Below are 57,671 nucleotides of genomic sequence, written 5' to 3' on the forward strand. Positions count from 1 at the left end.
GCGCCACCGGCAAGGGCAACGATCAGGTTCGTTTCGAGCTTGGCGGCTATGCGCTCAAGCCCGGCGTCAAGGTGATCGCCCCGTGGCGCGAGTGGGACCTCAACTCCCGCGAGAAGCTGATGGCCTACTGCCAGCAGCACGATATTCCGGTGGACTTCAGCAAGAAGAAGAAGTCGCCGTACTCCATGGACGCCAACCTGCTGCATATCTCCTACGAGGGCGGCATCCTCGAGGATCCCTGGGCCGAGGCCGAGGAAGACATGTGGCGCTGGAGCGTGTCGCCGGAGGCCGCCCCGGATACCCCGACCTACGTCGAGCTGACCTTCGACAAGGGTGACATCGTGGCCATCGACGGCGAGCCGATGAAGCCCCACGAGGTGCTCGAGAAGCTCAACAAGCTGGGTGGCGACAATGGTATCGGCCGTCTCGACATCGTCGAGAACCGCTACGTCGGCATGAAGTCCCGCGGCTGCTACGAAACGCCCGGGGGCACCATCATGCTGCGTGCTCACCGCGCCATCGAGTCGCTGACACTCGACCGCGAAGAGGCCCACCTGAAAGACGAGCTGATGCCGAAGTACGCCGAGGTGATCTACAACGGCTACTGGTGGAGCCCCGAGCGCCGCATGCTGCAGGCGGCCATCGACGAGACCCAGAAGAACGTCTCCGGTGTGGTGCGCATGAAGCTCTACAAGGGCAACGCCATCGTCGCCGGTCGCCGCTCCGACGAGTCGCTGTTCGACGAGTCCATCGCCACCTTCGAGGATGACCAGGGCGCCTACGATCAGAAGGACGCCGAAGGCTTCATCAAGCTCAACGCCCTGCGTCTGCGCATCGCTGCCGGCAAGGGTCGTCGTCAGGACTGAGTGGTAACGTCGCGCGACAGGCCAAAGGAGTTCCCATGCTGAAGCAACTGTTCGGAGCGCTGTTCAAGGGGGACGGCAAGTCGTCGTCCCGGGCCGCGCCCGAGGCCGAAGCGGTCGAGTACCGTGGTTACCTGATCATCTCGCAACCCGAGGAACAGGGCGGTCAGTTCCGCGTCAGCGGTGTCATCCGCAAGCCCATCGAGGGCGGCGAGACGCTGGAGCATCGGTTCGAGCGATCCGACCTGGTGCCGGGGCGGGAAGCCTGTGACGCCCTGATGCGGCAGAAGGCCGAACGCTACATCGATGAAGTCGGCGACGAGATGTTCGAACCGCGCTGATTGCTCACCACGACAACGGCGCCCTCCGGGGCGCCGTTTGTGTCTGTGGGGCGGTTGTTTCAGGCAGGTCGCCGCCGCACCCGTCAGCCCAATCAATACGCCCCGGCCCATGCCGGGGAGAGCCGCACCTCAGGCCATTGCCTGTCTCAGGGAAAGACCCGGCTCAAGGCATGACTCGTTCCAAGGAGAGTCCCATGATCGTCGTGCACCATCTGGAAAATTCGCGTTCACTGCGTATCGTCTGGCTGCTGGAAGAGCTGGGCGTGGACTACGAGATCCGCCAGTACGCCAGAGATCCGAAGACCATGCTGGCACCCGCCGCACTCAAGCAGGTGCACCCGCTGGGCAAGTCCCCGGTAATCACCGATGAAGACGCAGGTAGCCGCGTGGTGGCTGAGAGCGGCGCCATCATCGACTACCTGCTCAGGCGCTTCGATACCGAGCATCGACTGTGGCCGGAGCCGTCAAGCGCCGACACCACCGACTTCGTGTTCTGGATGCACCACGCCGAGGCCTCGGCCATGCCGCCACTGGTCATGAATCTGGTGTTCAGCCGACTCGGCAAACCGCCGGTGCCGGCGCTGATGCGGCCCCTGGGCCGGCTCTTTGCCGAGGGCGTGCGCAAGCAGTATCTGGGGCCGGAGATCCTCCGTCTGATGGACTTCTGGGAGCACAGCCTGGAAGGGCGAGAATGGTTCGCGGGCGAGCGCTTCAGTGCCGCCGACATACAGATGAGCTTCCCGCTGCTGGCGCTGGAAGGTCGTGGCCAGCTGGGCGACCACCCGCAGCTTGGCGCCTTTGTCGAGCGCTGTCGCCAACGGCCCGGCTATGTCCGCGCCGTCGAACGGGGAGGCGAACTGTCGCTGTAACCTGGTGCGGAAGGACGCTCGCGCATCGTCTGGCAGAAAGGATCCTGTGGGAATGGCCGAAGGACCTTTTGGCAAGCACCTTGTGGGAAGGACCTCGCATGAGGAGCGTGACAGTAGGAGCGTGCACGAGGGGTGTGCTACCAAGCGCCTTGCCTGACAAGGCATTGCGCCTGCTCCGTTGCGCGGCATTCGCTGGAGCGAATATTCATGTCGGCAAGTTATGAGCATGAAAATTATTATTCATTGCAAGCATATTGAGTTTGCTGCTCCGAGCGGGATAATGGGCGTCAACACCCACCTAGGAGGTCAAGATCATGCTGAGGTCCCTGACATTTGCCGGTGCCTTGCTGGTGGCAGGCTCCGCCCAGGCGCTTGAGGTCGATCCGCTGGTCAGCCCCGCCTGGCTGAGCGAGCATCTGGACAACGATAATCTGGTGGTGCTGGACATTCGCTCCAGCATCGACAATGGCGGCGATCGCTCGAGCTTCGAAGGCGCCCATATCCCGGGCAGCCTGTACTCGAGCTATACCGAAGACGGCTGGCGCGAGAGCCGTGACGGCGTCACCGGGGTGATGCCGCCGGTGTCGAGTCTACAGCGGCTGATCGGTGGGCTCGGTATCGACAACGACGATACCGTGGTGCTGGTGCCGGCGGGCACGGGTGCCACCGACTTCGGCAGCGCGGCACGGGTCTACTGGACCTTCAAGGTACTCAGCCATGACCAGGTGGCGATCCTCGACGGTGGCTTTGCGGGCTGGAAGGAACAGGGGCTGGAGGTCGCCAGTGGCCCCGTCGAATATCCCGACCCGGTGCGCTTCGAGGGCGAACTGGACGAGTCACTGCTGGCCACCACCGAAGAGGTCGAGGCCGCACGGGAGTCCCAGGGACAGCTGGTCGACGCTCGCCCCGAGGATTACTTCAAGGGGGACAATCAGTCGCCGGCGGCGGCGGCCCCTGGCACCATCCCGGGTGCCTTGAACCTGCCTCACCAGAGCCTGCTGGCCAACGATGGCGGCGCCTGGCGTCTGGACACCGCCCAGGTGACCTCGCGGATACAGGCGGCCGAGCTGGACGCCAGCGCCAAGACCGTGGCCTTCTGCAACACCGGCCACTGGGCCGCCACCGACTGGTTCGTGCTCAGCGAAATCGCCGGCTTCGACAATGTGGCACTGTATGACGGCTCCATGGCCGAGTGGACCCAGGACGAGTCACGCCCGTTGGCGGTGGCCAAGCAGGGACTGGGCAAGGTGCTCGACGCCCTGGGCCTTGGTGACGACTGATCGCCCTGAGGCTCCGGCTGCCTTGAGGCTCCGGTTGGCGCCTTGTTAAAGCGTCGATTTCGCGCAATTGCTGCGCCTTTGCTACGTTATCGTTGCCTCGCTTCTGCGTCCGTGCCGGACCTGTTGCTGGATGGCAGGGTTTGACGCTATCGCCACGCCGCCGACCCCGGGTCGCCGGCGTGGCCCTCTCATCACGAGTAGATCACTACCATGACACAGACTTCCGCTGCGGCCCCCGTCCAGGGCCGCCTTCCTGTCGATCGTTTCGTCGTCGGCGTGGCCCTGGCCGGGATGCTGATCCTGGGCGGGCTGGTGTGGCTCGAGACCGCTCCTTTCCTGGTGGCGCTGTTCGGCGTCGGTATCGCGCTGGGGATGGCGCTCTACCATGGGGCCTTTGGCTTTACCGCCGGCTGGCGCAATCTGGTCACCAAGCGTCGCGGCGCCGGCATGCGTGCCCAGTTGATCCTGTTTGCACTGACCTCTGCGCTGATGATTCCGCTGCTCGGCAGCGGTGAGCCCGGCATGGTGGGGGCGGTGGCGCCCATCGGCACCTCGCTGGTGGTGGGCTCCTTCGTATTCGGCCTGGGCATGCAGTTGGGTGGAGGCTGTGGCTCAGGCACGCTGTTTACCGTCGGCGCCGGCAACCTGCGCATGCTGGTGACACTTGCGTTCTTCATCATCGGTGCGGTGGTCGGTTCGATCCACCTGCCGTGGTGGCTCGACCTGCCGAGCCTGGATCCGATCAGCCTGATCGACAGTGTCGGTGTCATCGGCGCCATCGCGGTACAGTGGGCGGGACTGGCGCTGGTGATGCTGTGGGTCAATCGCGTGGAACGCCGCGCCCACGGTTCGCTGGAACGTTCGGAGCTGCGCCTGGCACCTGCCGAAGGCGGGGTGCTGCGCACCCTGGTGCAGGGACGCTGGCCCTTCGTCTGGGCGATCCTGGTGCTGGCGATCGGCAACACCCTGACCCTGGCCATCGGCGGGGCGCCCTGGGGCATCACCTTCGCCTTCAATCTTTGGGGCGCCAAGGCGTTGCAGGCCATCGGCGTGGACATGAGTCAGTTCGAGTTCTGGACCTGGGACTACCCGGCCATGGCGCTGGCCGATTCGGTGCTGGTGAACATCACCTCGGTGATGAACTTCGGTCTGCTGCTGGGTGCCATGCTGGCGGCGGGTCTGGCCAATCGCTTCAATGAAGCCAGTCGCAAGCCCATCGAGGGACGTCAGTTCCTGGCGGCGATCATCGGCGGCCTGCTGCTGGGCTACGGTGCCCGCCTGGGCTTCGGCTGCAATATCGGCGCGCTGTTTTCGGGACTGGCCTCGGGCAGCCTGCACGCCTGGGTGTGGTTCGCCTGCGCCTTCGTCGGTTCGCTGGTGGGGATTCGCCTGCGCCCCTGGTTCCGGCTGCCCAACTGATCGACCGACCCACTGATCCATTGTTCAAGGTGATTCCCATGAAAGCCGCCTATCATCGAAGCCGCGTCATCGGTCTGTTGCTGGCGATTCTGGTATTGATCATGGCCGACCACCTGGCCAGTCCCACCTTCGCCTTCAACATGGGCGACGGCCACGCTCGCACCTCGCTGAACCAGCGTGACGCCAGCGCCTGTGCGCCCTGTGGGGCGCCGTGCCCGTCCACTCGCCAATAGGGCTTGCATAAAAAGTGCCTGCGCTCGCCGACTTTTCGTAGAAAGCCTGGAATTATGCCTGCGCTCGGTGACGTTCTACCGTCCAGGCACTGTTCGTCAGACAGTATTTGCCAACAAAGAGGCGCCCCTGCCATGGCAGGGGCGCCTCTTGTGGTCGTCAGTCTGACGGGGAGGCGATCATTCTCGTGGGTCCTGTTCGCGGCGGGGGATCTTCGGCCCCAGCGGCCCGAGCCACAGCCAGACCTGGAGCACCACCAGGATCGGTAACAGCCAGGTCGGCGCGCCCACCGTCCACACCAGCACCTGGTGGATCATGAAGGCGGTCAGGCCGCCGAGCAGGCCAAGCACCGGGAACATCAGTGGCCGCTCGGAGCCCGGGCGGCCACTTAGCCGGAACAGCGAGCCGGTGAAGGCGCCAAAGCTCACGGCCATGGCCAGCGGAATCCAGAGTTGCTGTAGCACTTCCTGCATCGTTAACCGCTCATGTTGAGACTTGGGCCCTCAGGCTAACGCGTCTGGCCGCCGGCTGCGCTTGAACTTTGGCGTAATTCGCCTGGCTTTCGGCTTTCGGCTTTCGGCTTCCGGCTTCCGGCACGCATCCTTGGTGATGGGCGCTTTCGTCGGTGAGCGCTTTTGTCTGTGGTGCTGGGGGCCAGGACGGGCGAAAACCGTCGCTGGGTGCAGTCGCGGCCCATGCAAGGTCTAGATGTCGGTCTTGTCCTTGAACTCGCACAGATCCTCGATGACACAGCTGCCGCAACGTGGCTTGCGTGCCACGCAGGTATAGCGACCATGGAGGATCAACCAGTGGTGGGCGTCCTGGCGAAATTCGCGGGGGACGTGGCGCACCAGCCGTTCCTCGACCTCCACCACGTTCTTGCCCTTGGCGATGCCGGTGCGGTTGGAGACCCGGAAGATGTGGGTGTCCACGGCGATGGTGGGCTGGCCGAAGGCGGTGTTGAGGATCACGTTGGCGGTCTTGCGTCCGACCCCGGGCAGGGCCTCCAGCGCCGGACGGGTGGCCGGTACCTCGCCATCATGGCGCTCGATCAGCAGATGGCAGGTCTTCATCAGGTTTTCGGCCTTGGTGTTGAAAAGGCCGATGGTCTTGATGTGTTCCTTGAGCGCGTCGATCCCGATATCGATGATCGCCTGGGGTGTGTTGGCCACCGGGAACAGGCGAGCGGTGGCCTTGTTGACGCCGACGTCGGTGGCCTGCGCCGACAGCAGTACCGCGGCCAAGAGCTCAAACGGTGTGCTCCAGTTGAGCTCGGTGGTCGGCTCGGGATTGTGGGCCCGCAGGCGGGTAAAGATCTCGTGGCGTTTGGCAGCGTTCATGCTCGTCTCTTTGGTTGGCAAGCCAGGGGCTGAATCGACAGCGGGCCAGGCCGGGCGGATCTTCAGCGCACGACTCCGGTAACCCGCACCCGGCGTTCGTCCCTGGGCGTCCGGGTCGGCGCCGGGCGGCGGCGCTTCACGGCGTCGTCGATGGCGTTCTTCGCGGCGATCAGCAGCCCGGTGACCAGAAAGGCCCCCGGGGGCAGCACCAGAAACAGCATGCCGCCATCACCCGGCAGGTGCAGTGTCCAGTCACCGGCTGCCTCGCCCAGCAGCAGGTCCATGCCGGCGAACAGGGTGCCTTGCCCCAGCAGTTCGCGGATACCCCCGATCAACACCAGCACCAGAGAGAAGCCGAGGCCGTTCATCAGGGCGTCGAACAGGGCCGGCTTGAGCGGTTGGCGGGAGGCAAAGGCCTCGACCCGAGCCAGGATGGCGCAATTGGTGACGATCAGCGGCAGGAAGATACCGAGCACCTGGTAGAGCTCGTAGGCCAGCGCCGCCATGGCCAGTTCGACGCAGGTCACGAAGGCAGCGATGATCAACACGAAGGCGGGCAGGCGTACCTCAGGGCGTACCTGGTGGCGCAGCGCCGAGGCCGAGGCGCTGGCGCCGAGCATCACCCCCAGGGTGGCGATCCCGAGCCCCAGGCCATTGACCACACTGCCGGTGACGGCCAGCAGCGGACACAGGCCGAGCAACTGGACCAGGGCGGGATTGTTGCTCCACAGCCCCTTGATGGCGATGTCACGAGCGTCGCTGCGGGTCATGGACTGGGCTCCTGGTTACTGGCGTCTGGCGTATCACGCGGCGACCCTGCAGTCAGCACCGCTTCGTTCACTGCCTGGATGACGGCGCGAGAGGTGATGGTGGCACCGGTCAGGGCCTCGATGGGGCCCTGCGGGGCCAGGTCCAGCTGGTGGCGAGCGAGGCCTTCGAACTGATCGATCCAGGGACCCTTGCGGCGCTCGATGGCGTCGCCGAGACCCGGCGTCTCGCGGTGATCGACGACGCGCACTGCCGTGACACGCCGCTGCGGTGTCAGTGCCACCAGCACCTCGACGGGGCCTGCGTAGCCGAGCGCTGACGAGGGTTGCAGGGTGGCGAGCAGCGTGCCGCTTTCGTCCAGCGCCTGCCAGCCTTGGTCACCGGCCGGCGCCGGCACCAGCCTGGCGGTGCCCTGAGGCGCCAGGCTTTGCAGCAGGGCGTCCTGGTGGGCCTGGCGATTGGCCTCGATACGCCCCTCGCTGAGCGCCTGGGTCAGGCTGACCGCACCCAGGGTCACCAGGGCGAACAGGGCAAGTTTCACGGCCAGTGTTCGCGGAGCCGACGTGTTGCTATCAGGGCTATTCATCAGCGCTCTTGACCAGGGCGGGTCGCTGGCTAGCCGTCATCGTTGTGCCTCCGGGTGGCTCGAGCATTCGATGGCCGGTCGGGCACCAGCTGGTCGAGCAGGGGGGCGGCCAGGTTCATCAGCAGCACGGCGAAGGCCACGGCGTCAGGGTAGCCGCCGTAGGCACGGATGATCATCGTCAGGGCGCCGATGCCGGCACCATAAGCCAGGCGTGCACGACGACCGCTGGCGGCGCTGACCGGGTCGGTGACGATAAAGAAGGCGCCGAACATGGCCGCGCCCCCGAGCAGGTGGAAGCCGACTCCGCCGCTGGCCGACAGTTGATCGAACAGCCAGGCGAGCAAGGCCATGGAGGCGAGCATCGACAGCGGCAGGCGCCAGTCGATCAGCCGGCGGTAGAGCAGGTAAAGACCTCCGGCCAGCCAGGCCACGGCGACGTTGCGCCAGGCCTCCAGCGCCGCTGGTGCCACTAGCTCGGCGAGGCTGGCGTCTGCGGGGCGATGGCGGTAGGCGTCCAGCGGTGTGGCACCGCTCATGGCATCCAGTGCCGCTGGCGGGTGCTGGCCCAGCCAACGTGCCAGCCAGGTCGAGGGCTCGACGGCGTCGGGGCCGAATAGCCCCGAGGGTGCGGGCCACAGGCTCATCTGGGTGGGGAAGGACACCAGCAGCAGGGCGTAGCCCACCATGGCGGGGTTGAACAGATTCTGGCCGAGCCCGCCGTAAAGGTGCTTGGCCACCGCCACGGCGGCAAGCGAGCCGATCAGGATCAGCCACAGGCTGGTGCCCGCCGGCAGCGCCGCACCCAGCAGTACCCCGGTCAACAGGGCGCTGCCATCAGCGATGGTCGGCGAGACGGGCCGCCGACGCGCCACCAGCATCATCGCCTCGATCAGCACACAGCAGGCCGCTGCGGTGATGACGTTGGTGACGACGCCAAGGCCGAAGAACCAGCTCTGGGTGATGAGTCCGGGCAGGCAGGCCAGCGTCACCCGACGCATCAAGGTAGCGCTGTCGTGTCCACGGCGAGCGCTGTCTGCGCTGGTGTGGCGGTGAAGGTGGCTCATGGCCGGGTTTCCTCCTGACGGGTGGCCTTGAGTCGTGCATCGGCGGCGGCGAGGTGCTGTCTGGCGGTATCCAGCTGAGTCTCGAGGTCGGCGAGGACATCCGCCGATTGCTGCTGCTGGGCGGCGCGCTCCAGCGCCTTCTCAGCCTTGCGTGCCGCGGCCTTGGCGGCTGCCTGGGCGATGCGCAGGCCACGCACGTCCGGGGCGCTGGCAGCGCCTTTTGCACCGGCTGAGCTATCCTCGGCGCTGCTTGCGTCACGCTCCTGGCCGCGCCGGGTGGCGGCCTGACGACGGGCCTGGCGACGTGCTTCACGCTCGGCCGCCTCGCGCTGCTCGCGGGCCTGGCGTGCCTCGAAGCGGTGGCGGGCCTGGTCGGCCCGGGCGCTCTCGGCGCGCGCGGTGCGCAGGCGCTGCTTGGCCTCGCCGAAGCCGTTGGCCAGCGGCAGGTGGCTGGGGCAGACGTAATCGCAGGCGCCGCACTCGATGCAGTCGAACAGGCCGTTGGCCTCGGCCTTGTGGTCTTCGCCTGCCTGGGCCTGCCACCACAGCTGCTGAGGGGCAAGGCCCACCGGGCAGGCCGGCTGGCAGTCGCCGCAACGGATGCAGGGGCTTGCGGGGGGCGGTGTCGGCAGTTCTGCCGCGTCAGCGGCGATCAGGCCGTTGGTGGTCTGGGTGATGGGTTGGTCAAGCGATTCGATCGCCTGGCCCATCATCGGACCGCCTTCGATCACCCGAGACAATCTGGCGCGATCGAGGCCGGCGTCCTTCAACAGGTGTTCGATGGCGGTGCCCAGGCGCGCGGTGACATTGCCGGGGCGTGCCAGTGCTCGGCCCGCCAGGGTCAGGGTGCGCTCGATCATCGGCTTGCCGAGCGCCACCGCGTCGTGGATGGCCGCCAGGGTCCCGGGATTGTGACACAGCACGCCGGCGTCCACCGGCAGCTGGTCCGAGGCGAGACGGCGGCCCAGCAGGCGCTCGATCAGCTGGCGCTCGCCGCCGCTGGGGTAGCGGGTTGGGATCACCTCGAGTCGTGCCGGGCAGGGCAGCTCGCCTAGCCGGGCCTCCACGGCGCTGGCCGCCTCGGGCTTGTCGTCTTCGATGCCGATGACAATAGAGGCGGCCCCGGTGGCATGGGCCACCATCGCCGCACCGGACAGCACCCGGTCGGTGTGCTGGCGCAGTGTCTGGTCATCGGCGCTCAGGTAGGGTTCGCACTCGGCGGCGTTGACCACCAGGGTATCGATGCCCGCCTGGCATGCCGCGCGGACCTTGAGATGGGCCGGAAATCCGCCGCCGCCCATGCCGGCGATGCCGGCGTCGGCAATCCGTTGGATGATCTCGCCGGGGGCCGCGCCTTGCCAGTTGAGCGGCGGCAGCCAGTGGTGCTGTGAAGCGCCGTCTGCCTCGATCACCACGGCGGGCGGGTGTTGTCCGCTGGCGTCCGCCTCGTCGTGCATGAACAGCGCGCTGACGTGGCCCGAGATGCTGGCGTGCACCGGCAGCGCCAGGTGGCCGACGGCGCGTGCCACTGGCTCGCCGGCACGCACGTACTGGCCTGGCTTGACGATAGGCTGGACCTCTCGCCAGGGCTGGTCGCGGCCATCTTCCAGCAACAACGTCACCCTGGCCGGTAGCGGCGGCGTGCGTATGCCCAGGTCACGGGTCTGCGACTTGCGGGTAGGGGGCAGCACGCCGCCGGCGGGCCGGCTACCCGCCGCCAGTGATCGCCAGAGTCGCTCAAGCACTGCCATGAAGCGTCTCCGTGGTGCGGTCGCTGGCGATGATGCCGGCGGTCCAGCGGGGTTGTGGCTCTCTTGGCAGCATGTCGATGCAGTCCACCGGGCAGGGGGCGATACACAGATCGCAGCCGGTGCATTCGTGTGCGATGACCGTGTGCATCATCTTCGAGGCGCCGAGGATGGCGTCTACCGGGCAGGCCTGGATGCACTTGGTGCAGCCAATGCATTCATCTTCCCGAATAAAGGCCACCCGGGGGGTATCGTCGGCGTCGCCGTCGAGCGCCAGGGGTTCCCGACCAAGCAGTTCGGCCAACTCAAGGATGGTTGCCTCGCCGCCCGGTGGACAGCGATTGATGGCCTCTCCCTGCTCGACGGCTTCGGCGTAGGGCCGACAGCCGGGATAGCCACACTGGCCACATTGGGTCTGGGGCAAAAGGGCGTCGATCTGCTCCACCAGGCCATCCTCGCCGTCCTTGAAGCGACGGTTCAGCCAGCCCAGCAGTCCGCCGCAGACACCGATCAGTGCGACCATCAGGACCACGCCGACAAGACTCGTCAGACTCATGGAGAGCCCCCGGTGGCAAGCCCGGTAAAGCCCATGAAGGCCAGCGACATCAGGCTGGCGGTGATCATGGCGATGGCCGCACCGCGAAACGGGCGCGGTACATCGGCGCCCGCCAGGCGTTCGCGCATGGCCGCCAGCAGGATCAGCACCAGCGAAAAGCCCAGAGCGGCGCTGAATCCGTACAGCAGTGCATCGAAGAAGCCGCCGTCGCGCCCCAGGCTCAACAGCGCCACGCCCAGCACCGCGCAGTTGGTGGTAATCAACGGCAGGAAGATGCCGAGCACCCGATGCAGCAGGGGGCTCAGGTGGCGCACCATGACCTCGGTGGCCTGGACTACCACGGCGATCACCACGATAAAGGCGATGGTGCGCAGGTACTCAAGATCCAGCGGCACCAGCAGATAACGGTGCAGCAGGTGACTGGCCGCCGATGACAGGGTCAGTACGAAGGTGGTGGCAAGGGACATGCCCAGCGCCGATTCCAGCTTCGAGGACACCCCCAGGAAAGGGCATAACCCGAGAAACTGCACCAGCACGAAGTTGTTGACCAGGGCGGTACTGACGAGGACGAGAAGAACGTCGGTCATGGAATGCACGAGGTAACGGCCGGCGGGCAGGACCCCGCCGGCGGATGGGCGTGATGGAACCCCTTAGCTGACCCGCTGGCCGGGTTCTGCGCCACTGTGGGGTTCGAGCAGATAGATGCCGTCGTCGTTGCCAGCCGCCAGCACCATGCCTTCGGAAACACCAAAGCGCATCTTGCGCGGTGCCAGGTTGGCCACCATGACGGTCAGCTTGCCTTCGAGAGCCTCCGGCGAATAGGCGCGACGGATGCCGGCGAAGACCTGACGGCTTTCGCCGCCGAGATCCAGCGACAGCTTGAGCAGCTTGTCGGCCCCTTCGACGTATTCCGCCTTGGCGATGCGGGCGATACGCAGGTCCACCTTGGCGAAGTCGTCGAAGCTGATCTCGTCGGCGATCGGCGTCTCGGCCAGCGGTCCCTTGGGCGTTTCCTTGAGCTTCTGTTCTTCCACCAGATCCTCCTTCGATGCTTCGATCATGGCATCGATACGATCGTTCTCGACTCGGGTCATCAGCGGCTTGAACTTGTTGACGGGGTGATCGCCCAGCCAGGTCTCGCGGCTGTTCCAGTCGAGGGTGTCGAGATTCATGAACAGTCTGGCCTGTTCGGCCATGGCCGGTACCACCGGGGCCAGGTAGACCATCAGCTGACGGAACAGGTTGATCCCCATGGAGCAGATGTCGAGCACTTCCTGCTCGCGGCCTGCCTCCTTGGCCAGCACCCAGGGCGCCTGGTCGGCGATGTAGCTGTTGGCCTCGTCGGCCAGCTCCATGACCTTGCGCATGGCGCGGCCGAACTCCCGCTGTTCATAGTAGTCGGCGATCTCGTCACCGGCGGCGATGAAGCGCGCCAGCATGTCCGGCTCGGCGCAGTGAGTCGACAGCTGCCCACCTCCGAGCTTCTTGACGAAACCGGCGCAGCGGCTGGCGATGTTGACCACCTTGCCCACCAGGTCGGCATTGACCCTGAGCGCGAAGTCCTTCAGGTTCAGGTCGAGGTCATCGACCCGGGAGGTGAGCTTGGCGGCGAAGTAGTAGCGCAGGTACTCGGGATTGAGATGCTCGGCGTAGGTCGCCGCCTTGATGAAGGTGCCGCGTGACTTGGACATCTTGGCGCCGTTGACCGTGACGAAGCCGTGGCAGTTGACTGCGGTGGGGGTGCGCATCTCGGCCCCGTGCAGCATCGCCGGCCAGAACAGGGCGTGGAAGTAGACGATGTCCTTGCCGATGAAATGGTAGACCTCGGCCTTTGAATCGCGCTCCCAGTAGCTGTCGAAGTCCAGCCCCTCACGCTCGCACAGGTTCTTGAAGCTCGCCAGGTAGCCGATCGGAGCGTCCAGCCAGACATAGAAGTACTTGCCTGGCGCGTCAGGAATCTCGAAGCCGAAGTAGGGCGCGTCGCGGCTGATGTCCCACTCGTTGAAGCCGGACTCGAACCATTCCATCAGCTTGTTGCGGATCTGCGGCTGGACATGGTCGTCCTTGATCCAGGCACTGAGGAAGTCGGCGAAGTCAGGCAGCTTGAAGAAGTAGTGGGTGGAGCTGCGGACTTCCGGGGTGGCGCCGGAAATAGCCGATACCGGATCGATCAACTCGGCAGGGGTATAGGTGGCGCCGCAAGCCTCGCAGTTGTCGCCGTACTGATCCGCGGTGTGGCACTTGGGGCAAGTGCCCTTGATGAAACGATCGGCCAGGAACAGACCCTTGACCGGATCGTACATCTGCTCGATGTCACGGGTGGCGATGTGCCCCTTGTCGCGCAGGCGCTTATAGATAAGCTCGCTGAAGTGGCGGTTTTCCTCGGAGTGGGTCGAGTGGTAGTTGTCGAAGGCCACGCCGAAACGGGCGAAGTCCTGCTGGTGTTCGCGGGATACGCGGTCGATCAGCGCCTCGGAGGTGATGCCCTCCTGCTCGGCACGCAGCATGATCGCGGTGCCGTGGGCGTCATCGGCGCAGACGTAGTGGCACTGGTGGCCGCGACTCTTCTGGAACCGCACCCAGATATCCGTCTGGATGTACTCCAGCAGGTGGCCCAGGTGAATGGCGCCGTTGGCGTAGGGCAAGGCGCTGGTGACCAGAATCTGGCGCTTGTCGGGTGCGGTGATGGACATGGTGTGACGTGATATCCCGTTGAAAATCAGGCGACGATTGTAGCTAGGATCGAGGTCGTGTGCATCCGCTATCGTGCTTGGGCGCAGCCATGAATAAGCCGTTGCGCAGACGGTGCATTGTCAGGAGGACGCCACCAGCAGGCCGACATGCTCAAGGCCTCGGTCCTTGAGGTGCAGCGCCTGGAGGCGGCTCATGACACCCTGGTCACAATAGAGGAGATAGCGGGTGTCGGGATCAAGCGCATCGCTGCGGGTCGCCAGTTCATAGAAGGGAATTTGATCGACGGGGCAGGCGAGTGGCCCAAGCGGACGGCGCTCGACGTCGTCCGGGGGCCGCACATCGATGACCCGGGTCGCCGTTCGGGCGAACTCGTGGAGCCCTCCAAAGGAGACTTCTGCCAGAGGCTCCTGGGAGGGTGCGCTGACGCCTTTGGATACTGGCGCATCGACAGGCTGGCGAGTGGCGCTGGCCAGGGCGCGATCCAGCAGGTCGGCCGGTAGTCCGGCCTCTGCCACCTGAAGTTCCTTCAGCGACGCCTTGACCCTGGGGCGGCTGGACATCCCGCCGCAGTACTCGGGCATTCGGCTCGACGCCTCAGCGGTAGCGATCCGGTGGGCTTCATCGATGATGGTCTGCTTGTCATCGGTCAGCAGCGGTCGCAACACCGGCAGGTGGCTGGCGCGGTCGATCAGGCCGAGATTGGTCAGTGTCTGGCTCGATACCTGGGCGATCGCCTCTCCTGTCACCAGGGCGGGGATGCGCGCGCGTTGCGCGACTCTTGCGGCGGCCTCGATCATCAAGCGCTTGAGCACCAGCGACACCAGGCCATCAGGTACCTCGCGACGCAGTGTCTCGACCACTTCCTCGAAGGGAACGGTGATGAAGTTGGCCTTATGGGAGGCGCTGTATCGTTGCCACAGGTCTCGGGTCAGCGCCTTGACCGCGCTTTCCTGTTCCTGTCCGCCAAAACGAAAGAGGACAAACTGACACTTGATGCCGCGCCTGAGCATCCGATAGGCCGCCACCGGGGAGTCATAACCCCCGGACATCAGTACCAGTGCCTCTCCCTGGGTGCCTAGTGGAAAGCCACCGAGGCCCGGCCCAAGGTCGACTTCCTCGATCAAGGTGTCGCCATCGATCCGCAGTGGCATCACTAACTCGGGGGTGCTCAGGTCGACCCTGGCATCAGCAGCGTGGGCGAGCAGCGCTGCGCCCAGCGCACGCTCTACCTCCACCGAACCGAAGTCGTGATGTCCCTTGCGCTTGACCTTGACCTTGAAGCGCTTGCCTTCGATGTCCGATGCCCGTTCGCACGCCAGTTGTTCGATGGTGTTCCGCCAGTCCCCAAGCGGCCTGTTACGTGTCCTGGCCGCGCGCTGAACGCCCGGTATCCGGGTCATGCTCGCTTCCAGTGCCAGACGATCGCCGCGAGAAAGCTCCCGCGGAAGTCTTACGACCAGATGGTCCCATTGGGCAACGACCTTGGTCTTGGGCTCCTGGCGCCTGAGTGCATTGCGCAGATTGGTGGCCAGGCAGCGACCCATGTGGCGTCTCACCGAGGCGGACTTGGTGGCGATGTCGGCAGAAAGGGAAAGACGATATTCCATGGTGTGAACGCCGAAACTACGATGTAAGAATAGTAACCTTGATCCAGATCAAGTTTGCTGGAGATCTTCGAGATTCCGCCGACGGCAGGGGGGCGATCGGCGGGGGGCAGGAAAAAAAGAGGAAAAAATGCGTCAGTACAGCGCTTTTTCTTCCTGTACGACCTCTTTGAGAAGCTCCAGGAAGAGCCGGTCGGCTTCGGAGTGCTCCTCGGCGCTGTCAGGGATATGAATGCTGGTGGTGTCCGAGATTTCGTTGGCAATGTCGGCCATGACGCCACTATCGCTGCCACTTTCCAGGTGCCGGCGGGCGATCTCTAGAGAGGTCTCCAGGACCTTGGGGTCCTGCAGCAACTTTTTGATAAAGCCGGTCAATTCATTGATGACACGGGTTTTTTGAATTTCGGATGAGGCCATCGGTGACTCCTTGGCTAGGCGCTTGATCCAAGGGATTACGATAGCATGTTTGTGGACTGCTACGGGACAGGTTTGCTGTAGGGTGATGTTGTGGATTCTGTCAAGTGGTGCCTTGCCTGACCATGATGACATTGAATGACGAGATGTTACCGAATGTGTTCGAATGTGAGAGGATTGTAGTTGTAACAGTAGTTGTGGCTGGATGGGATGTTAGCAGCGTTGGGGAAGCGCTCGACAATCGGCGCTACAGGGAAACTGCTCGCCCATCCCGGGGATGATGAGAATGGTAGCGCCGAAGCAGCACGGCTGGTCCTGCAGAATCCGGGGTTGTTGGGCTAGTTCGTTGGTACTAGATTCAACTGTACTGGCTGCGGCCATTGATAATTAAGGGAACACGAATGAAAACGATCCGCCGAGAACCTCGCTCTTCCATGGTGCGGCCGCTGGTCAGTGCCATCGCATTGGCCTCTACGTCAATGCTGATGGGGTCAGGAGTCATGGCCCAGGACGCGCAGACATTGCCGCCTGGCACGACATCGCCCGGTGCGGCGACCCTGCGTGACGTCGTGGAGCAGACCATCAATACCAATCCTGAGGTGCTAGCGGCCTGGAATGGCTTCCAGGCGGCGGGCCACGATGAGCGGGTGGCCTTTGGGGGCTATCTGCCTCAGATTGACGTCAATGCAGGCGTCGGCCTCGAGGATCGTCAGAACGATCAACAGGGCAGCTACGACACCGACTATGTCGAGGTGACGCTGAACCAGATGATCTATGACGGCTTCGCCACCGCCAGTGAGGTCGAGCGTCTGAGCCGGGCAGAACTGGTACGCTACTACGAGCTGCTGGGGGCGAGTCAGGACGCGGCGTTGGACGCAACTAATGCCTATCTTGATGTTCAGCGTTACCGTCGCCTGGTGGGCCTGGCCCAGGACAACTATCAGAAGCACCTGGAGGTCTACCAGCAGATCGAGGCCCGCGCTCTGTCAGGTGCCGGTCGTCGTGTCGACCTCGAGCAGATCAGCGGTCGTCTGGCACTGGCCGAATCGAACCTGATCACCGAAGCCTCCAACCTGCACGATGTGTCTGCGCGATTCCAGCGTCTGGTGGGGGAATTGCCGCCGGAAGCGTTGGCGCCGGCGCCGACCTTCGCCGAGCAGCTACCCGCTGACGTCGCCCAGGCGTTGCAGCTAGCCTACGAGGGTAACCCGGACTTCCATGCCGCCATCGAGAACATCGAGGCCGCCCGCGCCGAGCGTGAAGGCACCAAGTCGCCCTTCCATCCCAGGCTTGACCTGGTGGGCCGCAGTGGTACCTACAAGGGCAGTGACACCGACGGCGACTTCATTTCCGACAATGATCATGAAGACCGTCACAGCATCGAACTGGTGGGTAGCCTCAATCTGTATCGCGGCGGCAGCGACCTGGCGTCGTTCCGCGCCGCCAGTGATCGCGTCGAGCAGGCGGTCAATCTGCGTGACAAGGCATGCGTCGACATTCGTCAGACCACCACCATCGCCTACAACGACACCCGTCGTCTGCGCGACCAGTTGGAATACCTGAACGAGCACCGTCAGACGACCGATCGCGTACGCGGAGCCTACAAGCAGCAGTTCGATATCGGTCAGCGTTCGCTGCTCGACCTGCTGGACATCGAGAACGAGTATTTCGAGGCGAGTCGTGCCTATGTGAACGCGCAGTATGACGTCGCTCTGGCAGATGCGCGCACCCTGCGTGCCACCGGTAGCCTGCTGGAGGTGCTGGAGGTGCGCAAGGATGGACTGCCGAGCCTCGCCGAGCTGGACAGCAACGGTGTGTCGATCACGCCGGATATCGTCTGTCCGGCGGTAGGTCCGCGGTCCTACAGCATCGAGGAGCTCACCGGCTCCACACGGGCTCCGGACGTCGTCATGCCTGCGGACGCTCTGTTCGAGATCAACAGCTACGTGCTGAGTGCGAGCGCCAAGCAGGAACTGAGTGCGTTGGCCGACCGTATCCGTGGCCGTAACGACCTGGTCCGGGTATTCATCGCTGGCCATGCGGACATCTCGGGTACCGATGCCATCAATGATCCACTGTCGCGTAATCGAGCGGCAGCGGTGGGCCAGTACCTGGTCAGCCAGGGCGTCAGTGCTTCGCTGATTGAAACCCGGGGCTATGGCTCGCATCGGCCTGTTCAGTCCAACGACACCGTCGAAGGTCGTCGCCAGAACCGTCGAGTGGAGATCACACTTGAACGCAGTGGCGAGAATCTGGACATGGGGGCATTGCCTGGTTCCGCCGGTGATGACAGTGTGTCCCTTGCCTGGGCGCGAGGGGAACACGGTCGCGGCCTGGAGGGCTAGAAGCTCAGTGGATGATCGCGTCCTCGCTTCTCGGGGACGCCATTTCCCGGAATATGGATGCAACTGCCACGTTCTGGTCCTTGCATTGCCGCAAAGGAAGCCGTGACGACAGCAGGGATGATAGGCCGGGTCGCACGGAAAGGGCGTTCTGGTACAGCCATCGGCCGACAGAGAGGTTTACGTGGACGATTCACGAGTTGCGGATGAAGCAGAATTTACAACACCTGAAGCGCAGGAGCAGGACGAAGACAGAGGCCCAGTCAAGGATGAGTTGCTGGAAGTGCTGCTGTCGATTGCTCACTACCACGAGCATGATGTCAGTGCGGATTCCCTGAGAGCGGGCCTGCCGTTGGAAGATGGCGCACTGACGCCAGGGATATTTCCCCGGGCGTCGGAACGTGCCGGGCTGACGGCGCGACTCGTCAAGAGTCGCCTCGTTCAGTTGAACCCTGCGCTATTTCCTGTCGTGCTGTTGCTGGAGCCAGGGCGCGCCTGCGCATTGCTCGATATCGACGTCAAGGCGCGTACCGCGCAGGTGATTTACCCCGAATTGGGGCAGGCGTCTGTAGAAATCTCGCTGGACGAGCTTCACGAACGTTACAGCGGGACGGCGATCTATACGCGGCCGCGGTTCCGTTTCGACGCCCGGTCGAAGGATGTCAACGAGAAACGTTCTGGGCATTGGTTCTGGAGCGTGATCAAGGAAAACAGACGCCTTTACCGTGACGTGATACTGGGCTCCGTCGCCATCAACATCTTCGCGCTGGCGATGCCGCTGTTCGTTCTCAATGTCTATGACCGCGTGGTGCCCAATCACGCCACCGAGACGCTGTGGGTGTTGTCCATCGGTGCCCTGATCGTACTGGCATTCGACTTGACGCTCAGGTTGATGCGTTCGAGCTTTGTCGATCTTGCGGCCAGTCGAGCTGACGTCAAGCTCTCGTCGCGTATCATGTCTCGCGTCATGGGGATGCGGATGGAGGCCAAGCCTGCCTCGACCGGTTCCTTTGTCTCGATGCTGCAATCCTTCGAGTCGGTTCGGAGCTTTATCGGCTCCGCCACCGTGATCGCCATGGTGGACCTGCCGTTCGTTCTGATGTTCATCGCCATCATTGGCCTGATAGGACCTGCACTGGTCATTCCTATCGTGGTTGGCGTGCTGTTTATCTTGCTCTACGCCCTCGGTGCCCAGGGAAAGCTGCACGACTTGTCGGAAACGACCTTGAAGGTAGGGGCGCAACGTAACGCTACTCTGGTGGAATCGGTCTCCCAGCTCGAGACGGTCAAGACGCTGCGGGGCGAGAGCCGAGTTCAGGGGCAATGGGAGCAGGCCAGCGCCTTCCTTTCGCGTACCGGCGCTCAGCTGAAGTTTCTCGGAACCTCGGTCACCAGTATCGCCCAGTGGACCCAGAATACCGTCGGTATCTGCGTCATCCTTATCGGCGTCTATCTGATCATCGACGGCAATCTCTCCCAGGGCGGGCTGATCGCTGCCTATATGCTGTCGTCTCGTGCGCTGGCACCGGTCAGCCAGGCCGCCGCACTGCTTGCTCAGTATCATCAATCTGCCACGGCCCTGGAGTCGTTGGATAGAGTGATGGAAATGCCGGTGGAACGTGAGGAAAAGAGCTACATCGATCGTCCCGCCGTCAAGGGACTGGTGAAGTTCGACAAGGTTACCTTCCGCTACCCCCAGGCCGAGAATGACAGCCTTCGCGACGTCTCTCTGTCGATAGCACCAGGCCAGAAGGTGGCGCTGCTGGGACGAGTCGGCTGTGGCAAGACCACGTTGCAGAAGTTGCTGCTCGGTCTGTACCAGCCGACGTCGGGAGCGGTGCTGATCGACGATGTGGACATTCGTCAGTTCGACCCTCTGCAGTTGAGGCGACATATCGGCTATGTGCCTCAGGACGTTCGCCTGTTCTACGGCTCATTGAAGGACAACATCATCGCCGGTGCCGGCAGCGAAGGTGTGGATGACGATCTGCTGCTCAAGGCCATCCGTATCAGTGGGCTCGATGGACTCGCCAGCACACACCCTCAGGGCGTCGAGCTGCAGGTAGGCGAAGGCGGACAGATGCTTTCGGGTGGTCAGAAGCAGGCGGTAGCGATCGCGCGAGCCATCGTGCACGACCCGGCGATCTTGTTGCTGGATGAGCCGACCAGCGCCATGGACCACGCCAGCGAGGAGGCCTTCAAGCGCAACCTCAAGGATTACGCTGGGGGCAAGACGATGGTGGTGGTGACGCACCGCACGTCCCTGCTGTCGCTGGTGGATCGTATCGTGGTCATCGACTCTGGCAAGGTGGTCGCAGATGGTGAGCGTGACAGCGTCATGGATGCGCTGCGCAAAGGCCAGATCGGGAGGGCCAGCTGATGTCCAGCAAGAGTGCCGAACAGAAGGGATTCGAAGGCGTCGGTCGCGTATCACGCAAAGGTGGCAAAGTCTTTCGCCCCTTTATCGACCGGTTGTTTGCGCGTCGCGTCAGCGCATCCCATCTCAACAGAGATTGGGCGAGCGACGCTGACTGGGCGCGAATGCAGCAGGATCCTCTGCGCGCCAGGCTGATGCTGTACATGGTTGTCGTGGCGATCATCTGCGTGATCGTCTGGGCCTGCTTTGCGCCGATCGATGAGGTGACACGCGGCAGCGGCAGGGTCATACCCTCCAGCCAGCTTCAGCGGGTGCAAAGCTTCGATGGAGGCGTGGTTCAGGAGATTCGCGTCAGCGAAGGTGATTTTGTTTCCACCGGCGATCTGCTGATGCGCATCGACCCGACGCGTTTTCTCTCGAACTTCAACGAGAACCGGGCGAAGGCGGAAACCCTGCAAGCCAAGGCCGAGCGACTGAGGGCGCTGGCTACCGGGTCGGACTTCTCTCCGTCGGAGGCATTGATCGAGCAGGCGCCCAATATCGTCTCCCGTGAGCGCGAGCTATACCACAGTAGTCTGGAAACGCTGGATGAGCAGAAGCAGATACTGCAGGAGCGACTGGCACAGCGCCGGGCGGAGCTCAACGAGGCGACTGCGCGTCGCAACGCAGCCAGTCGCGAGCTGAATCTTGCCAGTCAGGAACTCAACATGACGCGCCCTCTGCTGTCCAGCGGGGCGGTCTCAGAGGTTGAAGTGCTGCGCTTGCAGCGTGAGGTCTCCAGGGCGAGTGGTGAGCGCAATCAAGCGACGGCTCAGGTGTCACGGCTGGAGTCGGCGATTCAGGAGGCGCTGGGTGAGCTTCGCGAGGTCGATGCGAAGGCACGCAATGAGTGGCGTCAGGAGCTGTCGGCGACCCTGGGTGAACTGTCGGCCCTGGACGAGTCCAGCGAGGGGCTCCAGGACAGGGTGCGTCTCTCCGAGATCCGCTCGCCGGTCGATGGTGTCGTTCAGCGTCTGGCGATCAATACGATCGGCGGGGTGGCTCAGCCCGGTCAGGAGGTGGTCGATATCGTCCCGACCGACGACGCCCTGGTGGTCGAGGCCAAGATCGCGCCGCAGGACATCGCGTTTCTACGCCCGGGCCTGCCTGCGACCATCAAGCTGACGGCCTATGACTTTTCCATCTATGGCGGGCTGGATGCCCAGCTGGAGCACATCAGCGCGGACACTACCACCGATGAAGAGGGAAACACCTACTATCGGGTTCGAGTACGAACCGAAGACAGCGCGGAAGCCGAAGCGGTGGATGTCATTCCGGGCATGACCGCTCAGGTGGATATCCTGACCGGCAAGCGAACGGTGATGCAGTTCCTGTTGAAGCCGGTACTGCGCGCCTGGGGTAACGCGATGGGAGAGCGGTGATGACTCGATACCTGGTCTATCAAGGAAGTAGCGAGGTACCGCGCTGGAATGATGCCTTCAGTGAACTGGAAGTGGTCGCTCCTCACAGTGTCATCGACCATGCCGTCAAGGGCGATCTCGCCTGGGTAGTGGTTGAAGGTGGCGACTGGACGGGACTGTGCACGCGTTTGGCCAGCAAGGGAGTGCTGGTGTCGGTGCTGTCCTTCAATCCGCATTCCGCTGAAGCGTATGAAGCCTTCACCGCTGGCGCCAGGGGCTATGTCCACGCGCTTTCTACCCCCGAAGTGCTGCGTCAGGTCGATGTCGTGGTGAGGCACCGGGGCATCTGGCTTTGGCCCGAGTTGATGGACAGCCTGGTGGGCGGTGTCTTCAAGGCCATGGGTGGGGCGCCTGCCGTGCACCACGACATGCTGGAAGGTTTGACCGAGCGCGAGAAGGATGTTGCGCTGGCTGTGGCGGAGGGCCAAAGCAACAAGCTGGTGGCGCGAGAGCTCGGTATTACCGAGCGAACCGTCAAGGCCCATCTCGGGGCAGTCTTCCGCAAGTTGGGGGTCAAGGATCGGATGCAGTTGATCCTGCGCCTCTCCAGGGATCGTTGACGGCGAAAGAAGTGGTCATTACCGCGCGACAGTTTGAAGGGGGCTTTTAGCCCCCTTTTTCTGTGGTAGAACGGTTGATCTGATGTCGTCCAGTGCAGGCGTCTCGTTCTCTGCACCTTACTCCGGAAATAGAGCCCTGGAATAGTGCCGTTACTTTTCGGTCTGGGAAAGTCGTTGGTTGAAGTAAGAGATTATCTTTATATTTTGCAATAAACACTTCTTAACTGTGCATTTGTGGGTTGTTCCGATGGAGAACTCTCCCACTTGACCTACTAGACAGTATCGCCCGCACGGGGCCGCCCCTATTTTCTGTGGAAACCCAATAAGCAGAAAGCACGGGGCTAAACCCATGAATATCATTGCTACCGCAGGAAGTGTGTGGATTGTCGACCAGGCAGGCGAACAGCGGGTGGCCAGGCCCGGCGATGTGCTGCAGCCAGGCCAGCGACTTGTCGCCGGAGATGACGGGCGAGTGGTTGTTTCGTCAAGTTCCGGACAGCTACCGCTGGTGCTTGAATCAGGCGAGACAATGGAAATGCCGCTGGGCCAGGGCGACGCCCAATCGTTTCCCTCAGATGAGTTGCTTCTTGCGCAGACTGTCCCGTCCGAGTTGATTCAGGCTTCGCTGCTGCAGGACGAGCAGTTGGAAGAAGTGTTCGAGGTGCTGGAATCGGGCCGGGACCTCTTCGATGTCTTCGACGAGCCTGACGCGGGTCCGGGTGCTGGCCCCGGCAACGACAATGGGCATTCTTTCGTCCGTCTTTTGCGTATTCTCGAGCAGGTTTCTCCACTCGCCTTCGAGTACGGCCTGGACTCGTCCGATGGACAGGAACCCCGACTATTCCTGGGAGATATCGTCGATGGCGACAACCCTGGCGAGGAGGGGGGCGAAGAGGAAGAAGACAACGATGTCAGCCTAGGCGGCTTGGAAGGTGGTCCAGACGGCTCCGGTATAGACCCAGACGCTGGTGATCTTCCGGGGGGGCTGGAAGGTGCCGAGCTCGTGGTACGAGAGTCTGCGCTAGCCCAGGGTAGTCGTCCATCGGCGGACGCCTTGGCGCAGTCCAGCAGTTTCAACTTCGACACTCCCGATGGTCTCGGCGCGCTGACGTTGGGAGGGACGCTCTCCTTGACGCTGGCGGACCTTCAGGCCCTGGAGGGGACTCCCAGGTCCCTCGATACGCCCCATGGCATCCTCTGGCTTGATGGTTTTCAGGGTGACGCCACTGGCGGGACCGTGCTTTACCACTTTGAGCTGACCAATACCGTCGACAATGACGAGACGCAGGGGGCCACCGATGGCGGCTTCCTGGAGCAGATCGAAGTGACGGTGACGGATGTCGATGGTGACGGCCGCACTGCCAGCCTGGATGTGCTGATTCTCGATGATGTTCCCGGCATCGAGCTGGGCGGTCCCGCCGAGGTGGGGGAAGCCAGTACCATCGAGGGGAGCTGGAGCGCCGTTGATGGTGCTGATGGTGTGGCCAGTCTCGTTGTGTCGGTCGCTGGCATCGATGAGTCCTTTGCGCTGGGACAGGAGATCGTGCTCGAGGAAGGACGGTTGATCGTGGAGGCTGATGGAAGTTGGTCATTCACCGCTGCCGTCGGACTCGATCAGGGAGCATCACCGTCGGTGGAGTTCAGTCTGGTACAGACCGACGGAGACGGTGATCAAGCCGATGCTCACCAGCGTATCGAGATCTTCGACGCAACCGTCCCGACCACCCCAACGGATGGCGGTGATCCGGATGCGGCACCGGACGAGGTGGTGCTCGATGAGGACGGCCTGGATGGCGGTATCCCCGGCGGTGATGGCGATGTCGCGGGCGAGGCCACGGTCATCACCGGTGCGCTCGGCTACGACTTCGGCGATGACGGGCCGGCAGTCAGCGGCGCCTTTGCCTGGTCGCAGGTGGGTCTGCCGGCGTTGAGCTCCCGCGGTGAGGTGCTGAATTTCGCCGTGTCGGATGATGGCCTGAGCCTGGTGGCGGCCACGGCAGCGGGCGAAGACGCGCTGCGCATCACCCTGACAGACCTCGCCAGCGGTGCCTTCGAGGTGAGCCTGCTGCGTCCGCTCGACCATCCGGAAAATTCCCCCGAGGACGATCTGGCCATGTCGGTCGGCTACACCGTCGCCGATATTGACGGTAGCGAGGCATCCGGCCAGCTCGACGTTCGCATCGATGATGATACCCCGGTGGCGTCGGTGACCACGGGGAACACCCTGATCGACGCCAACGCCAGCTCAGGCGTTATCCAGGTGGCCGAGGGCGCCACCGTCGAAGGCAACTGGTCTCTGAGCCCCGGCGCGGATGGATTCTCCGTCATCGACGTACTGATCAATGGGGCGCCCCTGAGCTTTTCCAGTCTGCCTGGCAGTGACGAGCAGACCACGTTGACCCTGGCGCAGGGCGACCTGACCCTGAGAGGTGACGGTAGCTGGTCCTTTACAGCAGCCAGCGGGCTCGACAACAGTACGCCGCAGAACGTCGATGTCGTGCTTCGCGTGACCGATGGTGACGGTGACGTCGTCGAACTGGATATCAGTGGCGAGATCCTGGATGCATCGGGGCCCACCACCCCAACGGATGGCGGTGATCCGGATGCGGCGCCTGCCGAGGTAGTGCTCGATGAGGACGGCCTGGATGGCGGTATCCCCGGCGGTGATGGCGATGTCGCGGGCGAGGCCACGGTCATCACCGGTGCGCTCGGCTACGACTTCGGCGATGACGGGCCGGCAGTCAGCGGCGCCTTTGCCTGGTCGCAGGTGGGTCTGCCGGCGTTGAGCTCCCGCGGTGAGGTGCTGAATTTCGCCGTGTCGGATGATGGCCTGAGCCTGGTGGCGGCCACGGAGAGGCGCTGCGCATCACCCTGACAGACCTTGCCAGCGGTGCCTTCGAGGTGAGCCTGCTGCGTCCGCTCGACCATCCGGAAAATTCCACCGAGGACGATCTGGCCATGTCGGTCGGTTACACCGTCGCCGATGTTGACGGTAGCGAGGCATCCGGCCAGCTCGACATTCGCATCGATGATGATGCGCCGGAGGGCATCGTCTCGGAAGCTTTACTGCTTGAAAATGGCAGCACTGGAAAACTGGCACTTCCGGGCGGGTATGGTGCGGATGGGCAAGGGGCCCCGATCCGCTTCGACGGTGCGCTGGATGGGGCGCCGGTGGAAGACGTCAATGGCAACACCATCATGTTGGATGGCGGACCACTGTCCTGGAGGCTGGCCGACAATGGGGTCGAGCTGGAGGCGGTGACAGCCACCGGACAGGTAGGCTTCAGCGTGGTGCTGGATGAATCAAGCAATCAGGCCCGTCTTGTTGTCGGGGAAGGTGAGCTGTCTGTTTTCACTCGGCTTGATGGTGACATCGTGGCGACCGCCATTTCGCAGAGCGCGACCCAGGGTGTGCTGGATGTCTCCGAGGGCGGTCTTGATTCGCAGCTGGTGTTCTCCGCGGTGGCCGGCGTTGCGATTGCCGACGGATCACTCATCGTCGGGGCGGGACAGATTGATGAAGGAGACCAGCTGCGTGTCGATATGGTCGCGGGGGCCGAGGAAACCGGCGGTGTGGTGTCCTGGGACTCACATGTGCGCGTCGGCGAGTTTCGCCAGAGTATCTCGATGGCTGGCGCTGACAACGCGCGAGCCACCCTGCTGCTCAGTGCCCGGGCCTACTCGTCACAGCAGGGGGAAGATGAGCCTCTGCCGCTGTCGGCCGGGGACCTGCGCATTCTCGATCAACGGGGCGTGGATGTGACGTCGGAGGTTCAGATCGATGTCATCGATGGGGATCTCAAGGTTGAAGGCTTGCAGGATGGCTGGTCGTTTGTCATCAACAGCGCCGAGGGCATCCAGGCCATCATCATCGAAGGCGGGAACGGTGAACCCTTTGGGCTTGGCAGCGTCGACATCGTCCGTGGGGCTGCGCCAGGAGACGCATCGGTGCCGCTGCCCCTCGAGGCTGCCGATGGCGACGGTGACAAGGCGTCCGGTGAGCTTTCCTTGATCCTGTCAGGCCCGGGTGAGCTCGTGGTGAGCAACAATGCCAACAATACAATCACCACAGGTGGGGGCGACGATGTCGTCATCGCGGACAAGGGTGGGGCAACGATCATCATCGACCCAGCAGGCAACTATAACCTCTCCTTTATTCTCGACTCGTCGGTCAGCATGAATGCAGAAGTCGATACGCCCAGGCCGGATGGATCGGGCAACTATACCCGCCTCGAGCTGCTGAAGGCAGCAATGCTGCGACAGCTCGAGACCCTGGCAGACTTCGAAGGTACCTTGAATCTTCAACTGATCGATTTCGACGGCGTAGCACGAAATCCTGTCGTGTTCGAAGACTTCAGTAGTGCTGACCTGGCTGCGGCCAGGGCCTATATCCTCGGTATGGAAGCCAAGGGATCCACCAATTTCGATGCAGGCTTCGTTGCCAGTACGGACTTCTTCACCCGCATGTCGGATATCAACAGCTTCGAGTCAACGGCGGTCTTTGTCACCGACGGGCTACCGACAATCTGGCTGGACGAGGATGGCAAGCTGGTGATCCCGGATCCGCTGGAGCCCGGTTCTCTTGCGGCGGTGGAGGAATCGGTGGCGTCCTTCGAAGCACTGCTCGAAGTGGCCGATTCGGTCCACGGGATCGGCATAGGGGAAGATAGTCTGGTTGATTACATCCGCCATTTTGACAATACCGACATCCTGGCGAGTGACGTCGAGACTGCGTTGGAAGACGGCAATACCTATACCGGATCCGCCGGTGAGATCAACGTGGTCAACACCGAGGAAGATCTGAATCTTGCTCTTGATACGGGGTCAAGTACCTCGGATCTAGAACCCTTGGGGAGTGACCAGGTATTTGCCGGGGCGGGGGATGATCTTGTATTCGGAGACACGGTCAACTCCGATGATCTCGAATGGGTTAACGGCGATTCCGGGGAGGAGTTTTCATCGGGAGAGCACAATGGTCTAGGTTATGAAGGCCTCTATGAGTTTCTGAAGTGGTCTCCCGATTTTGGCAATGGCACCGCGCCAACGACTGATGAGGTCAAGGCGTATGTTCTGGCCAACGTAGATTCACTGATGAACCTGGAGCGCCAGGACGGTGGTATCGATGAGCTATATGGTGAACAGGGCGATGATGTCCTGATAGGCGGCGCAGGGCAGGATGTTCTGGTGGGCGGTAAAGGAGACGATGTTCTGTGGGGAGGCCTGGATAGTGATCAATTTGTATGGGATGCCGCAGACGCCGAGGTCCCTTCTGTTGATCGTATCGAGGACTTCACTCTCGGAACCACCGATCAAGCTGACAAGCTCGATCTGAGCGGTCTGTTGATCGATGGCGCTGCGTCGGACCTGTCCAGCTATCTGGTGGCTGTCGACGAAGGCGAGGATATTCTCCTGAAGATCAAGACCGATGGCGGGATTGACGCGTCCGGGAACAACGCTGACCTGACCATCGAACTGGGCGGCCTCGGTGTGGCCGGAAGTGGTGAACAGGTGCTGCAGCAGATGCTTGATGATGGACAATTGATCGTCGAGTGACGATGCGTTTTGCAAAAGGGCCTGGCGATGCCAGGCCCTTTTTGTATGCGTCAGTTCACATTCGAGTATCAACAGCAGGACTTTCCTTCAGAAGCAGCCAGTGATGACTGTGGTGGTCTTAGCGATGCCGGGAAAGGAGACATCATCCAGCTGCTGACGCCTTGTCATGTTTTGCTTTGCAGCTTCGCTATTTCTTCCTTCGTTTGTGCGAGGATTGTTCTTTAGTACGGTGCGTGTGCTCCCTTGCCTGTCATTTTTAGTGTTGTATGGATGAAATCACATTAGGAACAGGTAAAGTGTCATGGAAGATGCCGTAATCGTCGCCGCTTCAGGAGGCGTCTGGATAAAAGACGCCGAAGGAAATCTGAAGGTGGCCTTGGCGGGAGATCGCCTTGAAGAGGGGAGTGTTCTGGTAACAGGGCCGACGGGAGTGGCTCGAATAGATGGGGGAAAGGGCCTGCTCGACGAGCACAGCCTGCCCAAAGGTATCGCCGGCGGTCCCGGCGACGCCCCGGGAACCGAGGTGGTGAACACCGGCTGTAACGACAGCGCGAGCGCCAACCTCGGGTTCGACTCTGGGGCTGATGGTGCTGCCGTGCAGGGTGCTTTCCGCTGGGACCTCGACGGGCTGCCTGAGTTGACCAGCCGAGACTCTCCAGTCGAGTTTGTGGTGAGTTCAGACGGCTACACCGTGATGGGCAATGATGCTGATGGCGAGCGGGTCCTGACCATTAATCTGGTGGATGCCGAGACCGGTGATGTGGTGGTCTACCTGAGCAAGGATGTCGACCACCCGGAGGGCGCTCAGGAAAGCGATCTGTCGCTCGAGTTGGGCTACGCCATTACCGACAAGGACGGCTCGACAGTGCGCGGGACGCTTGAGGTGGTGATCAATGACGATACGCCAACCATCACCGGCATCGATCCGGAGGGATTCATTGCCGCGATGGAAGGGTCAAGCCGAGCAGCCGCGCTACCGCTATTGGCGGAAGAGGATGAGCTGGCCTGGAGTCTGGGAGAGCCTGCGTCCAGCGCTGACAGCTCCTATGCCACTGCGGTCGATGTCTTGGGCAATATGCTGGATCTAAGAGAGTTGCTCGAAGACATCGGTGATCTGGAAGGTGGTGAAAAGGTCCTGGCCATCGCAGATGGCGAAGACACCGTGGTCCACGTGAAGCTCGATGGAGGGCTCTTGCAGGACGGCAGCAATGCGGATGTTCAGGTGACGCTAACGGGGGTGTCCATGGACGGAAGCAGTGACGACTTTCTGGTCAGGCTGCTGGAGAGTTCACAGCCGGATATCGGTTGAGCGAGTGGCAGCACGCCCGGCTGTAGCCGGGCGTGCTGGCAGGATGACGGCAGTGCTTTCTGGCCAGACAGGGTTGTCAGGCCGGCTGCTGTCGGTCAACGGCAGGTTGCGGTGACGCCAGTCGTTGCACCATTGCCGTCACCATACGGCTGGAGTGATCCGCCGCCTGCTCGAGGAATTCCTCGAAGGACAGGTGGTTGTCACCTTGCCCGGCGATATCGGACAAGGCGCGAATCACCACGAAGGGGCAACCGTAGAGGTGGCAGGTCTGGGCAATCGCGGCCGCCTCCATTTCTGCCGCCAGCATGGTGGGAAAGCGGTTGCGGGTGCGCGAGACAAGATCGGGGCACGCCATGAAGACGTCGCCGGTCGCGATCAGGCCCTCGACCACCTTGACCTCAGCCATGCCTTCGACGCAGTCCCGTGCCACCCGAACCAGGCGTTCATCCGGGAGATAGGCCGCCGGCATATTGGGCACCTGGCCATGTTCGTAGCCGAATACCACCGCGTCGACATCGTGGTGGCGCACCTCGCTGGACACCACCACGTCGCCGATCGACAGTCCTTCGCCGAACCCGCCTGCGGAACCCGTGTTGATGATCGCCTCGGGCTGGTAGTTGTCCAGCAGCAGCGTCGCCCCGATGGCGGCGTTGACCTTGCCGATCCCGGATTGCAGCAGTACGACCTCGACCCCATGCAGGCGGCCGATGTAGAAGGTGGAGCCGACGTGGGTGCGGGTCCTGACGTCTTCCAGCTGGGCCGCCAGTTGGGCGACTTCCTGCGCCATGGCTCCGATGATGCCAATGCGTTTCATGCGATTCCTCTTGAGGTGGAGCTTCGGCTCAGGCGAAGACCTGGTGCCACTCGTCACGCTTGGCCAGCAGGCCTTTTGCCAGCTCCTGGGCGCCTTCCAGGCTGTGGGATGCGGCCCAGCCACACTGCATTTCGTTGCAGGCAGGAACTTCGGTCGCTGACAGCACGTCGTTGAGCGTACCCTCGATCAGTGCCAGCACGTCGTCGTAGTCGTCGTGGTTGATCATGGCGATATAAAAGCCGGTCTGGCAGCCCATGGGGCTGATATCGACAACCTTGTCCGAGTGGTTGCGCGACAGCTCGGCCATCAGGTGCTCCAGGGAGTGCAGGGCAGGCATCTCCATGTGCTCCTTGTTGGGCTGGCAAATCCGCAAGTCATACTTGTGGATGCGATCGCCGTTGGCGCCGGTCTTGATATCTGCCAGACGCACATAGGGGGCGCGAACCTTGGTGTGGTCGAGGTTGAAGCTCTCGACATTCATCTTCTTGTCGCTCATGGAGTGTCTCCGTGATCCTGTGTTGGATGGGCGCGATGCTACGTCAATTGAGTCCATCACGCATGGATGTCGCAAGTGCAGGTTCAGCCGTCGGGAGTTTCGCGATGCTGGCCGTCATGAATGTCTGCGGCCATCAAGGTGTTTTCCAGCAGGCTGGCTACCGTCATCGGGCCAACGCCACCCGGGACCGGTGTGATGTGACCTGCACGTCGGGCGGCCTCGTCGAAGTCGACGTCGCCCACCAGGCGCCCATCTTCCTGTCGATTGATGCCCACATCGATGACGATCGCGCCGTCACGTACCCATTCGCCTTTCACCAGTCCTGGTTTTCCGACCGCAACCACCAGCAGTTCCGCCTTGCGTACCTGGGCCTCGAGGTCACGGGTAAAGCGGTGACAGACGGTGGTCGTGCAGCCCGCCAGCATCAATTCCAGTGCCATCGGCCGTCCCACGATATTGGAGGCACCGACCACCGTGGCGTCGAGGCCTCGCACCGCTAGACCCGAGTGATGCAGCAGCGTCATCACGCCCTTGGGGGTGCAGGGGCGCAGCAGCGGCAGACGTTGGGCCAGCCGTCCCAGGTTGTAGGGATGGAAGCCGTCCACGTCCTTGCTTGGCAGGATGCGCTCGAGGATAGGGCGAGCGTCCAGGTGGTCGGGCAGCGGAAGTTGAACCAGAATGCCATCGATGGATGCGTCGGCGTTGAGCTGGTCGACCAGGGCTTCGAGCTCTGCCTGTGATGTGGAAGCGGGCAGGGCGTGTTGAACAGATGAAATACCCGCCTGCTCGCAGGCGCGATGCTTGTTGCGTACATAGACGTGGGAGGCGGGGTCTTCACCGACCAGCACCACAGCAAGCCCCGGGATGCGTTCTCCGGCATCGATCCGCGCCTGTACCTGACGGGCGACCTGCTGGCGTACTGTGGCGGCAATGGACTTGCCATCGATGAGCTGGGCGGTCATGGGGTTCCCTCGGTCAGAAGTGGGTGTGCTGGATGAAATTGGCGGCCACGGATTTTCGCACGCTCCGCCATCCAGGCAAAGCTTGAGCCCGAATGACAACAGGAATGTCTCGGTAGCCTGTTGACTTGGCGGGAAAGTTCCGTAGAATACGCAGCGCTTGCAGAGACTGCTTCGGCGGTTTGCATGGCCGAGCGGCTGGCCGGCGGGGTGTAGCGCAGTCTGGTAGCGCGCCTGCTTTGGGAGCAGGATGTCGGGGGTTCGAATCCCTCCACCCCGACCACAACAGCTTGTTGGAGAAGAAGTTTTTCTCGAAAAGCGGGTTGTGGTGAAGAGTTCGGTTCTGTAGAATGCGCCTATAGCTCAACCGGATAGAGCAACGGCCTTCTAAGCCGTAGGTTGCAGGTTCGAGTCCTGCTGGGCGCGCCAGTGAAGTTTGCTGGTAGCTGCTTTTGACAGGCTCGGGCAAAGGTTGTAGCGGTATTGTCCTGATATGGTGGATGTAGCTCAGTGGTAGAGCCCCGGATTGTGGCTCCGGTGGTCGTGGGTTCGATCCCCATCATCCACCCCATTCAGGCGATGCAAGTGTGGTCAAGCCCGAACGTGGGTTCGGTAGCTGACAGGTTGTGGTGGATGTAGCTCAGTGGTAGAGCCCCGGATTGTGGCTCCGGTGGTCGTGGGTTCGATCCCCATCATCCACCCCATCAACCTGATTCCTTCCCCGAGTTTCTTTCTTGAACAAGTCGTTGTCGAATCTGAAGCTGGCAGGCAAAGTTGCTTGTCCGGCGTTTTGTCGTGCCTGTGTTTCGCCCTCGGCGGCGGTCGTGTCGTCATTCGGTGGCCACGAATTTTCCGATAGCCCCTTGTAAAAGACATGCCAGGCCCCATGTTGTGGGCGTTGGCGCTTGCCAGTGCCCGGCGGGATTCTTAGAATCTCCCCTTTGACGTTTTCAATTTTTCAGTACGCCCCCAGTCGGTAGAGGATTATTCATGCAAGTTTCCGTCGATACGACCTCCCAGATCGAACGCCGCATCAACGTCCAGGTGCCGGCCGCCGAGATCGACGAGGCCGTCGCCGCCCGTCTCAAGGATGCCGCCAAGAACGTTCGTCTCGACGGTTTCCGCAAGGGCAAGGTGCCGATGTCGGTCATCCGCCAGCGCTATGGTGCTGATGTGCGCAACGAGGTGGTGGGCGAGGTCATGCGTGAGCGCTATGTTCGCGCCATTACCGATGAGAAGCTCAATCCGGCCGGCTACCCGCAGATCGAAGCCACCGTCAACGAGACCGGCAAGGACCTGGAGTTCACTGCCACCCTCGAGGTCTATCCTGAGTTCGAGCTGGCGACCATTGAAGGCGCCGAGGTCGAGCGTCCGGTGGTTGAAGTGACCGATGCCGACGTCGACGAGATGATCGAGACGCTGCGCAAGCAGAACGCTGCCTGGGAAGAGGTTGAGCGTGCTGCAGAGCAGGGCGATCAGGTCAATATCGACTTCCAGGGCTTCCTGGGTGACGAGCCGTTTGAAGGCGGCAGCGCCGAGAGCCACGATCTGGTGCTGGGTTCCGGCAGCTTCATCCCCGGCTTCGAGGATCAGCTCGAAGGTGCCAAGGCGGGTGAGGACAAGGTCATCAGCGTGACCTTCCCCGAGGACTACCAGGCAGAGCAGCTGGCCGGCCAGGAAGCGACCTTCAAGGTCAAGGTCAACGCGGTCAAGGGCCAGGCGCTGCCGGAAGTCGATGCGGAATTCATCGAGAAATTCGGTGTCGAAGGTGGTGACGTCGAGGCGTTCCGCGCCGAGGTCAAGAAGAACATGAGCCGTGAGGCTGACCAGGCGGTCGAGAATCGCGTCAAGCAGCAGGTGCTCGAGGCCCTCAAGCAGGCCAACGAGATCCCCGTTCCCGAGTCGCTGGTCCAGCAGGAGGTCGATGGCCTCAAGCGTCAGGCGGCGCAGCAGTTTGGTCTGGGCGAGGACTTCGACGTCAGCCAGTTGCCCAACGAGCTGTTTACCGAACAGGCCAAGAGCCGCGTGCAGGTCGGTCTGCTGCTGGCTGAGGTGATCAAGGTCAACGAGCTGGATGCTTCCGACGACGAGATCAAGGCAAAGGTCGAGGAGCTTGCACAGCAGTATCAGGAGCCCGAGCAGGTCGTCGAGTACTATATGGGCAACGAGCAGATGAAGACCCAGGTCAAGTCTGCACTGCTGGAAGAAAAGGCCGTCGACGCTTTGCTCGATCAGGCCAATGTGAAGGACGTGGAAATGTCCTACCAGCAGGCCCTGGCTGCCGCGCAGCAGCAGCCGGGCGACGAGGCGGAGGAAGGCGAGGACGCTTGAGGCGCCTCTCCTGGCCGGCCCCGTCGGGCCGGCTTCGTCGTTTTGTCACGCAAGGAAACAAGGACATCTCCTCATGAACACCGAGTTCGATATCAACGCTGCCGGCGGCCTTGTGCCCATGGTGGTCGAGCAGAGCGCCCGCGGCGAGCGTGCCTACGACATCTACTCCCGGCTGTTGAAGGAGCGGGTGATCTTCCTGGTGGGGCCGGTCGAAGACTATATGGCCAACCTGCTGGTCGCCCAGCTGTTGTTCCTGGAGTCCGAGAACCCGGACAAGGACATCCACCTTTACATCAATTCGCCCGGCGGTTCGGTGACGGCGGGGATGTCCATCTACGACACCATGCAGTTCATCAAGCCTGACGTCTCGACCGTCTGTATCGGTCAGGCGGCGAGCATGGGAGCCCTGCTGCTGGCCGGTGGTGCCGCTGGCAAGCGCTATTGCCTGCCCAACTCGCGGATGATGATCCACCAGCCGCTGGGTGGCTATCAGGGGCAGGCCTCGGACATCGAGATTCACACCCGTGAAATTTTGGGCATCCGCGAGCGACTGAACCAGATCCTGGCGCACCACACCGGCCAGGATATCGAGACCATCGCCAAGGATACCGATCGCGACAACTTCATGAACGGCGCCCAGGCCGCGGAGTATGGCCTGATCGACGCAGTGCTGGATAAGCGCCCGGCATCCTGATAGCGTGATAGCTCGCGCGATGACTACGTGATTACCGGTGGCCCTTGGGGCCACCGCTGCCAGAGAGGTACGCGAATGGCCGACGGCAAAGGCAAGGACGACAACGGCAAGCTTCTGTATTGTTCGTTCTGTGGCAAGAACCAGAACGAAGTACGCAAGCTGATCGCCGGTCCGTCCGTTTATATCTGCGATGAGTGTGTCGATCTCTGCAACGACATCATTCGCGAAGAAGTTCTCGATGCCGATGCCGAGAGCGACGAGGAGCGTCTGCCCGTTCCGCGCGAAATTCGACACACCCTCGACGACTACGTGATCGGTCAGGACCGCGCCAAGACGGTGCTGTCGGTGGCCGTGTACAACCACTACAAGCGTCTGCGTCACAGTGGCAAGGATGAGGTCGAGCTCGGCAAGTCGAACATCCTGCTGATCGGGCCCACCGGTAGCGGCAAGACTCTGCTGGCGGAGACCCTGGCGCGGTTGCTCAATGTTCCCTTCACCATCGCCGATGCCACCACGCTGACCGAAGCGGGCTACGTCGGCGAGGATGTCGAGAACATCATCCAGAAGCTGCTGCAGAAGTGCGACTACGACGTGGACAAGGCCGAGCGTGGCATTGTCTACATCGACGAGATCGACAAGATCTCGCGCAAGTCGGACAATCCGTCGATCACCCGGGACGTTTCCGGCGAGGGCGTGCAGCAGGCGCTGTTGAAGCTGATCGAGGGCACCACGGCCTCGGTGCCTCCGCAAGGTGGTCGCAAGCATCCGCAGCAGGAATTTCTGCAGGTTGATACCGGCAATATCCTGTTTATCGTCGGCGGTGCCTTCGCCGGCCTCGACAAGGTTATCCGGGATCGTGCCGAGACCGGTGGCATTGGCTTCAATGCCGAGGTCAAGAGCAAGGATGAGACCAAGGGTGTCGGCGATCTGCTGCTGGACGTGGAACCCGAGGATCTGGTCAAGTTCGGCCTGATTCCCGAGTTCGTCGGACGTCTGCCGGTCATCGCAACCTTGACCGAGCTGACCGAAGACGCGCTGATTCAGATCCTGACCGAGCCGAAGAACTCGCTGGTCAAGCAGTACGCTCGGTTGTTCGACATGGAAGGCGTCGAGCTGGACTTCCGCGAGGATGCCCTGCGCGCGGTGGCCCACAAGGCAATGGCGCGCAAGACCGGCGCCCGTGGCCTACGTTCGATTCTCGAGTCGGTGCTGCTCGACACCATGTACGAGATTCCCTCTCTCGAGGGCGTCAGCAAGGTGGTTATCGACGCCTCTGTCATCGGTGGGGAGAGTGATCCCCTGCTGATCTACAGCCAGGCCAGCGACGCTGAGGAAGACACTCGCGTGGACGGCACCGACGGCTAGTCCGTCAGCGCTTCCCGCGACGCCGTCAAAAGGGGCCGCAGACGCGGCCCCTTTGTCTGCCGGAGCCTTCGATGGCGATTCGGCTAGGCGTTTCCCCTTGCAATGCCTCGGGGCTGCCCCCATCCCCTTAGGTTTCACCCGCTAAGTTTGAGGAACGTCTGCGATGCAGCAGAACGCCGAACAGACTATGAGTCTGCCCCTTTTGCCACTGCGTGACGTGGTGGTATACCCGCAGATGGTCATCCCCTTGTTTGTCGGCAGAGAGAAGTCGATTCAAGCGCTGGAAGCCGCCATGGCGGATGACAAGCGGGTCTTGCTGGTCGCCCAGCGTGAGGCGAGCAAGGATGATCCCGATGACGAAGATCTGTTCGCCATCGGCACGGTAGCCGAGATCATGCAGCTGCTGAAACTCCCGGACGGTACCGTCAAGGTGCTGATCGAGGGCGAGTCTCGCGCCGATATCGGTGAGATCTCGGTAGCCGAAGAGGGTTACTCCACGGCCCAGGTGATACTGCGTTCCAGCGAGCCCCTGAGCGAGCGTGAGCAGGAGTCGTTGGTGCGGGTGCTGCTCAACCAGTTCGAGCAGTACGTCAAGATGTCGAAGAAGGTGCCCAACGAGGTACTGAATTCGCTGTCCGGGATCGAGGATCCCAGCCGCCTGGTGGATACGATCTGCGCCCATCTGTCGCTGAAGATCGGCGACAAGCAGGAATTGCTCGAGATGGATCGCGTCCGCGATCGTATCGAGCACCTGATGGCGCTGATCGAAGCCGAGATCGACCTGCTGCAGGTAGAGAAGCGCATTCGCTCCAGGGTCAAGGACCAGATGGAGAAGTCCCAGCGCGAGTACTACCTCAACGAGCAGATGAAGGCCATCCAGAAGGAGATGGGCGAGCTCGAGAACGCGCCAAACGAGGCCGACAAGTACGAGCAGGCCATCAAGGACTCCGGGATGCCCAAGGAGGCCGCCGACAAGGCCAACCAGGAGCTCGGCAAGTTGCGCATGATGTCACCTTCCTCGGCGGAGGCGACGGTGGTGCGCTCTTACCTCGACTGGCTGGTGTCGGTACCGTGGAAGAAACGTACCCGGGTCAAGCACGATCTGATCAATGCCCAGAAGGTGCTCGACGAGGACCACTATGGACTGGATGAGGTCAAGGAACGCATCCTCGAGTACCTGGCCGTGCACAAGCGGGTCAAGAAGCTCAAGGGGCCGGTGCTGTGTCTGGTGGGGCCTCCCGGCGTCGGCAAGACCTCGCTGGGCAAGTCCATCGCCCGGGCGACCAATCGCAAGTACGTGCGTCTGGCCCTCGGCGGCGTGCGTGATGAATCGGAAATTCGTGGGCATCGTCGTACCTATATCGGCTCTCTGCCCGGAAAGCCGATCCAGCGCATGGCCAAGGCGGGGGTGAAGAACCCGTTGTTCCTGCTTGACGAGGTCGACAAGGTCGGCATGGATCATCGTGGAGATCCTGCGTCTGCGCTGCTTGAGGTGCTGGACCCCGAACAGAACAACACCTTCAGTGACCACTACCTGGAGCTGGACTACGATCTGTCGGAAACTCTGTTCATCTGTACCGCCAACTCGATGAATATTCCGGGGCCGCTGCTGGACCGCATGGAGGTGATACGCCTCCCGGGGTACACCGAGGATGAGAAGCTGGCCATCGCCACGCGCTATCTGGTGCCCAAGCAGCTGGCCGCCAATGGCTTCAAGGAAGATGAGCTGAGCTTTGGTGAGGATGCGCTGCTGGAGCTGATTCGCTACTACACCCGCGAAGCCGGCGTTCGCGAGCTCGAGCGGCAGATCGCCAAGGTCAGTCGCAAGGTGTTGCGTGAGCGGCTCGAGAAGGAAGGCAAGGAAGGTGCCCTGGGCTCGCAGACGCTGGCGGCCGAGGATATCGAAGCCTACGCTGGCGTGCGGCGTTACAGCTACGGTCTGGCCGACCAGCAGGACCAGGTCGGTCGTGTGACCGGACTCGCCTGGACCTCGGTGGGAGGTGAGTTGCTCAATATCGAGTCGGTGGTGACGCCTGGCAAGGGGCGTCTCAACAAGACCGGTTCACTGGGTGACGTCATGAAGGAGTCGGTGAGTGCCGCCCAGACGGTGGTGCGGGCCCGCGCCGAGGCCCTGGGGATCGATCCCGAGCGGTTCGAGAAGGAAGACCTGCATATCCACGTGCCGGAGGGAGCCACCCCCAAGGACGGCCCCAGCGCGGGTATCGCCATGGTGACCGCCATGGTCTCGGCATTCTGCAACCGTCCTGTGCGTTGCGACGTCGCGATGACCGGTGAAGTCAACCTGAGAGGCGAAGTCATGCCGATCGGTGGGCTCAAGGAGAAATTGCTGGCGGCCAGGCGCGGTGGTATAAAGACGGTGCTAATACCCGAGGAGAACCGTCGCGATCTCAAGGAGGTCCCTGAAAATATCAAGGATGCTCTGACGATCCATCCGGTTCGCTGGATTGATGAAGTGCTCGAGCTCGCTCTGTCACAAAAGGTGGATCAAAAAACCGACGATTCACTGTCGACAGAGTCGTCTGCGACACACTCAATGGTCAGCACACACTAGTGACGTTTTTTCCATGATCTTGGGTGTAGAATGCCGAGTTCATGCGGATTGGCAAGGAAGGTTGCTTGACAGGTCTTTTGCAGCATTGCTATAAATTATCGCCATGCTGCGATCGAGCCTGTCGGCAAGAAGTATCGCCGTTTCGAATTTTTTTCTGTAATAGTCAAGGGGTGAAGTGTGAACAAGTCCGAGCTGATTGATGCCATTGCCGCGTCTGCCGATATTCCGAAGGCCGCCGCTTCTCGCGCGCTGGATGCTATGGTGGAATCCGTGACCGAGAGCCTGAAGCAGGGCGACAGCGTTTCACTGGTTGGCTTTGGTACCTTCTCCGTCAAGGAGCGCGCTGCACGTACCGGCCGCAACCCGCAGACCGGTCAGCCGATCGAAATCAGTGCCGCCAAGGTGCCGAGCTTCAAGGCCGGCAAGGCTCTGAAGGATTCCGTCAACTAAGACGCGTGGTCTCGGCGGCACGTCGAGCATCGTCACGTTGACACGAGTCTGGCGGCCACCGCCTACGCCGGACTCGCCAAGGGCGCATCGCTATCGCGGTGCGCCTTTTTCATGAGTTTGGGGGAGGTCGCGCCAGGCCCTCGGGTGCGTATACTGGTGCGCGACGAATCCCCATCCTTTCGCAGAGGCATGCATGCTGCAGAGTATTCGCGACCGATCCCAGAGCTGGATCGCAAAGATCATCATTGGTGCCGTGATCGTCACCATGGCACTGTTTGGCGTGGAGTCGTTGATTGGTCTATTCGGACAATCCGGCGATGAGGTCGCCACGGTCAATGGTGAGCCCATCAATCGCCAGCAGGTCGAACTGAATGTCCAGCGCGCCATGCGCTCCAACCAGGTGCCAGCCGACCAGGAGCGCGCGCTTCGCGGCGAAGTGCTTGAAGGCTTGATCAGTGACCGCTTGATGATCGATTACGCCAAGAACGGCGGACTAGCGGTTTCGGACAATCAACTCGACCAGTTGATCGTCAGTCGCCCGGAGTTTCAGAATGCCGATGGCCAGTTCGACCAGGAGCTCTTCCGCAGCCGTCTTTCCAGTGTCGGCTATACGCCATTGTCCTTCCGCGAGCAGCTCAGTCGTGACGTCATGCGCGGGCACATTCAGCAAGGCCTGATCGCCAGCGACTTCACCTTGCCAGGTGAACGCGAGCGGCTTGCCGAGTTGCAGCGCCAGACGCGTAGTTTCCGCTACCACCGGCTGACCGAGGCGGACCTCGAAGCGCCTGTCGAGGTGTCTCAGGCGGAAATGACAGCCTACTACAACGAGCATCAGCAGGAATTCCTGCGGCCGGAGCAGGTCAAGCTCGGTTACATCGTGCTCGATCAGGAGGCCATGGCCGCCGATATCGAGGTGAGCGAGGAGGACCTGCGCGAAGCCTGGGAAGCCCAGGCGGAGAACGCCGATCGTCAGATATCACACATCATGGTGACCTTCGGCGACGAGCGCAGCAGAGACGAGGCCGAGGCCCGTATCGAAGCCATCAAGGCGCGACTGGCCGATGGCGACGCTTTCGACGATCTGGCGGCCGAGTTCTCCGATGACACATCCACCAGCGACGACGGTGGCGATCTTGGGGTGATCACCCGGGGTATCTTCGGCGAGGCCTTTGAAGAGGCCGCCTTTGCCCTCGACGAGGGCCAGGTCTCCGAGGCGGTCGAGACCGACAACGGACTGCACCTGATCAAGGTGACCGAGATCGATCGTGCGGACTTTGCCTCCGAGCGTGACCGTCTGCGTGATCAACTTGCTCAGGCACAGGTGCGCGACGCCTTCAATGACAAGGCCCAGCAGTTGATCGACGAGAGCTTCGCTGCAGACGATCTTCAGAGTGTGGCTGACGACCTTGGACTCGAGCGTCAGACCAGTGATTGGGTCGGTCGTGAAGGCGCTGAAGGCGTACTGGCCGAACCTGGCGTGATGGACCAGGCCTTCAGCGATGAGGTGCTTGGAGAGGGGTTCAACAGCGAGGTCATCGAGCTGGATGGCTCGCGGCGTCTGGTGCTGCGGGTGCTCGATCACCGCGACGCGGCGACGCTCCCGCTGGAGCAGGTGAAGGACCAGGTCGAAGCGGCGGTGCGTCAAGCCAAGACCCGCGACGCCTTGATCGAGCTTGCCGAAGAGCGAGTGTCGCAGCTGCAGGGGGGCCAGTCTCTGGACATCGATTGGCAGCGTGCTGACAACATCAGCCGTCAGGATGCGCCCAGCGTACCCGATGCAGTGCTGACCACCGCGTTCAAGCTGCCGCATCCTGAAGAGGGCCAGGTGGTTTACGGCCGGGCGGTCGATGGCGCCGATGTCAGTCTTATTGCCCTGGAGAGCATTGGCCAGGGTGAGGGTAACCAGCAGATGGAGCAGTTTGTCGCCAGCATGGCCGAGCGGCTGCGTGCCCAGGCGGTGCTGGATGGCCTGTTGACCCATCTACGCGATACCGGCGAGATCGAGCGTTACTAGCCAACTCGTCTAGCCAGCGCGGAGAGGGGCCGCACGCGTGTCGCGGTCCCCCTGCTGTCGAAAAGGAGCGCCATCTGGCGCTCCTTTTCGTTGGCGCCGGCCTGTGAAGTCCTGTTGGAACGATTGTTGGAGCGATGTTTCGGGTATTGCGTGCCTGCTCGATGGTTCTTTTTATACCGTTATCTTGCGTTCTAGTGAAGCGCATACGGCGTTCAGGGTATAGCGTCGCACAAGGCCTCTGCATAGGCTGTTTATATTTATACCGTTATCTTGTTTGGTCGTCATCTGCTGCCAATCTTCTAGCCGGAGCCAAGAACCGTCATGCAACCACTGGCCAGCATCCCCACCCATGTCATCACCGGATTTCTCGGCAGCGGCAAGAGCCAGTTGATCCGCCATTGGATCGATCGCAAACCCGTTGGTGAGCGGTGGGCAATCCTGATCAATGAGTTTGGTCAGGTGGGCATCGACCAAGCGATAGTCGGGGAGCGCGACGACGTTACCGTGCAGGGGGTGCCAGGAGGGTGTCTCTGTTGTCAGGTGGCGACGGTCTTCCGCTCGGTGCTGGTGCAGTTGCTGCGCCGCGAACGGCCAGATCGACTGCTGATCGAGCCCTCCGGGCTCGGCCACCCGGCCGGCCTGCTGGAGGTGCTTGGGGGCGGCGATCTTGCCCAGGTACTGGGCCTCCGCCAGGTCATCACTGTGCTCGATGCACGCCGTCTCGATGATCCCAGAGTCACGAACCACTCCACCTTTATCGATCAGCTGGCGGTGGCCGACGGCTGGGTGCTGTCCATGCAGGACCTGCTCGAGGACGAGCATCGCCAAGGGGTCGAGCGATGGCGCCAGGAGAGTGGCTTGGCACCATCCTGGATGGTGGAAAGCGGCGCGAAAGGGTTGCCGATCAGCCATCTGCTCGACTCCCCGGCGCGAGGCCGTCAGAACGCCCGTAGCGATGCTCAGAGTCTGCTGCTGCGTCGGCCTTCGCTGCATGCCGAGGCGATCGATTCATCGCCAGGCACGCCAGAGGCCCCGGCGCCCATCGCCGGTGGTGCAGCAAGACAGAACGGACACGGTCTGGGTTATCGCTCCGCAAGCTGGCATTGGCACCGCGAGGAGTGTTTCGATCTCGCAGCGCTGGAGCAGTGGTGGAAGCAACTGCCATCTGGCGTGCGGGTGAAAGGGGTCATGCGAACCGGCCGGGGCTGGCGTACCTTCCCGCTTCCGTCCGTTCCCGGCAAAGAGGCTCAGGCGTCCTGGCGCAAGGATTCGCGGTTCGAGATGATCTGGCCTGAGGATATGGAACTCGATATCGATGGCCTGGAGCGGGCGCTCGAGCAGTGTCGACGTCGGCCGTCAGGTGAGGCGGGGCCGGACGCCTGAGCGTCCGGCGTGTCATCGACGCTCGAAGGCCCGGGGCGGGCAGGGCGTCGATAAAGGGTGGGTCAGAAGGAAAAGCGGTTGAGTGATGGGGCCTCGCCGTCTTCGATGCGCACCTCCCAGCCCTGATTGTGGGCCCAGTCGCCGACCACGATACGTTGCGCCGACACGGGATCGCCCTGAGGGCCGGCAAGGCTCAAGTCATGCACGGCGGGACGATGGGTATGACCGTGAATCAGCCTGCGAACCCCGTGGGCCTGCATCACGTCGACGACTTCCTCGGGGGTGACGTCCATGATGTCAGCGGCTTTGGTGCTGTTGGCCTCGCCGGACTGCTGACGCAGCTGGCTGGCCAAGGCCAGACGCTCCGGGATCGGCATGGCAAGGACTCCTGCCTGCCACTGCGGGTCACGGGCCTTGGCGCGAAACGCCATGTAGGCTTCATCGCTGGTGCAGAGGCTGTCTCCGTGCATCACCAGGGTAGGCTCACCGCCAAGGTCAAGTCGTTGTGGTTCGTCGAGCAGGGTGGCGCCAGCCCGCTGGGCGAAGCTTTCGCCCAGCAGGAAGTCGCGGTTGCCGTGCATCAGGAAAAGTCGCATGCCGGCGTCGCTGGCGGCCTTGAGGCGTTCGGCCACCTGGCAGGCCAGTGCCGCGTGGCCAGACGGATCCGCGGCGCCGAGGTCCATCAGGTCATCGCCGATCCAGGCGTCGAAGATGTCACCGATCAGGTAAAGATCGGTGCCTTCGGCGGTGTTGCGCTCGAGGTAGTCGAAGAATCCCTGGGTGATCTGCGGCGCCTCGGGATGCAGGTGCAGGTCAGCGATCAACAGAGTGGTCATGGTGTTCATGGTCTCCTGAACGCAGCACGTCCGCAGTGCGGGCGTGCTCGGTGGAAAGGCAGGAGGATCAGGCGTCGTCCTTGACGTAGGCGCGCTGGATGATCACGTCCTCGGCAGGCACGTCGGCGTGCATGCCGCGTCGGGTGGTGGCCACGTCCTTGATCCGGTTGACCACGTCCATGCCGTCGACCACACGACCGAAGACACAGTAGCCCCAGCCCTGCATGTTCTTGCCGGTATGATTGAGGAAGTCGTTGTCGGCCACATTGATGAAGAACTGGGCGGTGGCGGAGTGAGGGTCCTGGGTCCGCGCCATGGCCAGGGTGCCGGTGGCGTTCTTGAGGCCGTTGTCCGCTTCGTTCTCGATGGGGTCACGCGTGGGCTTCTGCTCGAAGTTGCTGTCGAAGCCGCCGCCCTGGACCATGAAGCCGTCGATCACGCGATGGAAAAGGGTGCCATCGTAGAAGCCATCGCGGACGTACTGCTCGAAGTTGGCCGCGGTCTTTGGCGCCTCTTCATGGTTGAGTTCGATCGAGATGTCGCCAAAATTGGTCTGCAGAATGATCATGGAGTGGTCCTGTAGCGTTTACAGCGCCTCTTGGCGCCTTTCTCGTTCTCGGCCCGGCTTGGCGCCGGGCCCTGGCGTGACGCTATAATAGCCGTTTTGCTTCGCAGCGCGAAGCCGGGGGCGGATCTGTGCCCTTCAAAGCCCTTACTTCACCAGAGGTTGATTCATCAACATGACCACCGAGACCAGCAACGCGCCGAATTTCATTCGCAATCAGATTCGCGAGGAAATCGAGGCCGGACGGTCACAGAAGATCGTGACGCGATTCCCCCCCGAGCCGAATGGCTTCTTGCACATCGGGCACGCCAAGTCGATCTGTCTCAACTTCGGACTCGCGGAGCAGTTCGGTGGTGACTGCCATCTTCGCTTCGATGACACCAACCCCGCCAAGGAAGAGCAGGCCTACATCGACGCCATCAAGGAAGACGTGCACTGGCTGGGCTTCCAGTGGGCGGGCGACATTCGTTTCGCCTCCGACTACTTCGACCAGCTCTACGCCTGGGCGCAGCATCTGGTGAAGGAAGGCAAGGCCTATGTCGATGATCTGTCTCCGGACGAGATTCGAGAATACCGCGGCACCCTGACCGAAGCCGGTCGCCCCAGTCCCTACCGCGACCGCAGCGCAGAGGAGAACCTCGATCTGCTCGAGCGCATGCGCCAGGGGGAATTTGCCGAAGGCGAAAAGGTGCTGCGCGCGAAGATCGACATGGCTTCGCCCAACATCAACCTGCGCGACCCGATCCTGTATCGCATTCGGCATGCCAGCCACCACCAGACCGGCGACAAGTGGAAGATCTATCCGTCCTACGACTTCACCCACGGGCAGTCTGACGCCATCGAAGGGATTACCCACTCGGTCTGCACTCTGGAGTTCGAGGACCACAGGCCGCTCTACGAATGGTTTCTGGAGCAGCTGCCGGTGCCGGCCAAGCCCCGGCAGATCGAGTTTGCGCGCCTGAATCTGAACTATACCCTGACCTCCAAGCGCAAGCTCAAGCTGCTGGTCGACAACGGCATCGTCGATGGCTGGGATGATCCGCGCATGCCTACCATCTCCGGGATGCGTCGGCGCGGTTATACACCGGCGTCGATTCGCAAGTTCTGCGAGATGATCGGTGTGACCCGGGCCGACGGCGGTCTGGTGGACATCGCCATGCTGACCCATGCCATCCGCTCCGACCTCGAGGACAATGCACCTCGTGCCATGTGCGTGCTGAAGCCACTCAAGGTGGTGTTGACCAATGTCGACGCCGACCACGAAGAAGTCTACGAGGTGGCGGGACACCCGGCCCGTGACGACATGCCGGTGCGCCGTATCCCCTTTACCCGAGAGCTGTGGATCGACCGCGACGATTTCATGGAAGAGCCGCCGAAGAAGTTCTTCCGTCTGGCCCCGGGCAAGGAAGTTCGCCTGCGCAACAGCTACGTGATCCGTTGCGACGAGGTGATCAAGGACGAGGCGGGCGAGATCCAGGAGCTGCGCTGCAGTGTGGACTTCGACACCCTGGGCAAGAACCCGGAAGGGCGCAAGGTGAAAGGGGTCATCCACTGGGTCAGTGCCAGCCACGGGGTGCCGATCGAGGTGCGGCTCTACGACAATCTGTTCCTGGTCGAGCAGCCGGACAAGGACAAGGACGCCGATTTCCTCGAGCACCTGAACCCCGAGTCGCTGGTGACCGTCCAGGGTGTCGGCGAGCCGAGCCTGGCTGATGCCGGCAACGAGGATCGCTATCAGTTCGAGCGCGTCGGCTACTTCTGTGCCGACCGCTACGCCAGCCGCCCCGATCACCTGGTGTTCAATCGCACGGTCGGTCTCAAGGACACCTGGGCCAAGATGCAGAAGAAGGGCTGACATGCAGATCTACAACACGCTGAGCCGCACCAAGGAAGAGTTCACGCCCATCGAGCCGGGCAAGGTACGCATGTACGTCTGTGGCATGACGGTGTATGACTTCTGCCACCTGGGACATGCCCGGGTCATGGTCGCCTTCGACGTCATCAGCCGCTATCTGCGCCATCGTGGCTATGACGTCACCTACGTGCGCAACATCACCGATATCGACGACAAGATCCTGCGTCGCGCCGAAGAGAACGGCGAGAGCATCGGTGAACTGACCGAGCGCATGATCGACGCCATGCACGAGGATGAAGGTCGGCTGTTTGTCCAGCGTCCGGACCAGGAGCCCAGGGCCACCGGCCACGTGGCCGAGATCATCGCCATGATCGAGGTGCTGATCGACAAGGGCTTTGCCTACGCGCCGGGTAACGGCGATGTCTACTATCGCGTGCGCAAGTTCGAAGGCTACGGCAAGCTCAATAATCGTAACCTCGACGATATGCGCTCCGGCGCCCGCGTCGAGGTCGACGAGCACAAGGAAGATCCGCTGGACTTCGTGCTGTGGAAGGGCGCCAAGCCGGGTGAGGCCAGCTGGGCCTCTCCCTGGGGCGAGGGGCGTCCGGGTTGGCATATCGAATGTTCGGCAATGTCCACCTGCTGCCTGGGCAACACCTTCGACATCCACGGTGGAGGTCCGGACCTGACCTTTCCGCACCACGAGAACGAGATCGCCCAGAGCGAGGCGGCCACAGGCGAGCGTTACGTCAATACCTGGATGCACGCCGGAGCGGTGCGGGTCGACAGCGAAAAGATGTCGAAGTCCCTGGGCAACTTCTTCACCATTCGCGAGGTGCTGGAGCACCACGATCCAGAGGTGGTGCGGTATCTGCTGGTGGCAAGCCACTATCGCAGTGCCATCAACTACGCCCCGGAGGCGCTTGGCGAGGCACGCAAGTCACTCGAGCGCTTCTACACCGCGCTTGACGGTGTCGCGCTGCCGGCGGAAATCGAAGTAGGGCCGGGCGACTACGCCGCCCGCTTCAGCGCCGCCATGGACGACGACTTCAACACGCCGGAGGCCCTGTCGGTGCTGTTCGAACTGGTACGCGAGCTCAATCGTGCGCGCAAGGAAGGCAGCGATGACGTTCCGGCCCTGGCGCTCGAGCTCAAGCGTCTGGGCGGCATCCTGGGCTTGTTGACCCAGGAGCCGGCCGCCTTCCTCAAGGGTGGTTCGGTAGCGCTGTCCGAAGACGAGATCAATGCGCGTATCGCGGCGCGGGCGGAGGCCAAGAAGGCCAGGCAGTTCGCCGAAGCGGACCGCATCCGCGACGAGCTCGCCGCCCTGGGGATCGTGCTCAAGGACTCCCGCGAAGGTACCACCTGGGTGGTCGACAAGGGCTGAGCTCAGCCCGCAGTCGCCTGTCGCTTGTGCACCGCACGGGGCGGCAGGGGGACCTGTCGGGGCCAGTCGTCGCCGACCACGAAGATGCGTCGTCCGCATGCCGCGGGCGGCGCATTTTTCGTGTCCGGGGTGGTAGGCTCATCGGCATCCTGGCCAAGGACCCATGAGCCATCCAGCGGCGGGTCCAGGGCCTCTCGCTCGAAGCGCAGGGGGTCCTCGGTCAGCATCACCTGAACCGGTGTCGCATAGGTGGCGAAATGGGCCGCCAGCGCCCGTGTCAGGTCGTCACGGCTGCTCCAGTGTCGCGGTTGTGGCGGGGCCAGCCAATGGGGTTTCGCCAGGCAGGTACCGAAGCGCATGTTCTCGAACTGTCGGCACAGGGCCGACCAGTCGCGCCAGTGACACCAGAGCCCCTGTAGCGCCGAATCCGGCACGCCGCGGGGTAGCGCCATGGGACAGTGCCAGGGTTGAAACAACACCCCGGGCATCGCCAGGTGGGCCTCGATTCCGTGTTGCAGTGACGCCAGGGGAGCCCCTTTGATCGTGTTGGCGGGGCTGTCATTCAGGCCCAGACGCAAAAGCTCTCGGGCGCGCTGGCTCTGCAGCAGGGGCAGTTGATGATGCAACAGATGGCTGACCTTCAGCGCCAGGCTGTCCAGCCCCCCGGGGCCTATCCAGCGACAGGTATCGCCCGAGTCCCCCGGACCGCAGGGGAGGCCGAGAAAGAACTTGATCGCCACTTCCAGGTGTTGAAGGCGCCCATCGGCGTTGCGGTAGAGCAGGTCCAGTTCGCCCAGGGTCCGCTTTTCTTCTCGAATAGGCACATTGTGAGCCAGCAACTCGGTAGCCGGTGCCGTAGAGAGCAAAAATTGCCAAAGAAACTCGTGATATTGTCCAAGCCGGGTGGTGGCGGTGCGCCCCACCATCGCCTCAAGTGCGCTCGGGTCGGCGTCGATGGCCGCCAGATAGGCGTGTCGGTGCTCCGGCTCGCCCAGCCCGAGCTGGGTCAGACTCGGACGCCCGGGCCAGTCGGTGTCGATCAGGTCGGGAGCCGTCATCAGCCATGCCAGATCACGCACCATGGGATGGTTGGGTACTGCGCCGAGCTGGACGGCGGTGGTTGCGCCTTGGCATGAGGTCATGATGGACTCACGTTGGTGAAACGTTCAGCAGGCTTGGCCTTGCCTCCTTATACTCAGCATACACACACAAGGAATTGGGTGAGATATATGAAACGTCCCCTGGTGTTAGCCGTGATGGTCGCCTCTGCCCTGGCGGGGCAGGTTCAAGCACAGGACCCGCTGGTGGTGTCCTCCAAGATCGATACCGAGGGCTCCGTGCTGGGTCAGATGATCCTGCAGCGCCTGGAAGCGGCAGGGCTCGAGGTCGAGGATCGGCTTCAGCTTGGCGGCACCAGCATCGTGCGCGAGGCCTTGATCAACGGCGAGATCGATATCTATCCGGAATACACCGGCAACGGTGCCTTCTTCCACGACATGACCGACAGCCCGGTGTGGCATGACGCGGACAAGGCCTATGAAACGGTGAAGAGCAAGGACGCCGAGCAGGGGCTGGTATGGCTCGAGCCGGCCTCGGCCAACAATACCTACGCCATCAGCGTGCGCGGAGATGTCGCCCGTGACAACGGGCTCGAGACCCTGGAAGACATGGCTGACTTCATCAACCAGGGGGGCGAATACAAGCTCGCGGCCAGTACCGATTTCGTCGAGTCCGCCTTTGCCTTGCCGGCGTTCGAGGAGGCTTACGGCTTCTCTCTGGACGATGACGACCTGCTGGTACTCTCCGGGGGCAACACCGCCGCGACCATGCGCGCCGCGGCCCAGCAGACCAGCGGCGTGAATTCTGCGATGACCTACGGCACCGATGGTGGCCTGCAGGCGCTGGACCTCACCGTGATGACCGACACCAAGGGTGTTCAGCCGGTCTATCAGCCGGCTCCCGTCGTGCGCAAGGAGGTGCTCGAGGCTCACCCCGAGATCGAAGAGGCTCTGGCGCCGGTGTTCCAGTCGCTGGATCTGGAGACCCTGCAGCGTCTCAACGGTGACGTGGCGGTGAACGGTCTGGACCCGGCGAAGGTGGCCGCCGACTACCTGTCGACTCTCGAGGACTGAGCCATCGGTCTCTTGAGTGCAGTGAACGGTGAGCGCGGCAATACGGTATTGCTGACTCTGATGCTGGTGGGGCTCGGTGCCTGGTGGGCCTTGCCTGTGGTCAGCGTCGCACCGAATCGTATTGTGCCCGGCGAGGCTCTCTACGCCTGGGAGGTGGCCGGGCCCGCCATGGCGCTGCTGGCCAGCCTGCCCATGGGCCTTGCGGCATTGTCGGCGCGTAGCGCTGACCCCGGCTGGCGCTCGCTTGGGCTGGTGCTGCTGGCGCTGGCAGGCCTGCCGCTGTGGCTGGTGTTGGCGGTGCACCAGCTCATCGATCCTGAGCTGCCCCAGGCGCGGCTCGGGATCGGTTCAGGCATCTGGTGTGCGCTGTTTGTGCTGATGTTGGCGCTTTTGGACCTGCGGACTCGACAGCGGCTGTCGACCGGGGTGTCCTGGCTCTTGATGCTGACTCCGCTGGCGCTGCTCGCCGTCTGCCTGCCGCTGGGGCTGAATCGTCTGGCGTTGTGGCAGGAGTACCAGGGCCGTGCCGATGACTTCTGGCTGGCCATCGGCGAGCACCTGCTGCTGGTCACTACCACCGTCGGCGTCAGTCTGGTCCTCGGCTCCGGCATCGCGCTGCTGATGCGGCGCTATCCCGAAGTGCAACGGGGCGCCTTCGCGGTACTCAATTTCCTGCAGACGATCCCCAGTCTGGCCTTGTTCGGCTTGTTGCTCGGACCGCTGGCCTGGCTTGCCAATCGCTACCCCTGGGTCGATTCGCTCGGCATCAGCGGCATCGGTTGGGCGCCGGCGCTACTGGCCCTGGTGGCCTACAGCCTGTTGCCGATGGTCAGAAACACCTTTGTTGCCCTGGAGGGCGTTTCCCCCGGTGTGATCGAGGCGGCGCGCGGCATGGGCATGAGTCGGTTGCAGATCTTCTTTCAGGTGCGCCTGCCACTGGCGGTGCCGGTACTGCTGGAAGGGGTGCGCATCACCACGGTGCAGGCTATCGGCCTGACCGCGGTGGCGGCCCTGATCGGCGCCGGTGGGCTCGGGCGTTTCATCTTTCAAGGGCTGGGTCAGGCCGCCATGGATCTGGTGCTGTTGGGGGCCTTGCCCATTCTGGTGATGGCAATACTCGCCGATGCGGTACTCGGCAACCTGTCGAGGCGACTGGGGAGAGGAGAGGCCGCATGATCGAATTGATCAATATCAGCAAGCGTTTCGGGTCGTCCACTGCGGTGGACAGCATTTCGCTGAAGGTGGAGAGCGGGGAGTTCTGCTGCCTGGTGGGGACCTCCGGCTGCGGCAAGTCCACCACCCTGAGGATGATCAACCGGCTGATCGAACACAGCGATGGCGAGATCCATATCGACCAGCAGCCCATTCGCAGCTTCAGGGAAGAGACGCTGAGGCGTCGGATCGGCTACGCCATCCAGAGCACCGGTCTGTTCCCCCACTGGACCGTGGCGCGCAACATCGGCCTGGTGCCGCGACTGCTCAAGTGGCCAAAGGCCAGGATCGACGCACGGGTCGAGGAGCTGATGGCCTTGCTGGGGCTGTCGATGGACGAATTTGCCGGCAAGTACCCCGACCAGTTGTCCGGGGGGCAGGCGCAGCGGGTCGGGGTCGCCCGCGCCCTGGCGGCGGACCCGGATATCCTCCTGATGGACGAGCCGTTTGGCGCTCTAGACCCGATCACCCGCGAGAGCCTGCAACTGGAGCTGCGTGATCTTCAGGCGCGGCTGGGCAAGACCATCGTATTCGTGACCCACGACATGGACGAGGCCCTGACCCTGGCTGACCGACTGGTGGTGATGCACGAAGGGCAGATCATGCAGCAGGGGCATCCATTGAGCGTGCTGAGAGACCCCGCCAATGATTTCGTCGCCTCGCTGCTGGGGGGCGAGGATCGCGGCCTCAAGGAGGCAGCGCTGCTGCCGGTCAGCGAGCGGATGATGCCTCTGGGCACCGGTGGCGTGGCGCGCGAGCGGATCGACCAGGGCGCCTCGCTCAGGGAGGCGCTGTCGGTGATGCTATGGCGCCGGGTCGAGCGCCTGGCGGTGGTCGATGACGATGATATTCCGATCGGCGAACTGAGCTTTCGTCGGCTGGTGGGAGCCCGGGGCCATGACTGAGCACTGGGCCAGCCGCTGGCGGGTTCCTGTCATCTGGGGGCTGTTGCTGCTGGCGGGTTGTCTGTTGATGGGGCAGCTGGAAGCGCTGTTTCGCTGGGTCGAGCCCGATAGCCGTGACGTGATCTTCTCGCGGGTGGACTTTCTGGTGTTGCTGGGACGCCATCTGCTGGTGGTCAGCGTTGCCGCCGTGCTGGCCACCTTGATCGGGGTGGGCGGCGCCATCGCCGTCACCCGTCCGGGAGGACGCGATTTCCTGCCGCTGGTCGCCCAGGTGGCATCGCTGGGACAGACGTTTCCTCCGGTGGCGGTACTGGCACTGGCGGTGCCGGTGCTGGGTTTCGGTACCCTGCCCATCGTGGTGGCATTGCTGCTCTATGGTCTGCTGCCCATCGTGCGTAACACTCTCGCCGGGATCGAGGGTATCGATCCCTCGGTGCGGGAGGCCGCCCGTGGCATGGGCATGACCAGTGGCCAGATCCTGCGTCAGGTGGAATTGCCGCTGGCGGCACCGGTGATCCTGGCCGGTATTCGCACCTCGGTGACGGTCAACATCGCCACCGCCGCCCTGGGTGCTACCGTTGGTTCAAGCAACCTGGGGGACCCGATCATCTCCGGTATCGTCAATGGCAACACCGCCTACATCGTCCAGGGCGCAGTGCTGATTGCACTGCTGGCGCTGACGGTGGACAGCGTGTTCGCGCGCCTGGCTCCTGCTCGCCGGGCCTGATGGCGTCGACCGGGTCTGAACACCGAGACCTGGTCCGCTTTCCCTTTCCTGATCCCCGTATCCGCGAAGCCCCCGTGCAGAGAGGGGGGGCTTCGTGGTGGCCTGCGTCTCTCACCAGCCAGTCTCCCCGTCACGGTGGCACGGTTCGGGCGTCCCATGGTGCTCGCCGCAAAGCGGTCCATCGAGGCAATTCGAGACGAATTTTCGACCAAAGTCGCGGCTAGGCAGGCGTCTCAGTTTACGTTAACGTCAAGTCAGTGCGTTGGTCCCGCCACGGGCAATCCCCTGGCAAGGGGCGGGAATAAAGACAACACTGCCCTCAAAAGGGGCAAAGGAACAGCACGATGACGACGACCGCACAGACCCACCGCCCGGACTTTCTGTCCGGCGACGAATACAGCATTCCCACCTATGCGGTGCTATCCCAGGATGGCACCCTCCATGACGGCGCCGAAGGGCCGGATCTCGAGCGCGACAAGGCGCTGAGAATCTACCACGCCATGGTGGCCACCCGGGTGCTGGACGAGCGCATGATGGCGGCGCAGCGTCAGGGACGCCTGAGCTTCTACATGCAGTGCACCGGCGAGGAAGCGGCGGTCATCGGCAGCGCCGCCGCCCTGGACGACGCCGACATGATCATGGCTCAGTACCGAGAGCAGGGCGCCTTGGCCTATCGCGGCTTCAGCTTCGACGAGTTCATGAACCAGTTGTTCGGCAATGAACTTGACTACGGCAAGGGCCGGCAGATGCCGATCCACTATGGGTCGCGCAAGCTGCACTACATGACCATTTCATCTCCGCTGGCGACTCAGATTCCCCAGGCCACGGGCTATGCCTATGGCCAGAAGCTGGCGGGAGAGGGCCTCTGCACCATCGTCTACTTTGGCGAGGGCGCGGCCTCCGAGGGTGACTTCCACGCGGCGCTCAACATGGCGGCGGTGCACGAGGCGCCGGTGATCTTCTTCTGTCGCAACAATGGCTACGCCATTTCCACGCCGTCGGTGGAGCAGTTCGCCGCGGATGGCGTGGCGCCCAGGGCGCTGGGATATCGCATGCATGTGATTCGCGTCGACGGCAACGACGTGCTGGCGGTCTACCGGGCCACCGAAAAGGCACGACGTCTGGCGGTGGAGGAGAACAAGCCCGTACTGATCGAGGCCATGACCTACCGTCTGGCGGCCCACAGCTCTTCCGATGACCCCTCGGGCTATCGTTCGCGCAAGGAAGAGGACGCCTGGCGGGCCAAGGACCCGATCCGGCGCATGCAGCTGTGGCTCGAGGCCCAGGGCTGGTGGAGCGAAGACGAGGAAAAGGCGTTGCAGGACGAACTGCGTCGCGAGGTGCTGGAAACCATGAAACGGGCCGAGAAGCGCCCACCTCCGGCGATCGATACCATGGTCACCGACGTCTATGCCGACGTGACGCCTGCGCTGCAGCATCAGCTCGATGCTCTCAAGCAGCATGTTCGTCGCTACCCGGAGGCCTATCCGCGTGGGGCCAGGTCGCTGGACCCGGCGTTGAGCCATCGCGATGCCGACCAGGGAGGGGACTGAGATGCCGACCATCAATATGCTGCAGGCCATCAACCAGGCGCTGGACATCGCCATGGCCGAAGACGACAAGGTGCTGTGCTTCGGTGAGGACGTCGGGGGCTTCGGTGGCGTCTTCCGTGCGACCAGTCACCTTCAGGAAAAGTACGGCAAGGCGCGCTGCTTCAACACGCCATTGGTGGAGCAGGGCATCATCGGCTTCGCCAATGGGTTGGCGGCCCAGGGATCGGTGCCGGTGGCGGAGATCCAGTTCGCCGACTACATCTTTCCGGCCTTCGACCAGATCGTCAACGAGACCGCCAAGTTTCGCTACCGCTCCGGCGATCTGTTCAACGTCGGCGGGTTGACCATCCGCGCGCCCTACGGCGGTGGTATCTCCGGTGGCCTCTATCACTCCCAGTCGCCCGAGGCCTATTTCGCCCACACCCCGGGTCTCAAGATCGTGGTGCCGCGCAATCCCTACGAGGCCAAGGGCCTGTTGCTGGCCGCCATTCGTGACCCAGATCCGGTGCTGTTCTTCGAGCCGAAGCGCCTCTATCGCGCCTCCACCGGCGAGGTCCCGGAAGAGGATTACCAGCTGCCGCTGGGAGAAGCCGAGGTGACCAAGGAAGGAGCCGATATCACGCTGCTGGGCTGGGGGGCTCAGATGGAGGTGATCGATCGGGCGGTGGAGATGGCAGAAAAGGACGGGGTGTCCTGCGAAGTGATCGATCTGCGCAGCATCCTGCCCTGGGACGAGGATACCGTCGCCGAGTCGGTACTGAAGACAGGCCGCCTGGTCATCACCCACGAGGCGCCCCGCACAGGGGGCTTCGCCGGAGAAATCGCCGCTGCCATTCAGGAGCGCTGCTTTCTTTACCTGGAGTCGCCGATCCAACGGGTGACCGGCATTGATACACCTTTTCCGCTGACGCTGGAAAAGGAGTATCTGCCCGACCATCTGAAGATCTACGAGGCCATCAAGACCTCACTCCACTACTGAGACGGCGCCGGGAGCCAAGACATGACAGAGTTCAAGCTGCCTGACATCGGCGAGGGCATCGTCGAGTGTGAGGTGATGGAATGGAAGATTGCCGAGGGTGATACCATCGCCGAAGACCAGCCTGTGGTCGAGGTGATGACGGACAAGGCGCTGGTGGAGATCACCGCCCCGGAAGCCGGCGTCGTTACCAGACTGCACGTGGCGAAGGGTGAAATGGCGCGAGTCCATGCGCCCTTGTTTGCCTATCGTGGCGAGCATCAGGGCGGCGATGGTCAGGGCGAAGAGGCCCAGCGTGATGAGGGTCAGACTGAAAGCGAAGGCAATGCCCCGGCGCAAGCCGCCAGCCCGAAAGAGGCGCCTGTCCAGGAGCCGGCAGAGCCAGTAGAACCGCCGTCGAGCTCCAGCGAAAAGGGCGGTGCGGGGCGACGGGTAGACTTTATTCTGCCCGATATCGGTGAGGGCATCGTCGAGTGCGAGATCGTCGAATGGCACGTGGCCCAGGGTGACGAGATCAGCGAAGACCAGCGACTGGTCGATGTCATGACCGACAAGGCCATGGTCGAGATCACTGCGCCGGAAGATGGGGTCGTCGCCGAGCTGTATGTGGCCAAGGGCGAGATGGCCAAGGTCCATGCGCCACTGTTTGCCTATCAGGTGGCGGGTGCCGCCGCTGGTGAAACGCCGGCGGTCGAGGAGGCGTCGCCCCCGACCCCGACCCCAAAGAGTGACTCTCCCGTGCACAAGGCTGCGTCCGAGGGGGGCAAGGGCCCCTACGGGCGCATCCCGGCGAGCCCGGCGGTACGTCGACTGATCCGAGAACACCAGCTGCGACTCGAGGACATTCCCGGCAGCGGTCGCCAGGGCCGCGTGTTGAAGGAAGACGTGCTGAACTTTCTCGATGGCGCTCGACACAGCGGTGCCGCTTCCGCGGCCGATTCCGGGTCCGATTCCGGGGCCGAGTCAGCAGGGGCGGGCTCTCTCGCCGGCACCGATGCAACAGCCCGCGACGAGGGAGAGGTGCGAGTGGAACCGCTGCGCGGGGTCCGGGCGGCCATGGCGCGCCAGATGGTGGCGGCGGCCAGCAGCGTGCCGCACTTCCAGTACGGTGAAGAGATCGACGTCACCGACCTGCTGGCCCTGCGCGGCCGGCTCAAGCCCCAGGCCGAAGCCAGGGACGTCAAGCTCACCCTGATGCCGTTTTTCATCAAGGCACTGGCGCTGGCGATCGATGAACATCCCCTGGTCAATGCGCGGCTCAATGACGAGGCCACCGAAATCCACTATCCACCCCACTGCAACGTGGGCATGGCGGTGGACGGCAAGGCCGGCCTGATGGTGCCCAATATCAAGGGCTGTGAGCGCCTGAGCCTGCTTGAGATCGCCGCTGAGGTGCAGCGCCTGACCGAGGCCGCGCGCGAGGGGCGGGTGGCTGCCAGCGACCTCAAGGGAGGCACGATCAGTATTTCCAACATCGGTGCCCTCGGCGGGACCTATGCCGCCCCCATCATCAATATCCCCGAGTCGGCGATCGTGGCCATCGGCAAGACCCAGTGGCTGCCACGCTTCGACGAGGCAGGGCAGGTCGTGCGTCGGGGCATCATGACGGTGACCTGGGCCGGTGACCATCGCTTGCTGGATGGCGGCACCATCGCGCGTTTCTGCAATGCCTGGAAAGGCTATCTCGAGGACCCTGAAAGCATGCTGCTTCACCTGTCCTGAACGGTTGTGACGGCGTGCGCCCGAGGCGCCGCCGTGGCATCGTGTATCGGTGGAGGATACCGCCATGCCCCAGGCCCCGTTGCAGCAGTTCTACATCCCGGAAGATCAGTCGATCTACCTGCTCAGCCAGGACGACGCGCGCAAGCTCAAGGAGTGGGTCGCGCTGTGTCGTACCCAGCTCGAGCAGCTGGGCTATCGGCGCATCGAGCTGGTCGGCAAGGGCGCCTACGGTTTCGTGTTTGCCGGGGTCAGTCCCGACCAGCGCCATCACGTCTTCAAGTTCAGCCGGGTCACGTTGCCGCAGCACCTGCAGGATCGCCTCGAGGAAGAGGCCTTCATGCTCGAGCAGGTGGTGCATCCCCGTGTGCCGGCGCTGGTCGCCTATCAGCGGGTGCGCCACCAGGCGATTCTGGTGATGGAGCGGGCTCCGGGGCTCAATCTGGAAGAGGTATCGCTGCGTCAGGGTCGGCTGTCACCGCGGCTGGTGGTGCGTATCGCCACCCAACTGGCCGATATCCTGCGTGAGCTGAGGCGTGAAACCACCCCCGCCGGCGCCCCGAGAAAGCCGGTGGTCCATGGCGACATCAAACCGTCGAATCTGGTGTTTGACGCCCGCGACGAAACGGTGGCGCTGATCGACTGGGGGTCGTCGGTATTTGCACAGCTCGACGCACGGCTGCAGTTCGTCACCGCCAACGTGATGGAGCTGATGTCCGACAATCTGCAGCAGACCAACGCCAGGCTCGGGGACGTCTATTTCATCGGCGAGGACCAGCTTGGGGGCGCGCTGTCATCACCGCGCTTCGACGAGCAGGGTGTCGCCGGGACCCTCTACGCGCTGGCCTCGGCGCAGTCCTGCCGTTTTGGACATCGCGCCATCCCCGCCACCTCGCTGGGTCTGCCGATGGAGTTTGCCAGGACCCTGGACGGGATGCTCGATCCCGACCCCGAGGTGCGGTTGAGGGCCGGCGACCACTTCATTACCGAAATGCCGCGCCTGGGACGGTTGGTGATGCTCGATCTGCCGCGGCCCCAGGAAGTGGCACAGGTGCCGGTGTGGAGCCGCGCGCTGAGTCGCGAGATCGATACCGTGGTGTACAGCTCGCGCAAGGCTTTTCTGAGGGAAGAGGGCGTGGAGGAGACGCTCAATGACGTCAACGATGTTCAGCTCGATCGCTACTATCGCAACTTTATGCAGGGCATGGGGGAGACCGAAAAGGCCTTTCTGGCCGCCGTCAGCCGGCTGGGCAAGTACCCGGTGGTCGGAGGACTGGCGGTGCGCTGGGAGGCCGATGGCGTCTATATCGACTCGTCATTGAATCTGCACGATGCAGGGCTCAAGCGA

General features: G+C 62.8%; 47 protein-coding genes and 4 tRNA genes (2 of these 51 cut by a window edge). 34 read left to right on the top strand and 17 right to left on the bottom strand.

The genetic code is table 11. From position 1 onward, the window contains the following. From KUV74_RS15020 to KUV74_RS15045, 6 genes are all read left to right on the top strand, one after another. A protein-coding gene (locus KUV74_RS15020) for an argininosuccinate synthase (RefSeq protein ID WP_045994790.1) crosses the window boundary here: on the top strand, positions 1–866 show its 3' portion. Its footprint begins 352 nt before the window's first position; the window shows 866 of its 1,218 coding nt (coding positions 353–1,218); its start codon lies off the left edge, out of view; it ends in the stop codon at positions 864–866. Positions 867–901: 35 nt separating this feature from the next. Beyond that, entirely contained in the window at positions 902–1,204 is a 303-nt protein-coding gene (locus KUV74_RS15025; RefSeq protein ID WP_045994789.1) for an HlyU family transcriptional regulator, read from the top strand. 194 nt (positions 1,205–1,398) lie between these two features. Further along, complete coding sequence (locus KUV74_RS15030; RefSeq protein WP_108449420.1) at positions 1,399–2,073, top strand: glutathione S-transferase family protein; 675 nt, start codon at positions 1,399–1,401, stop codon at positions 2,071–2,073. A 314-nt stretch (positions 2,074–2,387) separates the two neighbouring features. Further along, entirely contained in the window at positions 2,388–3,353 is a 966-nt protein-coding gene (locus KUV74_RS15035; RefSeq protein WP_222516754.1) for a sulfurtransferase, read from the top strand. Positions 3,354–3,563: 210 nt separating this feature from the next. Then, complete coding sequence (locus KUV74_RS15040; protein WP_222516755.1) at positions 3,564–4,772, top strand: YeeE/YedE family protein; 1,209 nt, start codon at positions 3,564–3,566, stop codon at positions 4,770–4,772. Between the two features lie 38 nt (positions 4,773–4,810). Beyond that, entirely contained in the window at positions 4,811–5,005 is a 195-nt protein-coding gene (locus KUV74_RS15045; protein WP_045994785.1) for a hypothetical protein, read from the top strand. Positions 5,006–5,182: 177 nt separating this feature from the next. Here the strand turns inward: KUV74_RS15045 and KUV74_RS15050 are convergent, their stop codons facing one another. The 11 genes from KUV74_RS15050 to KUV74_RS15100 all read right to left on the bottom strand — a co-directional run bounded on the left by KUV74_RS15050 (position 5,183) and on the right by KUV74_RS15100 (position 15,780). Continuing rightward, positions 5,183–5,476, bottom strand: a complete 294-nt coding sequence (locus KUV74_RS15050; protein WP_045994784.1) for a hypothetical protein — start codon at positions 5,474–5,476, stop codon at positions 5,183–5,185. A gap of 231 nt (positions 5,477–5,707) precedes the next feature. Continuing rightward, complete coding sequence (nth, locus tag KUV74_RS15055; protein WP_124804801.1) at positions 5,708–6,343, bottom strand: endonuclease III; 636 nt, start codon at positions 6,341–6,343, stop codon at positions 5,708–5,710. Positions 6,344–6,405: 62 nt separating this feature from the next. After that, a complete protein-coding gene (locus KUV74_RS15060) occupies positions 6,406–7,113 on the bottom strand; it encodes an electron transport complex subunit E (RefSeq protein WP_222516756.1) in 708 nt (235 codons plus the stop codon). After that, positions 7,110–7,652 carry an RnfABCDGE type electron transport complex subunit G gene (locus KUV74_RS15065; protein WP_222516757.1) on the bottom strand — a complete coding sequence of 181 codons (543 nt, stop codon included), beginning with the start codon at positions 7,650–7,652 and terminating at the stop codon, positions 7,110–7,112. Before KUV74_RS15065 ends, KUV74_RS15060 begins: the two co-directional genes overlap by 4 nt. 74 nt (positions 7,653–7,726) lie before the next feature. Continuing rightward, a complete protein-coding gene (locus tag KUV74_RS15070; protein ID WP_108133361.1) occupies positions 7,727–8,761 on the bottom strand; it encodes an RnfABCDGE type electron transport complex subunit D in 1,035 nt (344 codons plus the stop codon). Then, a complete protein-coding gene (gene rsxC, locus KUV74_RS15075) occupies positions 8,758–10,512 on the bottom strand; it encodes an electron transport complex subunit RsxC (protein ID WP_222516758.1) in 1,755 nt (584 codons plus the stop codon). Before rsxC ends, KUV74_RS15070 begins: the two co-directional genes overlap by 4 nt. Beyond that, positions 10,499–11,065 (bottom strand): electron transport complex subunit RsxB, encoded by a 567-nt coding sequence (gene rsxB, locus KUV74_RS15080; RefSeq protein WP_213227946.1) that lies wholly within the window; start codon positions 11,063–11,065, stop codon positions 10,499–10,501. Before rsxB ends, rsxC begins: the two co-directional genes overlap by 14 nt. Next, entirely contained in the window at positions 11,062–11,652 is a 591-nt protein-coding gene (gene rsxA / locus KUV74_RS15085; RefSeq protein WP_045994778.1) for an electron transport complex subunit RsxA, read from the bottom strand. Before rsxA ends, rsxB begins: the two co-directional genes overlap by 4 nt. A 63-nt stretch (positions 11,653–11,715) precedes the next feature. After that, entirely contained in the window at positions 11,716–13,758 is a 2,043-nt protein-coding gene (gene metG, locus KUV74_RS15090; protein ID WP_222516759.1) for a methionine--tRNA ligase, read from the bottom strand. Positions 13,759–13,878: 120 nt separating this feature from the next. Then, positions 13,879–15,366 carry a tRNA uracil 4-sulfurtransferase ThiI gene (gene thiI / locus KUV74_RS15095; protein ID WP_222516760.1) on the bottom strand — a complete coding sequence of 496 codons (1,488 nt, stop codon included), beginning with the start codon at positions 15,364–15,366 and terminating at the stop codon, positions 13,879–13,881. Between the two features lie 132 nt (positions 15,367–15,498). Continuing rightward, positions 15,499–15,780 (bottom strand): hypothetical protein, encoded by a 282-nt coding sequence (locus KUV74_RS15100; protein ID WP_045994775.1) that lies wholly within the window; start codon positions 15,778–15,780, stop codon positions 15,499–15,501. 398 nt (positions 15,781–16,178) lie between these two features. Between KUV74_RS15100 and KUV74_RS15105 the strand changes: the two genes are divergently transcribed. From KUV74_RS15105 to KUV74_RS15135, 7 genes are all read left to right on the top strand, one after another. Then, positions 16,179–18,122 carry a TolC family outer membrane protein gene (locus tag KUV74_RS15105; protein ID WP_249742783.1) on the top strand — a complete coding sequence of 648 codons (1,944 nt, stop codon included), beginning with the start codon at positions 16,179–16,181 and terminating at the stop codon, positions 18,120–18,122. Between the two features lie 271 nt (positions 18,123–18,393). After that, positions 18,394–20,499 carry a type I secretion system permease/ATPase gene (locus tag KUV74_RS15110; protein WP_222516887.1) on the top strand — a complete coding sequence of 702 codons (2,106 nt, stop codon included), beginning with the start codon at positions 18,394–18,396 and terminating at the stop codon, positions 20,497–20,499. After that, the gene (locus KUV74_RS15115; protein WP_045993760.1) at positions 20,499–21,917 is read left to right on the top strand and encodes an HlyD family type I secretion periplasmic adaptor subunit; all 1,419 of its coding nucleotides are present in this window, start codon (positions 20,499–20,501) and stop codon (positions 21,915–21,917) included. Before KUV74_RS15110 ends, KUV74_RS15115 begins: the two co-directional genes overlap by 1 nt. Next, the gene (locus KUV74_RS15120; RefSeq protein WP_222516761.1) at positions 21,917–22,516 is read left to right on the top strand and encodes a helix-turn-helix transcriptional regulator; all 600 of its coding nucleotides are present in this window, start codon (positions 21,917–21,919) and stop codon (positions 22,514–22,516) included. The genes KUV74_RS15115 and KUV74_RS15120 overlap by 1 nt, the downstream gene beginning before the upstream one ends. A 349-nt stretch (positions 22,517–22,865) precedes the next feature. Further along, complete coding sequence (locus tag KUV74_RS15125; protein WP_222516762.1) at positions 22,866–25,391, top strand: retention module-containing protein; 2,526 nt, start codon at positions 22,866–22,868, stop codon at positions 25,389–25,391. Between the two features lie 26 nt (positions 25,392–25,417). Continuing rightward, complete coding sequence (locus KUV74_RS15130) at positions 25,418–28,069, top strand: type I secretion C-terminal target domain-containing protein (protein ID WP_222516763.1); 2,652 nt, start codon at positions 25,418–25,420, stop codon at positions 28,067–28,069. Between the two features lie 301 nt (positions 28,070–28,370). Next, positions 28,371–29,378 (top strand): DUF5801 repeats-in-toxin domain-containing protein, encoded by a 1,008-nt coding sequence (locus KUV74_RS15135; protein WP_108133368.1) that lies wholly within the window; start codon positions 28,371–28,373, stop codon positions 29,376–29,378. A gap of 76 nt (positions 29,379–29,454) precedes the next feature. Here KUV74_RS15135 and mtnN read toward each other — a convergent pair whose 3' ends face one another. From mtnN to folD, 3 genes are all read right to left on the bottom strand, one after another. Beyond that, positions 29,455–30,192: a 5'-methylthioadenosine/S-adenosylhomocysteine nucleosidase gene (gene mtnN, locus KUV74_RS15140; RefSeq protein WP_045993756.1), complete on the bottom strand. Its 738-nt coding sequence runs from the start codon at positions 30,190–30,192 to the stop codon at positions 29,455–29,457. Between the two features lie 28 nt (positions 30,193–30,220). Continuing rightward, positions 30,221–30,688, bottom strand: coding sequence for an S-ribosylhomocysteine lyase (locus KUV74_RS15145; protein WP_108133369.1), 468 nt, complete (start codon positions 30,686–30,688; stop codon positions 30,221–30,223). An 83-nt stretch (positions 30,689–30,771) separates the two neighbouring features. Continuing rightward, positions 30,772–31,650, bottom strand: coding sequence for a bifunctional methylenetetrahydrofolate dehydrogenase/methenyltetrahydrofolate cyclohydrolase FolD (folD, locus tag KUV74_RS15150; protein ID WP_045993754.1), 879 nt, complete (start codon positions 31,648–31,650; stop codon positions 30,772–30,774). Between the two features lie 203 nt (positions 31,651–31,853). Here folD and KUV74_RS15155 point away from each other — a divergent pair. The 11 genes from KUV74_RS15155 to KUV74_RS15205 all read left to right on the top strand — a co-directional run bounded on the left by KUV74_RS15155 (position 31,854) and on the right by KUV74_RS15205 (position 42,456). Continuing rightward, positions 31,854–31,930: transfer RNA gene (locus tag KUV74_RS15155), tRNA-Pro, on the top strand. Between the two features lie 69 nt (positions 31,931–31,999). After that, a tRNA-Arg gene (locus KUV74_RS15160) sits at positions 32,000–32,076 on the top strand. A gap of 67 nt (positions 32,077–32,143) precedes the next feature. Beyond that, positions 32,144–32,218: transfer RNA gene (locus KUV74_RS15165), tRNA-His, on the top strand. 58 nt (positions 32,219–32,276) lie between these two features. Beyond that, a tRNA-His gene (locus KUV74_RS15170) sits at positions 32,277–32,351 on the top strand. A 286-nt stretch (positions 32,352–32,637) separates the two neighbouring features. After that, positions 32,638–33,978: a trigger factor gene (gene tig, locus KUV74_RS15175; protein ID WP_045993753.1), complete on the top strand. Its 1,341-nt coding sequence runs from the start codon at positions 32,638–32,640 to the stop codon at positions 33,976–33,978. Between the two features lie 73 nt (positions 33,979–34,051). Then, positions 34,052–34,672, top strand: coding sequence for an ATP-dependent Clp endopeptidase proteolytic subunit ClpP (gene clpP, locus KUV74_RS15180; RefSeq protein WP_045993752.1), 621 nt, complete (start codon positions 34,052–34,054; stop codon positions 34,670–34,672). 75 nt (positions 34,673–34,747) lie between these two features. Continuing rightward, a complete protein-coding gene (clpX, locus tag KUV74_RS15185; protein WP_045993751.1) occupies positions 34,748–36,037 on the top strand; it encodes an ATP-dependent Clp protease ATP-binding subunit ClpX in 1,290 nt (429 codons plus the stop codon). A 163-nt stretch (positions 36,038–36,200) separates the two neighbouring features. Next, positions 36,201–38,609, top strand: coding sequence for an endopeptidase La (lon, locus tag KUV74_RS15190; protein ID WP_045993750.1), 2,409 nt, complete (start codon positions 36,201–36,203; stop codon positions 38,607–38,609). 177 nt (positions 38,610–38,786) lie between these two features. Then, the gene (gene hupB / locus KUV74_RS15195; RefSeq protein ID WP_045993749.1) at positions 38,787–39,059 is read left to right on the top strand and encodes a nucleoid-associated protein HU-beta; all 273 of its coding nucleotides are present in this window, start codon (positions 38,787–38,789) and stop codon (positions 39,057–39,059) included. A gap of 193 nt (positions 39,060–39,252) precedes the next feature. Next, the gene (locus KUV74_RS15200) at positions 39,253–41,073 is read left to right on the top strand and encodes a SurA N-terminal domain-containing protein (RefSeq protein WP_045993748.1); all 1,821 of its coding nucleotides are present in this window, start codon (positions 39,253–39,255) and stop codon (positions 41,071–41,073) included. Positions 41,074–41,394: 321 nt separating this feature from the next. Beyond that, positions 41,395–42,456 carry a CobW family GTP-binding protein gene (locus tag KUV74_RS15205; protein WP_222516764.1) on the top strand — a complete coding sequence of 354 codons (1,062 nt, stop codon included), beginning with the start codon at positions 41,395–41,397 and terminating at the stop codon, positions 42,454–42,456. 62 nt (positions 42,457–42,518) lie between these two features. Here KUV74_RS15205 and KUV74_RS15210 read toward each other — a convergent pair whose 3' ends face one another. Then, the gene (locus KUV74_RS15210; protein ID WP_315900826.1) at positions 42,519–43,301 is read right to left on the bottom strand and encodes a UDP-2,3-diacylglucosamine diphosphatase; all 783 of its coding nucleotides are present in this window, start codon (positions 43,299–43,301) and stop codon (positions 42,519–42,521) included. A gap of 58 nt (positions 43,302–43,359) precedes the next feature. Next, a complete protein-coding gene (locus KUV74_RS15215; RefSeq protein ID WP_045993746.1) occupies positions 43,360–43,860 on the bottom strand; it encodes a peptidylprolyl isomerase in 501 nt (166 codons plus the stop codon). A 172-nt stretch (positions 43,861–44,032) separates the two neighbouring features. Here KUV74_RS15215 and KUV74_RS15220 point away from each other — a divergent pair, with 172 nt between their 5' ends. Both KUV74_RS15220 and cysS read left to right on the top strand, forming a co-directional pair. Continuing rightward, positions 44,033–45,712 carry a glutamine--tRNA ligase/YqeY domain fusion protein gene (locus tag KUV74_RS15220; protein WP_222516765.1) on the top strand — a complete coding sequence of 560 codons (1,680 nt, stop codon included), beginning with the start codon at positions 44,033–44,035 and terminating at the stop codon, positions 45,710–45,712. A 1-nt stretch (position 45,713) separates the two neighbouring features. Beyond that, positions 45,714–47,099 (top strand): cysteine--tRNA ligase, encoded by a 1,386-nt coding sequence (gene cysS, locus KUV74_RS15225; protein WP_108133375.1) that lies wholly within the window; start codon positions 45,714–45,716, stop codon positions 47,097–47,099. Between the two features lie 2 nt (positions 47,100–47,101). Here the strand turns inward: cysS and KUV74_RS15230 are convergent, their stop codons facing one another. After that, positions 47,102–48,241 carry a DUF1853 family protein gene (locus KUV74_RS15230; protein ID WP_222516766.1) on the bottom strand — a complete coding sequence of 380 codons (1,140 nt, stop codon included), beginning with the start codon at positions 48,239–48,241 and terminating at the stop codon, positions 47,102–47,104. Between the two features lie 87 nt (positions 48,242–48,328). On the opposite strand from KUV74_RS15230, the gene KUV74_RS15235 reads away from it, so the two are divergent. From KUV74_RS15235 to KUV74_RS15270, 8 genes are all read left to right on the top strand, one after another. After that, on the top strand, positions 48,329–49,231 hold the full coding sequence (locus KUV74_RS15235; RefSeq protein WP_045993742.1) for an ABC transporter substrate-binding protein: 903 nt from the start codon (positions 48,329–48,331) through the stop codon (positions 49,229–49,231). A 21-nt stretch (positions 49,232–49,252) separates the two neighbouring features. Further along, positions 49,253–50,407, top strand: coding sequence for an ABC transporter permease (locus tag KUV74_RS15240; protein WP_315900843.1), 1,155 nt, complete (start codon positions 49,253–49,255; stop codon positions 50,405–50,407). Next, positions 50,404–51,348, top strand: coding sequence for an ABC transporter ATP-binding protein (locus KUV74_RS15245; protein ID WP_222516767.1), 945 nt, complete (start codon positions 50,404–50,406; stop codon positions 51,346–51,348). Before KUV74_RS15240 ends, KUV74_RS15245 begins: the two co-directional genes overlap by 4 nt. Then, positions 51,341–52,075, top strand: coding sequence for an ABC transporter permease (locus tag KUV74_RS15250; RefSeq protein WP_222516768.1), 735 nt, complete (start codon positions 51,341–51,343; stop codon positions 52,073–52,075). The genes KUV74_RS15245 and KUV74_RS15250 overlap by 8 nt, the downstream gene beginning before the upstream one ends. A gap of 344 nt (positions 52,076–52,419) precedes the next feature. After that, positions 52,420–53,628 (top strand): thiamine pyrophosphate-dependent dehydrogenase E1 component subunit alpha, encoded by a 1,209-nt coding sequence (locus KUV74_RS15255; protein ID WP_045993738.1) that lies wholly within the window; start codon positions 52,420–52,422, stop codon positions 53,626–53,628. Between the two features lies 1 nt (position 53,629). After that, a complete protein-coding gene (locus KUV74_RS15260; RefSeq protein WP_045993737.1) occupies positions 53,630–54,607 on the top strand; it encodes an alpha-ketoacid dehydrogenase subunit beta in 978 nt (325 codons plus the stop codon). Between the two features lie 21 nt (positions 54,608–54,628). Then, positions 54,629–56,326, top strand: coding sequence for a dihydrolipoyllysine-residue acetyltransferase (locus tag KUV74_RS15265; protein WP_222516769.1), 1,698 nt, complete (start codon positions 54,629–54,631; stop codon positions 56,324–56,326). A gap of 64 nt (positions 56,327–56,390) precedes the next feature. Next, on the top strand, positions 56,391–57,671 hold the 5' portion of the coding sequence (locus KUV74_RS15270) for a protein kinase domain-containing protein (RefSeq protein ID WP_045993735.1). The gene runs 624 nt beyond the window's last position; the window shows 1,281 of its 1,905 coding nt (coding positions 1–1,281); its start codon is at positions 56,391–56,393; the stop codon falls past the right edge of the window.

It is taken from the genome of Halomonas sp. DP1Y21-3, from assembly GCF_019801245.1.
GTDB classification, from domain to species: Bacteria; Pseudomonadota; Gammaproteobacteria; order Pseudomonadales; family Halomonadaceae; genus Halomonas; species Halomonas litopenaei.

Excerpts from the sequence above, each read along its gene's own strand:
- KUV74_RS15220 (WP_222516765.1), top strand. The coding sequence starts at position 44,033 with ATGACCACCGAGACCAGCAACGCGCCGAATTTCATTCGCAATCAGATT.
- mtnN (WP_045993756.1), bottom strand. The coding sequence starts at position 30,192 with ATGAAACGCATTGGCATCATCGGAGCCATGGCGCAGGAAGTCGCCCAA.
- KUV74_RS15120 (WP_222516761.1), top strand. The coding sequence starts at position 21,917 with ATGACTCGATACCTGGTCTATCAAGGAAGTAGCGAGGTACCGCGCTGG.
- KUV74_RS15045 (WP_045994785.1), top strand. The coding sequence starts at position 4,811 with ATGAAAGCCGCCTATCATCGAAGCCGCGTCATCGGTCTGTTGCTGGCG.
- KUV74_RS15050 (WP_045994784.1), bottom strand. The coding sequence starts at position 5,476 with ATGCAGGAAGTGCTACAGCAACTCTGGATTCCGCTGGCCATGGCCGTG.
- KUV74_RS15030 (WP_108449420.1), top strand. The coding sequence starts at position 1,399 with ATGATCGTCGTGCACCATCTGGAAAATTCGCGTTCACTGCGTATCGTC.
- KUV74_RS15025 (WP_045994789.1), top strand. The coding sequence starts at position 902 with ATGCTGAAGCAACTGTTCGGAGCGCTGTTCAAGGGGGACGGCAAGTCG.
- lon (WP_045993750.1), top strand. The coding sequence starts at position 36,201 with ATGCAGCAGAACGCCGAACAGACTATGAGTCTGCCCCTTTTGCCACTG.
- clpX (WP_045993751.1), top strand. The coding sequence starts at position 34,748 with ATGGCCGACGGCAAAGGCAAGGACGACAACGGCAAGCTTCTGTATTGT.
- metG (WP_222516759.1), bottom strand. The coding sequence starts at position 13,758 with ATGTCCATCACCGCACCCGACAAGCGCCAGATTCTGGTCACCAGCGCC.
- KUV74_RS15250 (WP_222516768.1), top strand. The coding sequence starts at position 51,341 with ATGACTGAGCACTGGGCCAGCCGCTGGCGGGTTCCTGTCATCTGGGGG.
- KUV74_RS15105 (WP_249742783.1), top strand. The coding sequence starts at position 16,179 with ATGAAAACGATCCGCCGAGAACCTCGCTCTTCCATGGTGCGGCCGCTG.
- KUV74_RS15035 (WP_222516754.1), top strand. The coding sequence starts at position 2,388 with ATGCTGAGGTCCCTGACATTTGCCGGTGCCTTGCTGGTGGCAGGCTCC.
- cysS (WP_108133375.1), top strand. The coding sequence starts at position 45,714 with ATGCAGATCTACAACACGCTGAGCCGCACCAAGGAAGAGTTCACGCCC.
- clpP (WP_045993752.1), top strand. The coding sequence starts at position 34,052 with ATGAACACCGAGTTCGATATCAACGCTGCCGGCGGCCTTGTGCCCATG.
- tig (WP_045993753.1), top strand. The coding sequence starts at position 32,638 with ATGCAAGTTTCCGTCGATACGACCTCCCAGATCGAACGCCGCATCAAC.
- KUV74_RS15205 (WP_222516764.1), top strand. The coding sequence starts at position 41,395 with ATGCAACCACTGGCCAGCATCCCCACCCATGTCATCACCGGATTTCTC.
- KUV74_RS15265 (WP_222516769.1), top strand. The coding sequence starts at position 54,629 with ATGACAGAGTTCAAGCTGCCTGACATCGGCGAGGGCATCGTCGAGTGT.
- KUV74_RS15040 (WP_222516755.1), top strand. The coding sequence starts at position 3,564 with ATGACACAGACTTCCGCTGCGGCCCCCGTCCAGGGCCGCCTTCCTGTC.
- KUV74_RS15070 (WP_108133361.1), bottom strand. The coding sequence starts at position 8,761 with ATGAGCCACCTTCACCGCCACACCAGCGCAGACAGCGCTCGCCGTGGA.
- folD (WP_045993754.1), bottom strand. The coding sequence starts at position 31,650 with ATGACCGCCCAGCTCATCGATGGCAAGTCCATTGCCGCCACAGTACGC.
- KUV74_RS15145 (WP_108133369.1), bottom strand. The coding sequence starts at position 30,688 with ATGAGCGACAAGAAGATGAATGTCGAGAGCTTCAACCTCGACCACACC.
- rsxC (WP_222516758.1), bottom strand. The coding sequence starts at position 10,512 with ATGGCAGTGCTTGAGCGACTCTGGCGATCACTGGCGGCGGGTAGCCGG.
- KUV74_RS15255 (WP_045993738.1), top strand. The coding sequence starts at position 52,420 with ATGACGACGACCGCACAGACCCACCGCCCGGACTTTCTGTCCGGCGAC.
- KUV74_RS15060 (WP_222516756.1), bottom strand. The coding sequence starts at position 7,113 with ATGACCCGCAGCGACGCTCGTGACATCGCCATCAAGGGGCTGTGGAGC.
- KUV74_RS15245 (WP_222516767.1), top strand. The coding sequence starts at position 50,404 with ATGATCGAATTGATCAATATCAGCAAGCGTTTCGGGTCGTCCACTGCG.
- thiI (WP_222516760.1), bottom strand. The coding sequence starts at position 15,366 with ATGGAATATCGTCTTTCCCTTTCTGCCGACATCGCCACCAAGTCCGCC.
- KUV74_RS15230 (WP_222516766.1), bottom strand. The coding sequence starts at position 48,241 with ATGACCTCATGCCAAGGCGCAACCACCGCCGTCCAGCTCGGCGCAGTA.
- KUV74_RS15135 (WP_108133368.1), top strand. The coding sequence starts at position 28,371 with ATGGAAGATGCCGTAATCGTCGCCGCTTCAGGAGGCGTCTGGATAAAA.
- KUV74_RS15260 (WP_045993737.1), top strand. The coding sequence starts at position 53,630 with ATGCCGACCATCAATATGCTGCAGGCCATCAACCAGGCGCTGGACATC.
- rsxA (WP_045994778.1), bottom strand. The coding sequence starts at position 11,652 with ATGACCGACGTTCTTCTCGTCCTCGTCAGTACCGCCCTGGTCAACAAC.
- rsxB (WP_213227946.1), bottom strand. The coding sequence starts at position 11,065 with ATGAGTCTGACGAGTCTTGTCGGCGTGGTCCTGATGGTCGCACTGATC.
- KUV74_RS15100 (WP_045994775.1), bottom strand. The coding sequence starts at position 15,780 with ATGGCCTCATCCGAAATTCAAAAAACCCGTGTCATCAATGAATTGACC.
- KUV74_RS15215 (WP_045993746.1), bottom strand. The coding sequence starts at position 43,860 with ATGATCATTCTGCAGACCAATTTTGGCGACATCTCGATCGAACTCAAC.
- nth (WP_124804801.1), bottom strand. The coding sequence starts at position 6,343 with ATGAACGCTGCCAAACGCCACGAGATCTTTACCCGCCTGCGGGCCCAC.
- KUV74_RS15125 (WP_222516762.1), top strand. The coding sequence starts at position 22,866 with ATGAATATCATTGCTACCGCAGGAAGTGTGTGGATTGTCGACCAGGCA.
- KUV74_RS15210 (WP_315900826.1), bottom strand. The coding sequence starts at position 43,301 with ATGAACACCATGACCACTCTGTTGATCGCTGACCTGCACCTGCATCCC.
- KUV74_RS15235 (WP_045993742.1), top strand. The coding sequence starts at position 48,329 with ATGAAACGTCCCCTGGTGTTAGCCGTGATGGTCGCCTCTGCCCTGGCG.
- KUV74_RS15115 (WP_045993760.1), top strand. The coding sequence starts at position 20,499 with ATGTCCAGCAAGAGTGCCGAACAGAAGGGATTCGAAGGCGTCGGTCGC.
- KUV74_RS15200 (WP_045993748.1), top strand. The coding sequence starts at position 39,253 with ATGCTGCAGAGTATTCGCGACCGATCCCAGAGCTGGATCGCAAAGATC.